General features: G+C 73.3%; 39 protein-coding genes. 20 read left to right on the forward strand and 19 right to left on the reverse strand.

Annotated features, from left to right (window positions below):
* Window positions 1–725, reverse strand: a 725-nt coding sequence (locus JXZ78_RS37820) for a TerD family protein (RefSeq protein ID WP_238783656.1), incomplete at its 3' end; no start/stop codon positions are given.
* Window positions 726–983: 258 nt separating this feature from the next.
* Between JXZ78_RS37820 and JXZ78_RS37825 the strand changes: the two genes are divergently transcribed.
* The 4 genes from JXZ78_RS37825 (at window position 984) to JXZ78_RS37840 (ending at window position 3,917) form a co-directional block, all read left to right on the forward strand.
* Window positions 984–1,445 carry a DUF6643 family protein gene (locus tag JXZ78_RS37825; RefSeq protein WP_030023679.1) on the forward strand — a complete coding sequence of 154 codons (462 nt, stop codon included), beginning with the start codon at window positions 984–986 and terminating at the stop codon, window positions 1,443–1,445.
* Window positions 1,446–1,536: 91 nt separating this feature from the next.
* Window positions 1,537–2,376, forward strand: a complete 840-nt coding sequence (locus JXZ78_RS37830; protein WP_030023677.1) for an MOSC domain-containing protein — start codon at window positions 1,537–1,539, stop codon at window positions 2,374–2,376.
* 246 nt (window positions 2,377–2,622) lie between these two features.
* Entirely contained in the window at window positions 2,623–3,465 is an 843-nt protein-coding gene (locus tag JXZ78_RS37835) for an MEDS domain-containing protein (RefSeq protein WP_238783657.1), read from the forward strand.
* A 38-nt stretch (window positions 3,466–3,503) separates the two neighbouring features.
* On the forward strand, window positions 3,504–3,917 hold the full coding sequence (locus tag JXZ78_RS37840; protein ID WP_033039524.1) for an ATP-binding protein: 414 nt from the start codon (window positions 3,504–3,506) through the stop codon (window positions 3,915–3,917).
* A gap of 87 nt (window positions 3,918–4,004) precedes the next feature.
* On the opposite strand, the gene JXZ78_RS37845 is transcribed toward JXZ78_RS37840, so the two are convergent.
* Window positions 4,005–4,745 carry a CBS domain-containing protein gene (locus JXZ78_RS37845; RefSeq protein ID WP_030023673.1) on the reverse strand — a complete coding sequence of 247 codons (741 nt, stop codon included), beginning with the start codon at window positions 4,743–4,745 and terminating at the stop codon, window positions 4,005–4,007.
* Window positions 4,746–5,008: 263 nt separating this feature from the next.
* On the opposite strand from JXZ78_RS37845, the gene JXZ78_RS37850 reads away from it, so the two are divergent.
* Together JXZ78_RS37850 and JXZ78_RS37855 are read left to right on the forward strand one after the other, a co-directional pair.
* A complete protein-coding gene (locus JXZ78_RS37850; RefSeq protein WP_033039510.1) occupies window positions 5,009–5,614 on the forward strand; it encodes an Rv1733c family protein in 606 nt (201 codons plus the stop codon).
* A gap of 258 nt (window positions 5,615–5,872) precedes the next feature.
* Window positions 5,873–8,332 carry a right-handed parallel beta-helix repeat-containing protein gene (locus JXZ78_RS37855; RefSeq protein WP_030023669.1) on the forward strand — a complete coding sequence of 820 codons (2,460 nt, stop codon included), beginning with the start codon at window positions 5,873–5,875 and terminating at the stop codon, window positions 8,330–8,332.
* Between the two features lie 7 nt (window positions 8,333–8,339).
* On the opposite strand, the gene JXZ78_RS37860 is transcribed toward JXZ78_RS37855, so the two are convergent.
* Window positions 8,340–10,844: a hypothetical protein gene (locus tag JXZ78_RS37860; protein ID WP_372498482.1), complete on the reverse strand. Its 2,505-nt coding sequence runs from the start codon at window positions 10,842–10,844 to the stop codon at window positions 8,340–8,342.
* Window positions 10,845–11,075: 231 nt separating this feature from the next.
* Here JXZ78_RS37860 and JXZ78_RS37865 point away from each other — a divergent pair, with 231 nt between their 5' ends.
* On the forward strand, window positions 11,076–11,921 hold the full coding sequence (locus JXZ78_RS37865) for a DeoR/GlpR family DNA-binding transcription regulator (protein ID WP_030023667.1): 846 nt from the start codon (window positions 11,076–11,078) through the stop codon (window positions 11,919–11,921).
* Window positions 11,922–11,953: 32 nt separating this feature from the next.
* On the opposite strand, the gene JXZ78_RS37870 is transcribed toward JXZ78_RS37865, so the two are convergent.
* Window positions 11,954–13,111, reverse strand: a complete 1,158-nt coding sequence (locus tag JXZ78_RS37870) for a PLP-dependent cysteine synthase family protein (protein WP_030023666.1) — start codon at window positions 13,109–13,111, stop codon at window positions 11,954–11,956.
* A 244-nt stretch (window positions 13,112–13,355) separates the two neighbouring features.
* On the opposite strand from JXZ78_RS37870, the gene JXZ78_RS37875 reads away from it, so the two are divergent.
* Both JXZ78_RS37875 and JXZ78_RS37880 read left to right on the forward strand, forming a co-directional pair.
* Complete coding sequence (locus tag JXZ78_RS37875) at window positions 13,356–13,646, forward strand: hypothetical protein (protein ID WP_030023665.1); 291 nt, start codon at window positions 13,356–13,358, stop codon at window positions 13,644–13,646.
* Window positions 13,647–13,818: 172 nt separating this feature from the next.
* Window positions 13,819–14,367: an ATP-binding protein gene (locus JXZ78_RS37880; protein ID WP_078624591.1), complete on the forward strand. Its 549-nt coding sequence runs from the start codon at window positions 13,819–13,821 to the stop codon at window positions 14,365–14,367.
* A gap of 109 nt (window positions 14,368–14,476) precedes the next feature.
* On the opposite strand, the gene JXZ78_RS37885 is transcribed toward JXZ78_RS37880, so the two are convergent.
* Window positions 14,477–14,623 carry a hypothetical protein gene (locus JXZ78_RS37885; RefSeq protein ID WP_372498483.1) on the reverse strand — a complete coding sequence of 49 codons (147 nt, stop codon included), beginning with the start codon at window positions 14,621–14,623 and terminating at the stop codon, window positions 14,477–14,479.
* 65 nt (window positions 14,624–14,688) lie between these two features.
* On the opposite strand from JXZ78_RS37885, the gene JXZ78_RS37890 reads away from it, so the two are divergent.
* The 4 genes from JXZ78_RS37890 to JXZ78_RS37905 all read left to right on the forward strand — a co-directional run bounded on the left by JXZ78_RS37890 (window position 14,689) and on the right by JXZ78_RS37905 (window position 17,872).
* Window positions 14,689–15,270 (forward strand): TetR/AcrR family transcriptional regulator, encoded by a 582-nt coding sequence (locus JXZ78_RS37890; RefSeq protein ID WP_030023659.1) that lies wholly within the window; start codon window positions 14,689–14,691, stop codon window positions 15,268–15,270.
* A gap of 122 nt (window positions 15,271–15,392) precedes the next feature.
* Window positions 15,393–15,977, forward strand: a complete 585-nt coding sequence (locus tag JXZ78_RS37895) for a DUF4865 family protein (protein ID WP_030023658.1) — start codon at window positions 15,393–15,395, stop codon at window positions 15,975–15,977.
* Entirely contained in the window at window positions 15,974–16,999 is a 1,026-nt protein-coding gene (locus JXZ78_RS37900; RefSeq protein ID WP_372498484.1) for a phosphotriesterase family protein, read from the forward strand. The genes JXZ78_RS37895 and JXZ78_RS37900 overlap by 4 nt, the downstream gene beginning before the upstream one ends.
* A 132-nt stretch (window positions 17,000–17,131) precedes the next feature.
* Window positions 17,132–17,872 (forward strand): aspartate/glutamate racemase family protein, encoded by a 741-nt coding sequence (locus JXZ78_RS37905; protein WP_030023654.1) that lies wholly within the window; start codon window positions 17,132–17,134, stop codon window positions 17,870–17,872.
* On the opposite strand, the gene JXZ78_RS37910 is transcribed toward JXZ78_RS37905, so the two are convergent.
* Together JXZ78_RS37910 and JXZ78_RS37915 are read right to left on the reverse strand one after the other, a co-directional pair.
* Window positions 17,862–19,271, reverse strand: coding sequence for a lamin tail domain-containing protein (locus JXZ78_RS37910; RefSeq protein ID WP_030023652.1), 1,410 nt, complete (start codon window positions 19,269–19,271; stop codon window positions 17,862–17,864). The two genes, JXZ78_RS37905 and JXZ78_RS37910, sit on opposite strands and share 11 nt — an antisense overlap.
* 1,039 nt (window positions 19,272–20,310) lie before the next feature.
* Complete coding sequence (locus tag JXZ78_RS37915; protein WP_033039504.1) at window positions 20,311–21,555, reverse strand: ROK family protein; 1,245 nt, start codon at window positions 21,553–21,555, stop codon at window positions 20,311–20,313.
* A 342-nt stretch (window positions 21,556–21,897) separates the two neighbouring features.
* Between JXZ78_RS37915 and JXZ78_RS37920 the strand changes: the two genes are divergently transcribed.
* The 3 genes from JXZ78_RS37920 to JXZ78_RS37930 all read left to right on the forward strand — a co-directional run bounded on the left by JXZ78_RS37920 (window position 21,898) and on the right by JXZ78_RS37930 (window position 23,461).
* Window positions 21,898–22,281 (forward strand): SCO4225 family membrane protein, encoded by a 384-nt coding sequence (locus JXZ78_RS37920; RefSeq protein WP_030023649.1) that lies wholly within the window; start codon window positions 21,898–21,900, stop codon window positions 22,279–22,281.
* Window positions 22,268–23,050 carry a maleylpyruvate isomerase family mycothiol-dependent enzyme gene (locus JXZ78_RS37925; protein WP_030023648.1) on the forward strand — a complete coding sequence of 261 codons (783 nt, stop codon included), beginning with the start codon at window positions 22,268–22,270 and terminating at the stop codon, window positions 23,048–23,050. The genes JXZ78_RS37920 and JXZ78_RS37925 overlap by 14 nt, the downstream gene beginning before the upstream one ends.
* Before the next feature lie 147 nt (window positions 23,051–23,197).
* Window positions 23,198–23,461, forward strand: a complete 264-nt coding sequence (locus JXZ78_RS37930) for a DUF6332 family protein (RefSeq protein WP_030023646.1) — start codon at window positions 23,198–23,200, stop codon at window positions 23,459–23,461.
* Window positions 23,462–23,705: 244 nt separating this feature from the next.
* Here JXZ78_RS37930 and JXZ78_RS37935 read toward each other — a convergent pair whose 3' ends face one another.
* From JXZ78_RS37935 to JXZ78_RS37945, 3 genes are all read right to left on the reverse strand, one after another.
* The gene (locus JXZ78_RS37935) at window positions 23,706–24,371 is read right to left on the reverse strand and encodes a response regulator (protein ID WP_030023644.1); all 666 of its coding nucleotides are present in this window, start codon (window positions 24,369–24,371) and stop codon (window positions 23,706–23,708) included.
* Between the two features lie 25 nt (window positions 24,372–24,396).
* Window positions 24,397–24,816: a hypothetical protein gene (locus JXZ78_RS41215; protein ID WP_372498485.1), complete on the reverse strand. Its 420-nt coding sequence runs from the start codon at window positions 24,814–24,816 to the stop codon at window positions 24,397–24,399.
* 106 nt (window positions 24,817–24,922) lie between these two features.
* A complete protein-coding gene (locus JXZ78_RS37945; protein WP_030023642.1) occupies window positions 24,923–26,125 on the reverse strand; it encodes a geranylgeranyl reductase family protein in 1,203 nt (400 codons plus the stop codon).
* Window positions 26,126–26,316: 191 nt separating this feature from the next.
* Between JXZ78_RS37945 and JXZ78_RS37950 the strand changes: the two genes are divergently transcribed.
* A complete protein-coding gene (locus JXZ78_RS37950; protein WP_030023641.1) occupies window positions 26,317–27,690 on the forward strand; it encodes a dipeptidase in 1,374 nt (457 codons plus the stop codon).
* Window positions 27,691–27,872: 182 nt separating this feature from the next.
* Here the strand turns inward: JXZ78_RS37950 and JXZ78_RS37955 are convergent, their stop codons facing one another.
* The 5 genes from JXZ78_RS37955 to JXZ78_RS37975 all read right to left on the reverse strand — a co-directional run bounded on the left by JXZ78_RS37955 (window position 27,873) and on the right by JXZ78_RS37975 (window position 32,619).
* Window positions 27,873–28,907, reverse strand: coding sequence for an NUDIX hydrolase (locus tag JXZ78_RS37955; RefSeq protein WP_030023640.1), 1,035 nt, complete (start codon window positions 28,905–28,907; stop codon window positions 27,873–27,875).
* Between the two features lie 73 nt (window positions 28,908–28,980).
* Window positions 28,981–29,274 carry a hypothetical protein gene (locus tag JXZ78_RS37960; RefSeq protein WP_030023639.1) on the reverse strand — a complete coding sequence of 98 codons (294 nt, stop codon included), beginning with the start codon at window positions 29,272–29,274 and terminating at the stop codon, window positions 28,981–28,983.
* 117 nt (window positions 29,275–29,391) lie between these two features.
* Window positions 29,392–30,345 carry a carbohydrate ABC transporter permease gene (locus JXZ78_RS37965; protein ID WP_030023638.1) on the reverse strand — a complete coding sequence of 318 codons (954 nt, stop codon included), beginning with the start codon at window positions 30,343–30,345 and terminating at the stop codon, window positions 29,392–29,394.
* Window positions 30,342–31,256 (reverse strand): carbohydrate ABC transporter permease, encoded by a 915-nt coding sequence (locus tag JXZ78_RS37970; protein WP_030023637.1) that lies wholly within the window; start codon window positions 31,254–31,256, stop codon window positions 30,342–30,344. The genes JXZ78_RS37965 and JXZ78_RS37970 overlap by 4 nt, the downstream gene beginning before the upstream one ends.
* Before the next feature lie 46 nt (window positions 31,257–31,302).
* Window positions 31,303–32,619, reverse strand: coding sequence for an ABC transporter substrate-binding protein (locus JXZ78_RS37975; RefSeq protein WP_238783658.1), 1,317 nt, complete (start codon window positions 32,617–32,619; stop codon window positions 31,303–31,305).
* 214 nt (window positions 32,620–32,833) lie between these two features.
* On the opposite strand from JXZ78_RS37975, the gene JXZ78_RS37980 reads away from it, so the two are divergent.
* A complete protein-coding gene (locus tag JXZ78_RS37980; protein WP_030023635.1) occupies window positions 32,834–34,930 on the forward strand; it encodes an NPCBM/NEW2 domain-containing protein in 2,097 nt (698 codons plus the stop codon).
* Between the two features lie 172 nt (window positions 34,931–35,102).
* Here the strand turns inward: JXZ78_RS37980 and JXZ78_RS37985 are convergent, their stop codons facing one another.
* A complete protein-coding gene (locus JXZ78_RS37985; RefSeq protein WP_238783659.1) occupies window positions 35,103–37,112 on the reverse strand; it encodes a serine/threonine-protein kinase in 2,010 nt (669 codons plus the stop codon).
* A gap of 182 nt (window positions 37,113–37,294) precedes the next feature.
* Entirely contained in the window at window positions 37,295–38,251 is a 957-nt protein-coding gene (locus JXZ78_RS37995; RefSeq protein ID WP_030023632.1) for an ROK family protein, read from the reverse strand.
* 346 nt (window positions 38,252–38,597) lie between these two features.
* Here JXZ78_RS37995 and JXZ78_RS38000 point away from each other — a divergent pair, with 346 nt between their 5' ends.
* Window positions 38,598–39,641 carry a LacI family DNA-binding transcriptional regulator gene (locus tag JXZ78_RS38000; RefSeq protein ID WP_238783660.1) on the forward strand — a complete coding sequence of 348 codons (1,044 nt, stop codon included), beginning with the start codon at window positions 38,598–38,600 and terminating at the stop codon, window positions 39,639–39,641.
* 74 nt (window positions 39,642–39,715) lie between these two features.
* Here the strand turns inward: JXZ78_RS38000 and JXZ78_RS38005 are convergent, their stop codons facing one another.
* Together JXZ78_RS38005 and JXZ78_RS38010 are read right to left on the reverse strand one after the other, a co-directional pair.
* Complete coding sequence (locus JXZ78_RS38005; protein WP_030023629.1) at window positions 39,716–40,534, reverse strand: hypothetical protein; 819 nt, start codon at window positions 40,532–40,534, stop codon at window positions 39,716–39,718.
* Window positions 40,477–40,797: a hypothetical protein gene (locus JXZ78_RS38010; RefSeq protein WP_157851720.1), complete on the reverse strand. Its 321-nt coding sequence runs from the start codon at window positions 40,795–40,797 to the stop codon at window positions 40,477–40,479. The genes JXZ78_RS38005 and JXZ78_RS38010 overlap by 58 nt, the downstream gene beginning before the upstream one ends.
* A gap of 755 nt (window positions 40,798–41,552) precedes the next feature.
* Between JXZ78_RS38010 and JXZ78_RS38015 the strand changes: the two genes are divergently transcribed.
* Window positions 41,553–41,952: ALF repeat-containing protein (locus JXZ78_RS38015; RefSeq protein ID WP_238783661.1), on the forward strand; the 400-nt coding region annotated here is incomplete at its 3' end.

Consider the following 41,952-nt stretch of genomic DNA (forward strand, 5'->3'; position numbering starts at 1 on the left):
GACAGGCTCACGGGCGGGGCGGGGGCGGGCACCGGGGGCGCGCCGTACGGCTGGGCGGGCGGGGCCGGGGGCGGCGGGTACGCGCCGTACTGCTGGGCGGGCGGGGCGGTGGGGGCTGCCGGAGGGGCTGCGGCGGGCGGGGCCGGAGCGGCAGCCGGGGCCGGGGCGGCGGCCGGGGCCGGGGCGGCGGCCGGGGGCTCCTCTTCCACACTGATGCCGAAGTCCGTGGCCAGCCCGGCCAGCCCGGTGGCGTACCCCTGGCCGACCGCACGGAACTTCCAGGCGCCCTGCCGCCGGTAGAGTTCCCCCAGGACGAAGGCGGTCTCGGCGGTGGCGTCCTGACTGTCGAAGCGGGCCAGTTCGGCGCCGCTGCCAGCGTCGAGCACCCGGATGTGCAGTCCGGCCACCTGCCCGAAGGCGCCCCCGTCGGCCGAGGCGGCGAGCACCACCTTCTCCACGGCGGGCTCCAGCCGGGCCAGGTCGACGGACAGGGTGTCGGTGGCGGAGTCCCCGGCGGACCGTTTGCCCTCGTGGCGGACGGCGCCCGAGGCGTGCGCGGGCTGGTTGTAGAAGACGAGGTCCGCGTCGTCACGGACCTTTCCCGCGGCGGCCAGCAGCAGCGCGGACGCGTCCACGTCCGGGGTGCCGGGGCCGGTGCGCCATCCCAGTTCCAGCCGTACCGACGTGGCCGGTACCGCGACGTTGCTCCCCTTGGGCATCGGCATCGTGGCGCCTCTCTCTCGCTTCGCTCGCCGGGCTCCGGTGCGGTGCCCCTCCTGCACGGTGGCAGGTTCCAACCTACTTGCCGAAAAATGTCCGCCGTTCATCTGATGTGGACACGGCCTTTACACGATCCCTACGGGCGTTCGCGACCGATTTTGCCAAGTTCGCTCACATTGTGGACCGCAGGCTTCACACGACACGTGAAACAACCCTCTTTCCAGGCTCCCCAACCGGCACATCGTGGGCTTAACTTATGAGGTATGACCTCCCCCCGCTCTACCTACGGCGGCGGCTACTACGCTTCGCCGTCCTTCCCGGACACCCCGATCTACGACTCCCTCGTCGCCGAGCGCGGCACCCCGCAGATTGCCCCGATCCGGGTCGAGTTGCCCTATGACACGGGCTCGTCGTACATGCCGGCCCTCCCGTCGGCACTGCCCGCCCTTCCCGCCGCCCCCTCCCAGCCGTATTCCGGCCAGGGGCATCAGGGTGCCGCGGCCCAGCCGGCCGCCCCGCTGCAGAGCACCCCGGCGCCGTACATCCCGCAGCAGGCGGGCTCTCGCGGCTACCCCGCCCAGCAGCAACAGCCCCAGCGCCCGGCCGGCAACGGCGGCACGGGCTACGACGCGATGCGCCCGGCCGGCCCGGTCGCCCCGCGCCCCGCGCCGTCCCCGTACGACGATCCGTACGGCGGCCGTCAGCAGTATCCGCGCGGGTACTGACCGGACGGGCCGTACGCGGGCGGGGAACCGGTCCTGCACGACCGGGCGGCACCGATGCCGGGGCCGCCGCGGGGCCTGGCAGGATGAGGGCATGCCGAACCCTTTCCTCCAGGCCATCCACCGGTATCCGGTCAAGTCCGTGGCGGGGTCGGGACCCGGCGAGGCGGTCGTGGAACCGTGGGGGCTCGCCGGGGACCGTCGCTGGATGCTGGTCGACAGCGAGCTCCGGTTCATCTCGCAGCGCGCCCGGCCCCGGCTGGCCACGGCCGCCGCGGCGGAACTCCCGGACGGCGGCGTGCGGCTGACGGCGCCGGACATGCCGCCGCTGACCGTCGGGGTACCGGAGCCCGGGGCGACGGTCACGGTCAAGGTGTGGGTGGACAAGGTCGAGGCGGTGCCCGCGTCCGGCGCCGCCGCCGAGTGGTTCAGCACCTACCTGGGCGCCCCCGTGCGACTGGTGCACCTGGACGAGCCGGCCCGGCGGCGCCCCACCGACCCGGCCTACGCACGGCCGGGTGAGACCGTCAGCTTCGCCGACGGTTTCCCCCTGCACCTCACCACCACCGCCTCGCTCGACGCCCTCAACGCGCTGGTCGCCCAGGGCGACCACGCCCAGGAGGGCCCCCTGCCGATGAACCGCTTCCGCCCCAACGTCGTGGTGGACGGCACCGCGCCCTGGGACGAGGACGCGTGGCAGCGGATCCGTATCGGCGAGGTCGTCTTCCGCGTGGTGAAGCCGTGCGGCCGCTGCCTGATGACCATCACCGACCAGCGGACCGGGCAGCGCGGCAAAGAGCCGCTGCGCACCCTGGCCCGCCACCGCCGCGTCGGCAACCAGCTCCTCTTCGGCCAGAACCTGATCCCGGAGGGCACCGGCACCCTGCGCGTCGGCGACCCCTTCGAGGTGCTCACCCGCCGTCCGGACGCCTGAGCCCCGCCCGTCTCCGCGCCGCGGCCCCGCCCGTCTCCGCACCCCACGCCCTGCCCGGCGGGCGCCTGACGCCCCGTCCGCACCGGCGCACGCCTCGGGCGCGGAGCGCGCGGCCGCATTGCGGGCGCGTGTCCGGCTGCCTACAGTGAGCGCACGGCGATACCGACAGCGGGAGCCGTGGGGAGTGTCTAGGTGCCGATGCCGACCTGGGAACCGCCCGGAGACCATCTCATTCCGGTGCAGCACATGCGTCCCGGGGACCACGCCTTTGTGAGCTACGACGACGACGAGGTGCGCTGGGAGGTCATGACCGCCTTCGTACGGCTCGGACTCGCCCAGGGCGAGAAGGTCGTGCTCTTCCCCGACCCGTGGCTTCCGGAGGCCGAGGTGCTGGCCCGGCTCGACTACACCGGCCGCAGCACCGAGGCGGCCCGCAAACAGGGACAGTTGGTGCTGAGCAGCATGCGCGGGCTGATCCGCCCGGACCTCCGGTTCACGCCCGAGCGGCAGCTCGGGCGGCTGCACACGGCGACGGCGCGGGCCGCCGCCGAGGGGTTCACCGGCCTGCGGGCCTTCATCGACATGCGGTGGGTGCCCGATTTGAATGCCGATGTGCGGGTGATGATGCACCGGGAGACGCATGCGGACGCGCTGTTCGACGGCCGTCCGTACAGCGAGATCTGCGCCTACGACCGCCGCTGGTTCAGCCGCGAGGTGCTGCACGCGATGGACCGGGCCCATCCGCGCAGCCTCCTGGAACGGCTCGGCAGCCTGCGGTCGGTGCGCGGCGGGGACGGCAGTGTGCACTTCATCGGCGACGCGGACACCACCGCCCGCCGGCCTTTCAGCACCGCGCTGGAGCTGGCCCTGTCCGGCAGCGCGGGCACCCGCCGGCTCACCGTCGACCTGACGCGGCTGCACCTGCTGTCGGTGGGCTGCGCCACCGCGCTGCTCGCGCTGGCCGACCGGGCCACCGGTCACGAGCTGGTCGAGGTCCGCTGCGACCGCGTACACGCCCGCACACTGCACCGGCTCGGCGCGGGCTCGGTGCCCCGGCTGGCCATGACGGAGGTGATACGGCCGTGCTGACCCCGGACCCGGCCACGTCCGCGGACGGGCCGGTCGACATGAGGACCGCCACCTGCCTGCTGCGGCGCCGCTTCACCGCGCGGCTGCTGCCGCAGCTGCGGCTTCTGGTGGAGGAGTGCGCCCTGCGGGAGGGCCTGGCGGAACCGCGGCGCGGAGAGTTCGTGCTCGCCGTGGACGAGATCGCGGGCAACGCCGTGGAGCACGCGGGCGGCTCGGGCCGCCTGGTACTGCGGCGCATCGGTGACGAACTGGAGTGCCGTATCAGCGACTCGGGCCCGGGGTTCAGCGAAACGGTGATTCCCGAACTGCTGCCGGGGCTCGACGGAGCACACCACGGGCGCGGGCTGTGGCTCGCGCGCCTGGTGGCGGACCGGTTCGCGGTCCGGCCGGGCGACACGGAGGTGTCCGGTGCGCGGGGGGCCGAGGTCACCCTGGCGGTACGGGTGCGGTGACACGCGCGGGCGGGACGACGGGCAGGCACTGCTGTCCCGCCCGTACCACCAGTCCCGCCCGTCCTTCCGGCCTGCTGTGCCCCCGCCTCAGCACCCCCCTTCCTCCGGGGCCCTCAACCACTCCTGTGCCCGGTCGCGCACGGTCTGCTCGCCGTGCTGTTCGGCGGCGTCGTGGTGCTCGTACTCCAGCTGGTCCACCACCGCGACCACCCCGTCGACGCGCCCCGCCAGCCGCAGCGCCATCGGCACCTCGCTGCTGCGCCCCAGCCGCCCCGACAGCGTGACCACGCCCGCCCGTACGGTCACGCCGAGCGCGCCGGGCTTGAGTCCGAGGGTGCGCACCAGCACCTCGGTGATCAGCTCCTCGCGGATCTCCTCGTCCGGGCGCAGGAAGACCTTCAGGAGGTCGCTGCGGGTCACCAGCCCGCACAGCCGGCCCTCCGCGTCGACGACCGGCAGCCGGTCCAGCTTCCCGGTCACCATCAGCCGGGCGGCCTCGGTGACGGTCTGGTGGGGGCCGATCGTCACCGGCGGCGAGGTCATCAGCTCGCCCGCCCGCAGGCCGCGCTTCCTGGCCCGGTCCGCGCGGGCCCTGCCGGTCAGCCGGCGCCGGTTGTACCAGCGGTTCTGCAGCATGTCCTGGGCGGCCTGGCGGTACATCAGGTCCGTCTCGGAGATGACGCCCACGACCTTGCCGTCACCGTCGACGACGGGCAGGCCCGTCTTGCGGTGCCGGCTCAGCAGACTGGCCACTTCCCTGAACGACGTGGTGTGCCGGGCCTTGACGACCTCGGTGTTCATGAGCCGGCCGACCTGTCGGTGATCCATCGCGGGACCTCCCTCACGCAGGGATACAGTGTCGGCCGCCGCCGGGTACGGCTGAAGGCCGCGCACGCGGCGATACGGTGCGTGTGCCGCAGGTGAGGGAGCCCCGTGCGGGCTCCGTGCCGTACGCGCTCCGGTGCCCCCGTCCGCCCCGCCCGGTCGCCCGGCCGCACGGCACACCGCCGGTGATTTTCCCCACCGTTCGCCCCGTCCGTGCATGACACGCGCCGGACGAGGTACCTGCGGACCCGGAGAGGGGGCACGACGTGCTACGAGTCATCGCGGGGCTGTGGCGCTGGCGGCGCAACCCGCTGCGCCGGACCACCGACCTCCTGGAGGCGTGGGTGGCGCTGGCCGCCATCCTGGTGATCGTGCTGGGCGGCGGCTTCGCCGGGCTAGCCGCGGGCAGCGCCGCCCATGAAGCGCTGCAACGCTCCGTGCGGATCCAGGCGCAGCAGCGGCACCAGGTCTGGGCGACGCCGGACCGGGCCGCCGCGCGCCCGTCCGCGGCCACCGACCCCGAGGCCGCCGCAGGCCGGGAGACGCACCGCCGGGTGGACGCCCACTGGACCGCGCCGGACGGCAGCGAGCACAGCGGCCCGGTCGCCGCGCCGGGTGCCGTGCGGGCGGGCGAGCGGTTCCGGATCTGGACCGACGCGCAGGGCCGGGTGGTGACGCGGCCGCTGGACGCGAGCACGGCCCGGGCCCACGCGGTGCTCGCGGGGCTCGGTGCCGCGGCCCTCGTGGGAGCCGTGACCGTGGGCGGCCGGCAGCTGGTGACACGCCGGATGCTGAACACGCGTCACCGGCGCTGGGAACGGGAGTGGGAGCGCGTGGGCCAGGACTGGGGGCGGGCCGGAGCGGGCAGCTGACCAGGGGCCGCGGGCCGCGGAAGGGACCGCGGCACGGTCCCTGAAAAGGCTGCCGGACGCCCGTACGGTGGGGGCGCCCGCGTCGTGCACGAACTCCCGCGCATACAGGCTGACCATGTCATCCGGCGCCCGCCGGGCGCGCTACGGTGGAGCGGCCAGCCTCCCGGCTGGGGGTCCCGGGCACACGTACGCGGACATACGCGGACGTACAACTGCCGGGCCGGTAACAGCCGCACGAGGTGGGGGCACGACAGCGCCATGGCACAGGGCTCGGTCCAGGTGACGCACACGGGCACATCGCGGTGGCGGCGCCGCACGGGTGAATACAGCTCGCTGGCCGCGGCCCTGGAAGCCGCCGGGGACGGTGACGTGCTGACCGTGAGCGCCGGTACGTACCGCGAGAACCTCGTGCTGCTGCGCGCGGTGACGCTGCGCGGTCCCGAGGGGGCGCGCGGGTCGGTGCGGATCGCGCCCGCCGACGGTGTCGCGCTGACCGTACGGGCCTCCGCGACGGTCCAGGACCTCCAGGTGGAGGGGCAGGACTCGACGGCGCCCGCGATCCTGGTGGAGGACGGCGCGCCGGAGCTGGACGGGCTGCGGGTGGTGACGCGTTCGGCGTCCGGCATCGAGGTGCGCGGCGGTGCGCGCCCGACCGTACGCCGCTGCACGGTCGACAATCCGGGCGGTGTGGGCATCAGTGTGCTGGACGGTGCCGGCGGGATCTTCGAGGAGTGCGAGGTGGTGGCCGCCGGGCAGTCCGGGATCGCGGTGCGCGGCGGCGCGCACCCGCGGCTGGAGAACTGCCGGGTGCGCAACGCCTCCGGCGCGGGCCTGTCGGTCGACGGCGAGGGCAGCGGCGTGGAGGCGTTCGGCTGCGAGCTGTACGAGATCAAGGGTGCGGGGGTGCAGGTCGCCTCGCGGGCGAGCGGCCAGCTGACCGACTGCTCGGTGCACCGGACCTCGGCCGACGGCATCACCCTGGACACCGACGCGGTGCTCACGCTCGCCGACTGCGACATCCACGACATCCCGGAGAACGCCGTGGACCTGCGGTCCCGGTCGGTGCTGACGCTGACCCGCAGCACGGTGCGGCGCTTCGGCCGCAACGGGCTGTCCGTGTGGGACCCGGGCACCCGGGTGGACGCCAACCAGTGCGAGATCCACGACAGTACGGGCGACTACCCGGCGGTGTGGGTCAGCGACGGCGCGACCGCCGTCCTGGACTCGACGCGGGTGCACGACGTGCCGGACGCGCTGTTCGTGCTGGACCGGGGCTCGCGCGCGGACGTGGTGGACTCCGACCTGTCCCAGGTGCGCAACACGGCGGTGTCGGTGAGCGACGGCGCGACCGTGCAGCTCGACGACTGCCGCATCCGGGAGGCGGCGACCGGCGCGTGGTTCCGCGACCACGGCAGCGGCGGCACGCTCGCCAACTGCACCATCGACGCGGCGCAGACCGGCGTGATCGTGACCAAGGGCGCCGATCCCACCGTCGAGCGCTGCGTGGTCAGCTCCCCGGCCGAGGCGGGTTTCTACGTCTCGGCGGAGGGCCGCGGTACGTTCAACGGCTGCCGGGTGACCGGAAGTTCCGGGTACGGGTTCCACGTCATCGACGGCTGCCGTACGACGCTGACGCACTGCCGCACCGAGCGGTGCGCGCGCGGCGGGTACGAGTTCGCGGACAGCGCCGCCGCTCACGGCGAGGGGTACGCGGGCGGACCGGCCGTACGGGACTGCACCAGCGACGAGAGCCGGGCGGCCGGGGAACCGGCGGTGCCGGCCCCTGCGGTACGGGCGCCGGCCGGCGTACCGGTGACGCAGTCGGCCGGGCTGCTCGGTGCCGTACCGGCGCAGACCGTCCTCCCGGCGCCGCCCGCACCGGAGCCCGCCGGGGCCTCCGCGGCGAGCCGGCCCTCCGAGGAGGTGCTCGGCGAACTGGACAAGCTGGTCGGCCTGGAGAGCGTCAAGCGCGAAGTACGCAGTCTGATCAACATGATCGAGGTGGGCCGCCGGCGGCAGGAGGCCGGTCTCAAGGCCGCCTCCGTCCGCCGCCACCTGGTCTTCACCGGCTCCCCCGGCACCGGCAAGACCACGGTCGCGCGGCTCTACGGCGAGATCCTGGCGGCGCTGGACGTGCTGGAGCGCGGACACCTGGTGGAGGTGTCCCGGGTGGACCTGGTCGGCGAGCACATCGGGTCCACGGCGATCCGTACGCAGGAGGCGTTCGACCGGGCGCGCGGCGGGGTGCTCTTCATCGACGAGGCGTACGCGCTCTCGCCGGAGGACTCCGGGCGGGACTTCGGGCGCGAGGCGATCGACACGCTGGTGAAGCTGATGGAGGACCACCGGGAGGCGGTGGTGGTGATCGTGGCCGGGTACACGGCCGAGATGGAGCGCTTCCTGGCCGTCAACCCGGGCGTGGCGTCCCGCTTCTCACGGACCATCACCTTCGGCGACTACGCGCCGGACGATCTGCTGCGGATCGTCGAGCAGCAGGGCGAGGAGCACGAGTACCGGCTGGCCGAGGGGGCGGGCGAGGCGCTGCTGAAGTACTTCACCGCGCTCCCCAAGGGGCCTTCGTTCGGCAACGGGCGGACCGCCCGGCAGACGTTCGAGTCGATGGTCGAGCGGCACGCGGGCCGGGTCGCCCTGCTGACCGACCCGGACACCGACGCCCTCACGCTGCTGTACGCGGAGGATCTGCCCGACCTGCCCTGACGTTGCGTCAGCAGCCGCCGCCCGTCCCGGTGGTCTCGCGCTGACGCGGTACGCCCGCCCCGAGCCGGGCGATCAGTACGGCACGGGTCTCCTCGAACACCGGATCGGACTGGTAGTCACCGTGCCCCAGGATCTGCGCGGGCAGCGGGTGCTGGAGGGTCCGCCCGAAGGCCAGCGGATCGCGCAGCGGCCCGAGGTCGATGTCCGGGCCGTCCGCGCAGGTGAGCCGCACGGGGCCGCCGATGGGGTCGGTCAGCCGCCAGAGGTTGCGCCAGTCGTCCATCTCCCGGTGCAGCCCGGTCAGCGCCTCCGGCCCGAAGCAGGCGGGGAACCACCGCCCGTACAGGCGCTCCAGGGGCGAGCCGTAGGTGAGCAGCGCGACCCGGCTGCGGGTGACCAGGTCGAGCTGCCAGACGGCCGCCGCCGCCAGCACACTGCCCTGGGAGTGGCCGGAGATGACCAGGCGGCCGTCGTTGTTCTCGGTCCAGGTGGCCATCCGCCACGTCAGGTCGGGGACGGCGCGCTCGGCGTAGCAGGGCGGCGCGAAGGGGTGTGCCGCGCGCGGCCAGAACGTGCCGACGTCCCACAGGATGCCGACGGTACGGCGGGTGGAGCGGTCGCGGTAGGCCCGCCAGCCCATGACGGCGAGCAGCAGGACGCCGGCGCCCATCAGCCAGGAGCCGAGCGACTCCGCCGTCGCCGCGGCCGTGTGCACCAGCAGCGGCGTCTGCTCCGTGGCGCGTCCCGGCGCCCGGTCGGTGAGCCAGGCACCGGCCACGGCGCCCGCGCCCAGCACCAGCGTGACCAGGCAGACCGCGCCGATCAGGACCGGGGCGGAGTCCGTGAGCCCGGCCCGTGCGATGGTTCCGGCGATCCGGCGTACCCGCTGCTCGTCGGGGCGCTCCTGCTTGTCGTACAAACCCGGGATGTCCGGTTCCACCTTGCGGCGCACCAGCAGCATCTGGACCCCGGCCAGGACGGCGAAGGCCGCGACGACCACCAGGAGCACCGGGAGCACCGACGCCTGCCAGGACAGCACGACGGCCGGTCCGGCGATCGGGGCGTCCGGCCGGCCGGGGGTCGCGCCGCCGTCCATCCAGTCGGCCAGCCGCTGGGCCGCTCCACCGGTGAGCACACCGCCCAGCGCGCACCCCAGCAGGGCGACGGCCGCGCCGTGGAATCCTTTCAGCGCGGCGCGTCCGTCGCCGTGCCCGTGGCGGCGTGCGGCGTTCTGCAGGAAGCCCGCGGTGACGACGAGGCCGAGCACCAGCAGGCCCTGGAAGACGGCGATGCCGCCGAAGGCGCCGCTGCCGGGCAGCCGGTCGCCGCTGACCCAGCCGGGCCGGGACCAGGCCGTATGGACGGCGGCCAGGACGAGGGCGACGAGCGCGGCGAACGGCAGCACCTTGACCACGAAACGGTCGCGGTGCTCGTCCGGTTCGGCCTCGCAGCGCGCGGTACGGCAGACGACCCAGACGGTGAGCGCCGCCAGCACCAGGACCAGCGCGAGCAGGACCCGGCCGAGGAAGGACAGCGCCCCGCCGTGCCCCGTACGCCGGTCGAAGTCCAGCCCGGCCACGAGCAGCGCGGTGGCGATGGTCAGCAGTCCGGCCGCGGTGTGCGCGGCGCGCAGCCGGGCCACCACCCGGCGGCCGTACCAGAAGCCGCGGCGGGTCAGCGCCGGGCGCTGGGCGGGCGGGACGTCACGGGAGGTGCCGGGGCGCCGCGGCGGCGGCGAGGCGGACTCGTACGCGCTCCACGTACGGCGGGAGAGCCACCACAGGAAGCCGACGAGCAGCAGCGGCATCAACGCGGCGATCACGACGCGGCGGCCGGGCCCGCTCCAGGTGCCGCCCTTCTCGGGGCTCATGAAGCCCATCCAGGACTTCCCGGCCGCGCAGGCGGCGCTGCCCGCACACTGCCAGGCGGTCAGGTCCAGGGCCACTTCGCAGGCCGCGGCGACCAGCAGGACGGTGAGGCTGAGGGCGAGAAGGCGGACGAGGACGTCGTACACGCGGTGCCCCTTGTGGTGCGAGGGGGCGGCGGGGCGCATCCAGTGGGCGAGGTTGGCGACCATGAAGGGCAGCAGGATCAGCCACAGGGCGCGGGCTCCGTTGCCGGAGGTGAGGTTGCACCAGCAGTACGCCTCGCGGATCGGTTCGGCGCGGTAGTCGTCGGGGCGCTGTTCGGCGTCGGCGTCGACGGCCCTGCGGTACACGGCGGCGGTGTCGTCGCCGGTGATCAGGACGGTGCGCGGGTCGCCCAGCATCCGCTCGGGAGTCGTGCCGCCGACGCCGTGCACGAGCAGTTCCAGGGCGAGTTGCCGCTCGCCGGGTGGTGCGCCGGGAGGGGCGGTGCCCGGAGCGGTGTCCGGACCGTCGCCGTCCGGGACGGTGCCCGAACCGTGCCCGTCCGGGACGGTGCCCGGTTCGTCCGGGGAGCCGTCCGGCTCCTCCGGTGCGGCGTCCGGACGGTCCGGTGCCGTTCGGTGCGTGTCGCGTGCGCTGTCCACTGGTCTGTCCCCCGATGCCGTACGTGCCGGTCGGCGCCGCACGGTACCCGGCGGCGCCTTCCACTGTCATGTCATGCTCAACAGACGCCCGCGGCTCCGGGCGCCCGCCCCGCGCCTGCCTTCTTCCCGGTTCCGCGGGCGCACACCCCACCCCGGCGGGGCGGATGCGCCCGGCGCCGCGTGCGAGGATGTGTGCGCAACGGCAGCTGGGCGGAGAAGGGACAGGCCGGGGTGAGCGACAATCAGAACCTGCTCGCGGAGCAGCGGCGCGCTCTGATCCTCGACGAGGTCAGACGGCGCGGCGGCGTCCGCGTGAACGAGCTGACCCGCAGGCTCAACGTCTCGGACATGACGGTCCGGCGCGACCTGGACGCCCTCGCCCGGCAGGGCATGGTCGAGAAGGTGCACGGCGGCGCGGTCCCGGTCAGCGAGCCGAGCAGCCACGAGCCGGGCTTCGAGGCCAAGTCGGGGCTGGAGCTGAGCGCCAAGGAGGACATCGCCAAGGCGGCGGCCCGGATGGCCGCGCCGGGCGGCGCCATCGCCCTGGCGGGCGGCACCACCGCGTTCGCGCTGGCCCAGCAGCTGCTGGAGGTGCCGGACCTGACGGTCGTCACCAACTCCGTACGGGTCGCCGACGTGTTCTACAACGCGCAGCGGGCGGCGGCCGGCGGCAGCCAGGCGCCCCGGGCGGGCGCCGCGACCGTGGTGCTGACCGGCGGGGTCCGTACGCCCTCGGACACCCTGGTGGGCCCGGTGGCGGACGCCGCGATCCGCTCCCTCCACTTCGACGTGCTCTTCCTCGGGGTGCACGGCATATCGGTGGAAGCCGGACTGTCCACGCCCAACCTGGCCGAGGCGGAGACCAACCGCCACTTCGTCCGCTCCGCCCGCCGGGTCGTGGTGGTGGCCGACCACACCAAGTGGGGCACCGTGGGGCTCAGTTCCTTCGCCTCGCTGGAGGACGTGGACGTCCTGGTGACCGACCGCGGCCTGTCGGCGCAGGCCCGTACGGAGATCGCGGAACTGCCGCCGGAGCTGGTCGTCGCGGGCGAGCCGGGCGACGGTACGGACCTCTGAGGGGCCGGGGCGCCCCGGCGTGCCCCAGCGACTCAGCCCGGCCAGCTGCCGGTCTCCAGGAACCTGTCGATCGTCGCCGCGTACGGCGCGATGTCCAGCCCCTGCTCCGCCAGCCAGCTGTCCGAGTAGTACTTGTCCAGGTAGCGGTCGCCCGGGTCGCAGAGCAGGGTGACGACGGAGCCGGTGCGCCCCGCGGCGACCATCTCCGCGACGATCTTCAGCGCGCTCCACAGGCCGGTACCCGTCGAGCCGCCCGCCTTGCGGCCGATGGCCCGCTCCAGGGCCCGTACGGCCGCCACGCTCGCCGCGTCCGGGACCTTCATCATCCGGTCGACGGCGCCGGGCACGAAGCTGGGCTCCATGCGCGGCCGCCCGATGCCCTCGATGCGGGAGGCGGTGGCGCAGTCCGTCTTCGCGTCGCCGGTGCGCCAGCCGTCGAAGAAGCAGGAGTTCTCCGGGTCGGGCACGCAGATGCGGGTGTCGTACTGCATGTAGTGCACATAGCGGGCGATGGTCGCCGAGGTGCCGCCGGTACCGGCCGTGGCGACGATCCAGGCGGGCTCCGGGTACCGCTCCAGGCGGAGCTGCTGGTAGATCGACTCGGCGATGTTGTTGTTGCCCCGCCAGTCCGTCGCCCGTTCGGCGTAGGTGAACTGGTCCATGTAGTGGCCGCCGGACTCGGCGGCGAGCCGGGCGGAGACCGCGTAGACGGTCCGCGGGTCGTCCACGAGGTGGCAGGTGCCGCCGTGGAACTCGATCAGCCGGGTCTTCTCCCGGCTGGTGGTGGCGGGCATCACCGCGATGAACGGCACACCGATCAGGCTCGCGAAGTACGCCTCGGAGACCGCGGTGGAGCCGCTGGAGGACTCGATGACGGGCTTGCCGGGCCGGATCCAGCCGTTGCACAGCCCGTAGAGGAACAGCGAACGGGCCAGCCGGTGCTTGAGGCTGCCGGTGGGGTGGGTCGACTCGTCCTTGAGGTACAGGTCGATGCCCCACTCCTCCGGCAGCGGGAAGCGCAGCAGATGGGTGTCGGCCGTCCGGTTGGCGTCCGCCTGCACCTTGCGGACGGCCTCCTTGAGCCAGCTCCGGTAGTCCGGATCGCTGCGGTCGACGTCCACGGTCGGCATGGGACAGCCGCTCCCGGACACCCGGTCGGCGGGGCTGTGTGATGACTGTGCGGTGCTCATGGCGCGCTCCCCGACGTCGTACGGAGCCCGCGCGGAACGCCGGGCCGGTTCCGACTATAACCACCCGCCACACGCTTCTCACCTGCATAAACAACCCTTTGAGCAACCCCAAGCAGCACCTGGGACCGCGCCGTGGGCGAGCTTTGGCCAAGGGGTACTGGTGCACACGGCACGACGCAGGCAGACTGCGCACCAAGGGGGCGGGTGGAGAGCGCACGCCCGACGTGCTGAGGAGGTGATCGCCATGGCGGAGCCCGAGTTCAACGCGACCGGGGTACGCATAGAGAAATGGCTGCTCCGGTCGCTCACCCGGGCGGGCCAGGTAGTGATCAAGGACGGCAGGCTGGCCCTGCTGACGAGTTACGGCACCGAGATAGACAGCGCGCCGGTGCAGGCCGTGCAGGCGCACAAACCCCTGTTCGCGGCCCGCGACCGGGCACTGGCGACCTTGAACGGACATCGTTACTCGCTGACGCTGGGCACCCCGGACCGCTTCCTCGACGCCGTACGCGCGGCACGCTCCGCGCGCGCTTGACAGGGTCTCTCGGGGGACGGTGCGGTTGCGGGAGCGCACTGGTGGGACGACCCTGGACTCGTATCACTGAGGGTTCACCAGCGGTGACACTGTGGTGGAAGTGCGGCATCGCTGGATCCGATCTTCGCCCCCGTCGTACGAGGGCGCCCGACCTCATCAGGGAGTCGCGGTCGTGATCAGGCAGCCCAGCAGACACTGCACGGTGGAGCTCCAGGCCCTTCCGGCCCGGATCGGCCAGGTGCGCAGAATCGTATCGGCACAGCTCCGGTACTGGCGTCTCGACGCCTTGATAGACCCGGCGGCGCTCGGCGTGACCGAGCTGCTGGCCAACGTGCACCAGCACGCCGTGCCCAGCAAGCAGTGCACCGTGGAACTGCTCGTCCTCCTGGACCAGCTGACGGTGTCGGTACGCGACCTGGACCCGCGGCTGCCCCGGGTACGGACGGCCGGAACCCTCGACACCGAGGGCCGCGGACTGTCGCTGATCGACGCGCTGAGCGAGAGCTGGGGGGTACGTCCGGACGGCGGCGGCAAGGTCGTCTGGTTCACGCTCCCCGCGCTCTCGCTCGCTCCGGAGGAAGCGGTGCGCCGTACTTCCGTGGGGCGCTCGTCGTGCGCCCGCGGCATGGCGGCACGCGAACCGTCGCTCACGTCGGCCGAACCGCCGCTGCGCACAGCGGTGGACACCCGGCCGCGGGTGCGGGGCGCCGGAGTCGCTTGAAGGGCCGGGGCGGGCGCGCGGCAGGCACGCCCACGGTGCACGGCGGTGGGCGCTGACAACGTACGGCGCTGAGCGCTGACGGCGCTGAGCGCCGACCGCCCCTGCCCGCTCACGCCGCTCCGCCCTCCGCCCCGGTGCCGAACCGTTCGTCCAGGACGGAGAGCCGGCGCCAGCACCCGTCCTCGCCGATCCCCCCGCTCGCGAAGCGCCGGGCGAGCAGGTCGATGGGCGACGGGTCGGCACGGCCTGCCGACACGGGACCGGCCCCGCCCCGGACGCTCGAAGTTGATCTCTGTAACTACTGGTATGTACAGTCGCCCCATGACCACCTCCGAACGGCTCGTCGAGAGCACCAGGGAGCTCCTCTGGGAGCGCGGCTTCACCGGCACCAGCCCGAAGGCGATCCTGCAGCGCGCCGGTGTCGGGCAAGGGAGCATGTACCACCACTTCACGGGCAAGTCCGACCTCGCGCTCGCCGCCATCCGCCGTACCGCCGAGGTCATGCGGGCCACCGCCGACACCGCCCTCTCCGGGGAGGGCAGCGCCTGCGACCGGGTGCGGGCCTACCTGCTGCGCGAGCGCGACGTGCTGCGCGGCTGCCCGGTGGGCCGGCTGACCATGGACCCGGACGTCATCGCCGACCCGGCGCTGCGGCAGCCCGTCTTCGAGACGCTCGACTGGCTGCGCGGCCGGATCGCCGGAATCCTCCGCGAGGGGTGCGAGCGCGGCGAGTTCGACGCGGGACTGGACCCGGAGGGGACCGCGGCCGCCGTCGTCGCCACCGTGCAGGGCGGCTACGTGCTGGCCCGCGCCGCCGAGTCGCCCGCCCCCTTCGACACCGCGGTGCGCGGCGTGCTCTCCCTGCTCGCGGCCCGCGCCACCGGCCCGGCGCCCACCGCCTGACGCCCCGTCACCGCGGTCACGCGCACCCGCATGCGCGCCCATATCCGCATGCGCACCGGAATGACCCGAGCGGGCCCCGTGAGCCCGCGCCCCACTCCTTCGCCCACCCACCCGGAGCACCCGTGCACGCCATGCAGTACACCGTCACCCTCCCCGCCGACTACGACATGGGCATCATCCGCGACCGGGTACGCACCCGGGGGCACCTCCTCGACACCTGCGCAGGGCTCGGGATCAAGGCGTACGGCGTCCGGGAACGCGGTGTCGACGGTTCGCCCGTCAATCAATACGCGCCGTTCTACCTCTGGGCCGACCCCCTGGCGATGAACCGTTTCCTGCTCGGTGACGGCTTCCGCGGCGTGATCCGCGACTTCGGCCGCCCGGAGGTACGGCACTGGACCGGCGTCCACCACGAGCGGGGGCCGTCCGCCGGAGCGGTGCCGCGCTCCTTCGTCCGCCGTACCCAGGCGCTCGCCGAGGCGACCGATCCGGCCACCGCCGTGGCGGAGGCGGTGGCCGGTCAGCGGCGGCTGGCCCGTACCGACGGGGTGCACACCACCGCGCTCGCGCTCGACCCCCGGCATTGGGAACTGGTGCACTTCACCCTCTGGGAAGGCACCGCGCCCGCGTCGGACGGGGAGCGCTTCGAGGTGTTGCACCTGTCCGCGCCGGGGGCCGGGCAGCTGCCGGCCGGGGCGCACTGGTGACCGCGCGGCCGGAACCCGCCGTCCGTACGGTGTCGGGAGACGTCGCCCCCACCTCGCTGGGCCTCTGCGACGCCCACGACCACCTGTTCCTGCGCAGCCCGCAACTGCCCGGCCAGGAACTCGACGACACCGGCGCGGCGGCGGCCGAGCTGCGGGCCTTCCGGGAGGCGGGCGGCGGCACGGTGATCCAGTGGACGCCGTACGGGATGGGGCGGCGCGCCGGTGAACTGCGGCGGCTCGCCGAGGAGTCGGGGGTGCGGATCGTCGCGGCGACGGGTCTGCACCAGGCGGCGCACTACGCGCCCGAGGTGCTGGAACGGGTAGGGGCGAAGGGCGGTGCGACCGGTTCCGGCGGGGGCTCGGCGGACCTGGCGGAGCTGTTCGTGGCGGAGCTGACGACGGGGATCGGGAGCCGGTCCGGTGATCGCGGTGACGGCCGTACCGGCGCGGCCGACGGTGCCGTCGCGCGCCCCCGGGCCGGGATGGTCAAAGTCGCCGGCGGCTTCCACGGCCTGGACGCGCACGCCCGGTACACCATGGCCGCGGCGGCCGAGGCCCACCACGCCACCGGCACCCCCATCGGCGTCCACCTGGAGCTGGGCACCGGGGCCCAGGACGTACTGGACCTGCTGTGCGGGAGGCTGGCGGTGCCGCCGCAGCGGGTCGTGCTGGGCCACCTCAACCGCTTCCCCGACCCGGTGACCCACCGGTCGGCCGCCGCTGCCGGGGCCTATCTGGCGTTCGACGGCCCGTCGCGGGCCCACCACGCCACGGACTGGCGGCTGCCCGACGCACTGGCCGCACTCGCCGACGCCGGGTACGGGGACCGGCTGCTCCTTGGCGGCGACACGACGACGGCGGCGGCCCGGTCGGTCAACGGCGGGCCCGGTATGCCTCATCTGCTGCGCCGCCTGCGGCCGCGGCTCGAACCCGCCCTGGGGGCCGAGCTGGTGCGGCGGATCTTCACGATGAATCCGGCCCGCGCGTTCGCGGTGGCGTGGGAGCGGGCGGGAGGCGCCTGAAGCCGCTGGGCGGGGGCCGCCTGAAGCCGGTGGGCGGGCGGTTCGAGCCGCTGAAGCCGGTGGGCGGACGGCCGTTGTCAGTGGGGCGGGTGACAATGGCGGCAGCGTGCACCGACGGCCACTGGAGGGACCGTGGACCACCTGGGCATCCTCGCGCACAGCGCCGAAGGGGCGGCGCTGTGCTTCCGGGCCTTCTGCCAGGAGGCGTCCGCCGAGCTGGGGGCGTACGACCATCCCGACGTGACGCTGGACTGCGTCAGCATGGCGCGGTCCATGCCCGCCTGGGAGGCCGGTGATCACCACTCGATACGGGCGACGCTCGCCGAGAGCCTCGCCCGCCTCGCCCGCGCCGGCGCGGACTACTTCGCCTGCCCGGACAACACCGCCCACCTGGCCCTCGAACTGCCCGGCGAGGAGCTGCCGCTGCCCGGCCTGCACATAGCCGAGGTGGTCGCCGAACGCGCCGCCCGTGACAGGCACCGGCGCGTCGGCGTCCTGGGCACCGCGTACACGATGGACGGTCCGCTCTACGGGCGCGCGCTGGGCTCCCGAGGCATCGCGGCCGACGTACCGGACGCGGACGACCGCCGTACCGTCCACCAGATCATCTTCGACGAGCTGGTGAACGGCGTCTTCTCCGAGCCCTCCCGCCAGGAGTACTTACGGATCATCGAGCGGCTGGCCGCACGCGGCTGCGACGCGGTCGCCCTCGTGTGTACGGAGATTCCGCTCCTCGTGACACCGGAGGTCTCGCCGCTGCCGGCACTGGACTCGACGCGGCTGCTGGCCCACGCGGCCTTCGAGACCGCCGTCGGCCGACGGGCCGTACCACGGTGGCGGGGAGGAGCGGTCGGTACCGACGTCAGCAGGTGATGCTGCCCTTGCGCAGTGCGTGGCCGTCGTCGTTGCTGTCGTCGGACCAGTAGACGGGCTTCGATCCGGCGACGCACTCGTCGGCGCCTGCCAAGGCGAAGCCTTCGTTGTTGTAGTCGGGCATGCCTGAGGGTCGGTTGTAGACGGCTTTGGGGGTGAAGGTGCCGGTGGGGGCGACCTGAAAAGTGCGGTGCTGCCCCTTGCAGGTGTCGTCGCAGACGGCCCACAGGCGGGCGGCCCCGGGCTCCCACTGCAGTTCCATGACGCCACTCATACCGCTGCGGAAGGACGCGACGCGGGTGAAGGCGCCGGAGTCCTCCAGGACGTAGCCGTAGATCATGCCGGAGCCCTCGACGCCGGTGAAGAACACGCCACCGCTGTGGGCGCCGTACCGTGCCGGTGCGTAGGCGGCGCCGGTGGCGGCGTCCTTGAAGGCGGTGCCCGTCAGGTAGGCGTCGGGGACCCAGGTGATGCCCTCGAAGCCGAGGTTGGAGCCGACGGGCGGCAGGTCGGAGGTGAGGTTCCACTCCTTGGCGGCGGCCAGGGTGGAGCCGGTGCCGGAGACCTCGTACTTCAGGACGGACAGCCGGCTGGTGCCGGAGGCATCGCCGTCACGCTCACTGGCGACGAACACACCGGCGGCGGCTCCGCCGCCGGTCACGGTCACGCCCTCGCTGTCGGGGCATCCGGAACCGCCGGGAAAGCGCAGGGCCTTGCCGGAGCCCCAGCCGCGGCCGGTGTCGGGTGTCCAGCCGCCGGATGCGTTGCGGACCAGGCGCCACAGCTTGCCGCTGTTCTGAGCGGCCCACAGGACATTGCCCTCCTGGTGGAGGCCGCTGAGGTCCTCGCCGAAGACGTCGGCGGCGTCGGCGTTCGTCACGGCGCCGCTGCCGGGCCACGCCGTCGGCGTGCTGCCGTTGCCACCACAGTTGTTGGCGGCGCCCAGGGTCACCCCGGCCGCCTTGAAGGCGCCGGTGCCGTCGGGACAGCGTGACCAGGACGGAGCGGAATGTTTGCTCCAGGAGAAGCTGTCGACCAGGGTCCTGCCGTCCGGCAGATACAGGCGGGCCTTGTCGTCCGGGCCCAGCCCGAATCGGTCGTGGACGTCGAAGGCCCGGAAGGCACCCGCGGCCAGTTCGGTCCCGGCAGCGATCGTGTACTTCGAACCGTCCTTGTCGTCCTTGAGGACCCAGCCCGAGATGTCGACCGTCGCGGTGCCCTTGTTGTACAGCTCGACCGAGTCCTCGACGCTCCCGGTGGTCACCACTTCGTTGATCCGGATGTCACCGGCCGGAGCCGCGTGAGCAGGGGCGACGACGGCCGTACCGGCCAGGACCGTCGCGGTGACGAGGAGAAGGGGGAAAGCACGGTGCCGGCGGCGCGTACGTAATGCGGTCACGGAGTCCGTCCAGAGGTCGCGGAGGAAGGGGCGGCACGACGGTCCGACGCGGACCGGACGGGACGCCTCCCGCCAGGCGGACGGCACATGAACGGAAGCTGAAGGATGGGCGGAAGGCACGGGCCGCAGACCGGGATTGACCGGCCGCCAGGCAGGGTGGGCAGGCGTCCGCCGCTGTCAGCGAAGAGGTCAACTTTGCAACAGCAATGATCTTCACAACGGTGCTTACCGCATGCGCGCGCCACCCCCCTTGCGTATGTGATTTACGCAACGGCTAGATCGGGAACTGACACTCGGTGCTACCCCGAAGTAAGCGCATCCCCGCAGGTCCGGAGCCCGGGACATACCCAAGTCACCGGCAGGGAAGCCCTGTACGGCCCGCCGTGCCGGGCCGGACTCCGGCATCACGGCACCCACTGGTGCCCAAGAGGGCTATGAGGACGGTCACACCGAGCTAATCTGATGCCTCACCTCCGGCCCTGCCGGACCGGCTCGCGGCTCCCGCGGGGTCGCGACGACATCGGCCCCGGACCGGAGGTGATACCCGATGGACTCGTGTCCGAAGGGGTGCTGCTGTACTCGCTGTTCGTGGGAGGGCTTTTTTCGGAAGGCGCGCTGGTGCAGCCCGCTGTACGCGGTGTTGAAATTCCTGCGTGAAACCTTTCAGCACTTCCACTGAGCAGCAGTAAGGCCCCGGCTGAACACCGGGGCCCCTGCAGCTGGGTCCTGCCTCCGCCGGTTGAGCGCCAAGGGGGCAGGGCCCTTCATGCCTGCGCGCCGCCCGGAGCCGCGGACCGTGGACTTCCCGGCCCCCGCCGCCGGACAGGCGGTTGATGCACCTATCTTGCCTTGCCCGGCGGGGCATTTCGAGCGGCGGGCACGCCCCAACTTGCGTGAGCGGCGACCAACCGAGTGTCATACGCACTGTTCAGACACCACCGCCGGACCCCTTGTGGCTCACATCACGTCCCTCGGGGGTGACATGGACCACAAGAGGTTTCGAGGAAAACCGTCGAACACGTGACGGTGTTCAGGCCGTTCAGACGGGGCCCGCTTCCCGGTCCTCCCCCTCCAGGACCACCAGGGGATCGTCCAGCACCGGCTGCCACGCCAGCTCCGCCGCGCCGACCAGGCTGTTGTGGTCGAGCGTGCACGGCAGGATCGGTACGCCGCCGCTGCGCCCCCACAGGCTGCGCTCGGCGACCACGGCCCGCAGCCGTTCCGGGTCGGCGCCCAGCAGTTCGCGGTGCAGGCCGCCGAGGATGATGCGGTCGGGGTTGAGGATGTTGACGAGTCCGGCGATGCCGAGGCCCAGCCGGTCGATCAGCAGGTCGGCGGCGGCCCGTACGGACGGGTCCTGGTACTCCTCGCGGAGCAGGTCGGTGGCCTGCCGGAGCAGCGAGCCCTCGGGGCCGGGTGTGCGGCCCGCGGCGCCGAGGAAGGCGAGCGGGTCCGCCTCGACGTCCAGGCAGCCGCGGCTGCCGCAGTGGCAGGGCGCGCCCTCCGGGTTGACGGTCAGGTGGCCGACCTCCAGGGCCAGGCCCGAACTGCCGCTGTGCAACCGGCCGTCCAGGACCAGCGCGCCGCCGACGCCCCGGTGCCCGGAGGCGATGCACAGCAGGTCGCGGGCGCCGCGTCCGGCGCCGTGCCGGTGTTCGGCCAGTGCGGCGAGGTTGACGTCGTTGCCGGTGAAGCCGACCGCGGTGGTGACCCCGGGGATGCCGGCCTCGGCGAGGGCGCGCCGGAAGAGACGGCGTACCGGAGCGCCCGAAGGCCAGGCCAGGTGGAGCGGGTTGAGCGCCTCGCCGTCGGGTTCGGCGACGGCCGACGGGATGGCGAGCGCGGCGCCCAGGCAGCGCCGTCCGGTCCGTTCGAGCAGCCCGGAGCCCGCCGCCACCGCTTCGGCCAGCACATGCGCCGGGTCGGCGGGGATCGTGCCGCAGCCGCTCACGGTGGCCACGATCCGGCCGCCGAGGCCGACCAGCGCGACGCGGTACCCGTCGGCGTGGATCTGTCCGGCGAGGACGACGGGGCCGTTCTCGTCCAGGAACAGCCGGTGGGAGGGGCGGCCTTGGGACCCGGCCGAGGAGGTCGGGCGGGAGTCGACGACGATCAGCCCGAGCGCTTCCAGCTCCGCCGCCACCGCGCCCGCGGTCGCCCGGGTCACGCCGAGTTCCGAGGTCAGGACGGCACGGGTGGGCGCGCGCCCGGTGTGTACGAGCTCCAGTGCGGGTCCGAGAGCGCTGCGGCCCCGCTCCAGCCTGGTTGTCCGAGTGTGGGTCACGTCCCCATTCTTGCTTTGTACCGGCAGTAAACAAAATACGGGCCACCCTTCCGCGCGGGAAGAGCGCGGGCCGCCCTCCGGGAAGCGCGGCGCGCATCCGGTTCGGCGGGCTCCGGCCCGTCCGGCCGGCCGTGTCCCGTACGCCTACCGCACGGCGCGTACGGGTGCGTACGCGGGAGTCGATACACCGATACCGGGTACCCGACCTGTCGGAAGGGACCGGATGCGGACCATGATTGACTGCTTGGTCACGGATTCGTCCAGGGCATCCGGCCGGCGGGCACCGGCGCGCGGGACGCGCGCCCCGGAGCCACCCGGCCACCCCGACACCTGGGGGGCTGCATGAACGTCACACCCCGGCTGCGCGGACCCGCGCGGCTGATGTTCGGCAATCCGGTCTCGCTCGGCTACCTCGCACTGGTGCTCGCCGCAGCGCTCTTCGCCGTGGTGGACCTGGCCTTCGTGCAGCACGAGGACGCCTCCTTCTCCGGTGTCTGGGTGGCGCTGCTCACCGCCCCCACGGTCTTCCCGCTGTGGCTCGCCGGGGACGCGCTGTGGGGCGAAGCCGGCTCGCCGCAGTGGTATCTGATCCTGACGCTGGCCGTCGCCGCGCTGGTCAACGCGCTGCTGCTCGGGCTGGTCCACCGGGCGCTGCGCGGGCGGCCGGGCGGGCGCGGGGCCGTTGTCAGTGGTGGCTGGCACACTCAGCGGCATGGAGAACACTGACTTCACCGAGTCCCTGGAACGGGACGGGCAACTCCTCGCGGACGCCGCCGAGAAGGCCGGGGCCGCCGCGCCGGTCCCCACCTGCCCGGAGTGGCGGGTGCGCGACCTGCTCTCCCACACGGGCCGGGTGCACCGCTGGGCGACGGGCTTCGTGACGCAAGGCCTCCAGCAGCCGGTCCCGTTCCCCGAGGACCCCGGCCTGCCCGACGAGCAGCTCACCGGCTGGCTGCGCGACGGCTGCCGGGCCCTGGTGCGGGCGCTGCGCTCGGCCCCGGCGGACCTGTCCTGCTGGACCTTCCTGCCCGCGCCGTCCCCGCTGGCCTTCTGGACGCGCCGCCAGGCGCACGAGACGGCGGTGCACCGCGCCGACGCGGAGGCGGCGCTCGGCGCGGGCATCACGGCCTGCGCGCCCGCCTTCGCCGTCGACGGCATCGACGAGCTGCTCGTCGGCATACAGGCGCGCGAGCGCAGCACGATGCGTACGGAGTTGCCGAAGACGCTGCTGATACGGGCCGCCGGAGCGGTCGGCACCCCTGGCGCGGCCTGGACGGTCCGGCTGTCGGACGCGCCGCCGCACGCCGAGCGCATACCGGGCGCTGCGGCGCCGGAGGACACCGCGGCGTCCGGCGCTGCCGCTACGGACTGTGTGATCGAGGGCCCGGCTTCCGACCTGTATCTCGCCCTGTGGAACCGCCGTTCGCTGGACGGCATCAGCGTCACGGGCGATGCCTGGCTGGCCCGGCTGTGGCAGGAGCGCTCGGGTGTCTGACGGTCGCCGTACGACGGAGGGGGCGGAGTTCGCGGAAGACTCGGCCGGTAACGGGCCGGTCGGGCGGTGACGGAGGGAGGAGCGGCAGGGAGCGGTGCTCGATCGCGCAACCCCGAAACGTGGGGCGCAACATGACAGACTGTCACCATGTCACCGACCCGTTCCCAGGCCGAACGCGACGCGATGACCGTCGAGATCGGTTTCGCGCTGCTGACCGGCGTGTTCGTGGCCGCCCTCACCTTCGGGGCGGCCGTGAGCCCCTTGCTGTTCCTCCAGCTGAGCCGGAACGCGACAGGAGCGCTCCTGGCGGCGGCCGCAAGCGTGGCGGGGGTCGCCTTCGTCTGGCGGGTGGTGCGGGTCCTGCGCCGCTCCGCCGGCCGGCGCTCCGGGCCGGGGGCCCTGGCGGAATGATCTCCGGCCGGGGAGGCGACCAGGGGCGCTCCGCGTCGCCCTGAGCCGCCCTGTGCCGTCCCGGTCCGCCCCGACCCGCCTTGGACCTCCCGAGCCGTCCCGATCCGCCCCGAACCACCTCGCGCCACCCGAACCGTCCCGGACCACCCCGCCCCGTACTGTGCCGCCCGGGACCGCCCCGCCCCGCACGTGGCCGCCCGGCCCCGTGCCGCCCCGAACCCGCCAGGCCGTCCCCGGTGGGCCGCTACCCGAGCCACCCGGGCCGTACGAGCCCGGACTCGTAGGCCAGCACCGCGAGTTGGGCCCGGTCGCGGGCGCCCAGTTTGACCATCGTGCGGCTGACGTGCGTCTTGGCGGTCAGCGGGCTGACGACCAGGCGGCGGGCGACCTCCTCGTTCGACATCCCGTGGCCGACCAGCGCCGTCACCTCCCGCTCCCGCTCGGTGAGCGCGGCCAGAGCCCCGTCCGCCACCGGTTCCTTGGAGCGCGCGGCGAACTCGGCGATCAGCCGGCGGGTGGCCCCCGGCGACAGCAGCGCGTCGCCTTCGACCACGGCCCGTACCGCCCGCACCAGTTCCTCCGGTTCGGTGTCCTTGAGCAGAAAACCGGAGGCGCCGCAGCGGATCGCCTCGAAGACGTACTCGTCCGGCTCGGAGGTGGTGAGCATGACGACCTTCACGGCGGACAGCCGGGGATCCTCGGTGATCTGGCGGGTGGCGGCCAGCCCGTCCAGCACCGGCATCCGGATGTCCATCAGGACCGTGTCGGGGCACAGGTCGCGCAGGGCGAGCAGCGCCTCCTCGCCGTCCGCCGCCTCGCCGACGACCTCGATGTCGGGCTGGGCGTCCAGCAGCGCCCGGAAGCCGGCGCGGACCAGCAGCTGGTCGTCGGCGAGCAGTACCCGGATCACGACTCCTCCTCGGTGGCCTGGCCCCTCACCGTATCCGGAGGGTGCGCGGCGCCGGGCCGCTCCGGCTCCGGCGGCCCGGCGGGTGTCGCGGGACGCGGCCGCGCACCCGGAAGCCGCCGTCCGGGCGTGGTCCCGCCTCGACGGTGCCGCCGAGTGCGGCGGCGCGTTCGCCCATGCCGACCAGGCCGTCGCCGCCCCCGGTGACGTCTCCGGCGCGCCCGGCGGCGGTCGCCGGGCCGTCGTCGTCCACCGACCGCCACCGGCCCCCGGGGCCGCCGCCGTCCACGGCCCGCCACGAGCCCCCGGACCCGCCGTCCTCCGGCGCCCGCCACCAGTCCGGGCGCGGGCCGCGCGCCCGCCACCCGCCCGGAAGCGGGCCGGACGCACGCGGATCCTCCGGACGCGGGCCGCGGAGCCGCGCCCACCGCGGCCGTACGTCGTCCATGCCGTCACGCTGGACTGGCACACCGGACGGGGAGCGTCAGCCCGGCGCGGTGATCAGGCGTACTCCCCCGGGAGCAGCCGCCGACCGACGGCCCGCACCCCGCCCCCTACTTGTCCAGCGCCCCCATCGCCCGCCGCGCGACCGGATGCGTACGGACGATCTCGGCCAGCGTGGTCGTCCCCCGGACGATCTTCGCGAAGGCGTGCCAGGCCGGGCGGAAGCCGGTCAGGGCGGCGTGGATCAGGCCGGGGCGGCGGGAGAAGAGGGTGAGCATACGGCGGCCGACGCCCATTTCCACGCCGAGCCCGGCCTTGATCGCCAAGGCGTAGTTCAGGGCCTGGCGGCGGGCGTCCACCGCGTCGTGCGCCTCCGCGACGCGGGCGGCCCACTCCCCCGCGAGCCGCCCGGAGCGCAGCGCGAAGGAGATGCCTTCGCGGGTCCACGGCTCCAGCAGCCCGGCGGCGTCGCCGCACACCAGGACGCGGCCGCGGGAGAGCGGCGAGTCCTCGGCGCGGCAGCGGGTCAGATGGCCGGAGGAGATGCTCGGCTCGAAGCCCGCGAGGCCGAGCCGGCCGATGAAGTCGTCCAGGTAGCGCTTGGTCGCGGCGCCCTCGCCGCGGGCCGAGATCACGCCGACGGTGAGGGTGTCGCCCTTGGGGAAGACCCAGCCGTAGCTGCCCGGGATCGGGCCCCAGTCGACCAGCACCCGTCCGGCCCAGTCCTCGGCGACCGTCGGCGGTACCGGGATCTCGGCCTCCAGGCCCAGGTCGACCTGGTCCATCTTCACGCCGACGTGGGCGCCTATCCGGCTGGCGCTGCCGTCCGCGCCGACCACCGCGCGGGCCAGCACCACCTCGCCGTCGCCCAGCACCACGGCGACGGTCCGCCGGTCCGGCACGGCCGAGCCGTGCTGTTCGACGCGGGAGACCGTGGCGCCGGTGCGCAGCTCGGCGCCGGCGTCCTGGGCCGTCTTGACCAGCTGGGCGTCGAAGTCGGGACGGTTGACGAGCCCGAACAGCATGTTCTTCGAGCGGCGGGTGCGGGTCAGCTTCCCGTTGAGGGAGAACGTCACCGCGTGCACCCGGTCGCGCAGCGGCAGGTCGAAGCCGGGCGGCAGCGCGTCGCGGGACGGCCCGATGATGCCGCCGCCGCAGGTCTTGTAGCGGGGGAGTTCGGCCTTCTCCAAGAGCAGCACCCGGCGTCCCGTACACGCCGCTGCGTAGGCGGCCGAGGCTCCGGCGGGCCCCGCGCCCACCACCACGACGTCCCACACCTGCTGGTTCCCCTCGGCTGCGCTGTCGCTGCTCACCTGTGCTTCTGCTCCCGTTCGATGCCTTGCTGCGCGTACCGCCCGCATCCTACGGCGCGCCGTCGGGGGCCCTTCCTGTGGGAAGATCGGCCCCACAATCGCCCGTACGTACGGTTGGTCCGGTGCGGTAGAACCGGACGGACCGGCACGTGACCCCACGTGTACAACGCCGCGCCCACAAGGAGCGTTCCATGCCTGACAGCCCGCTCGCGCACACCGTCGCCTCGCTGCAGCCCCGGGCCAGGACCGAGCTGGCCGAGCTGGTGGCCTTCAAGTCGGTCGCCGACCCGGCGCAGTTCCCCCGGAGCGAGTGCGAGGCCGCCGCCGAGTGGGTGGCGGGCGCGCTGCGGTCCGAGGGCTTCACGGACGTGGCCCTGCTGGACACCCCGGACGGCACCCGGTCCGTGTACGGCTTCCTGCCGGGTCCGGCCGGCGCGCCGACCGTGCTGCTGTACGCGCACTACGACGTGCAGCCGCCGCTGGACGAGGCCGCCTGGATATCGCCGCCGTTCGAGCTGACCGAGCGGGACGGCCGCTGGTACGGGCGCGGCGCGGCCGACTGCAAGGGCGGTCTGATCATGCACCTGACGGCGCTGCGGGCGCTGAAGGAGCACGGCGGCGTCCCGGTCAACGTCAAGGTGATCGTGGAGGGCTCCGAGGAGCAGGGCACCGGCGGGCTGGAGCAGTACGCCGAGGCCCACCCCGAGCTGCTGACCGCCGACACCATCGTGATCGGTGACACGGGCAACTTCCGGGTCGGCCTGCCGACGGTGACGGCGACCCTGCGCGGCATGACGCTGGTCCGGGTCCAGGTGGACACCCTGGAGGGCAACCTCCACTCCGGCCAGTTCGGCGGCGCGGCACCGGACGCGCTGGCGGCGCTGATCCGCATCCTGGACTCGCTGCGCGCGGAGGACGGCTCGACGGTCGTCGACGGCCTGGAGGCGGACGCGAGCTGGGAGGGCCTGCAGTACGCGGAGGAGGAGTTCCGCAAGGACGCCAAGGTGCTGGACGGTGTGGAGCTGACCGGCAGCGGTACGGTCGCCGACCGGGTCTGGGCCCGCCCCGCCGTCACCGTCCTCGGCATCGACTGCCCGCCGGTGGTCGGCGCCACGCCGTCCGTGCAGGCGGGCGCGCGGGCGCTGGTGAGCCTGCGGATCCCGCCGGGCACGGACGCCGTGAAGGCCTCCGAGCTGCTCACCGCGCACCTGGAGAACGCCGCCCCGTGGGGCGCGCGGGTCACCGTCGAGCAGATCGGGCAGGGCCAGCCGTTCCGCGCGGACACCGACAGCCCGGCGTACGCGTCGATGGCCGAGGCGATGCGGGAGGCGTACGACGGCACCGAGATGCAGACGTCCGGTATGGGCGGTTCGATCCCCCTGTGCAACACGCTGGCCGCGCTCTACCCGCAGGCCGAGATCCTGCTCATCGGCCTCAGCGAGCCGGAGGCGCAGATCCACGCGGTCAACGAGAGCGTCTCGCCGGAGGAGCTGGAGCGCCTCTCGCTGGCCGAGGCGCTGTTCCTCCAGCGGTACGCGCGCCAGTACGAGGCCGCCGGCAGCTGAGCCGCCCGTCCCGGGGACGGCGGCTGAACCGTCCGCTCCCTGGGGCGACAGCTGAACCGCTCCGCCCGTAGGACGCCCGCGACGGCCGGTCCGGGGCTCTCCCGCCGCCCCGGACCGCCGCCCGGACTGCCACCCCGGACCGTCGCGTCCCGGACCGCCACCCCGGACCGCCGTACGGCCCCTCACTCCACAGGGACGCCCGCCTCAAGATTGAGCGGACGTCCCTGTTCGCGTGCGCGCAGGGCCCAGCGCAGCCGGTTCCAGCGCACCGGGGGCAGCATGTCCGCCGCCTCGGCCTCGGTGGCGAACCGCCAGTCCCGCAGTTCGGGCCCCGGCAGGAGCAGGTCCCGGATCTGCTCGCCCGCCAGCCGTCCGCCGTCGAAGAGCATCCGCAGTCCGCCGAAGCCGGGCGGCTTCGGCGGTTCCCAGTCCAGCACCAGCAGCCGGGGCGCGCTCTGCAGCCGGATGCCCAGTTCCTCGGTGACCTCACGCAGTCCCGCGCGGGCCGGCGGCTCGCCCGGCTCCACGACGCCGCCCGGGAACTCCCAGCCCGGCTTGTACGTCGGATCCACCAGCAGGACCCGGTCGGCGTCGTCGAAGAGCAGCACACCGGCCGCGAGAGTCTCCGCCGTGGGCTCCGGTGTCTGCACGATGTCGCAGGCCCCGGCACCGGCGCGGACCGCCTCGGCGACCCGTTCGGCGGTCTCCCGGGGGGTCAGGCGGGCCGTGTCGATGACGTGCGCGTCCTGCTTCAGCCAGCCGAGCGCGTCCTCGTACGCCTCCAGGTGCGCCCGGCACCGGTCCCGCGCCGCCGCGTCGGCCGGCGCGCCCCCGGCACGGCCCGCGCGCCGGTCCGCACGCTCACGGAGGATCGTTTCCTCCGCATGCAGCAGAACATGGCGTACGGGCACTCGGCGCGAGGCGAGGCCGCCGAATATCTCGTCCCGGTACTCCTGGCGCAGCAACGGCATGGGTGTGATGAGCGGCCCCGGCACCTCGTTGAGCAGCGCGGCGGCCGTGTCCACGACGAGCCGGCGCCAGGACGGCAGGTCCTGGTAGCCGCCGATCTGCTCCAGCCGTGCGGCGGGCAGCATCAGCCGCAGCTCGCCGCCGACCAGCTCGGGGTCGTAGAGCGTGCTTCCGGGAAGCAGGTCCAGCAGGTGCCGGGCCGCGGTGGACTTCCCCGCACCGGTCGCGCCGTTCAGCCAGACGATCACATTGCCCCCTTGTCCCTAGACCCCTGTGAGTTGCCCGTAACACCCTGCCACGGAAACTTTCGCGGGGCCGGGGCTATCGGCGGGCTGCCACGGACGTGGCCTTTTCCACCCGTGGCGCGATACCGGAAGGTTTGAAGACCCCCTTGTACGCGCTGATCGCGGCCACCGCGGCGACGAGGATGCTGGTCACCACGTCCTTTCCGGCGAAATCCCCGGCGAAGAGCGCGCTCCCCAGTCCCACCAGCACCGAGACCATCACCTGCACCAGAGTTCTGGTGGCGTGCGACCACTGCGGCTGATTGACGACGGAGATGAGCACCGGCGACGCGAATCCCACGATCAGCGCCCACATCTGTGCGTTCGTCATGACGCTCCCCTTTCCCGCTCGTGCGGTAGCCGGAGCGTCGCCGTCCCCGACCGCCCCGGCAAGAGGCCGCGCACCGCATTTCCCGCGCGCGGGCGTACGGGGGCACCGCCCGGCCCGTCACCCCTTGTTCGCGCCCAGGGTCAAGCCCGCGATGAAGTGCCGTTGCAGGAGCAGGAAGACCACGATCGTGGGCAGGGCGACGATGACCGAGCCCGCCGCCAGCAGGTTGTAGTCCGTGAAGAACTGGCCGCGCAGGTTGTTCAGGGCCGAGGTGACCGGGAGTTTGTCGCCGTCGGAGAGGAAGACCAGGCCCCACAGGAAGTCGTTGTACATCCAGGTGAATTCCAGAGTGCCCAGCGCGGCGAGGGCGGGCCGGCACAGCGGCAGTGTCACGTGCCGGTAACGCGTCCACACCCCGGCGCCGTCGACGATCGCGGCCTCCAGGATTTCCCGCGGCAGGGTCCGCATGAAATTCGCCAGCACGAAGACGCAGAAGCCGAGCTGGAAGGCGATCTGCACGGCGAGCACGGCCCACAGGGAGTCGTAGAGCGTCAGCGAGTCGGACATCCAGTACGGCAGCGGCACCTTGGTGAAGAGCACGTAGAGCGGCGTGACGATCACCTGTTGCGGCAGCAGGTTGCCGGCCGTGAAGAACATCAGCAGGAGCAGTGAGCCGCGCAGCCGCAGCCGGGCCACGGCGAAGGCGGTGAAGGACGCGAGGAAGAGCGTGATCAGCACGCCCGGCACCGCGATCAGGAGGGTGTTCAGGAAATACCGGCCCATGCCGGAATCGGTGAACGCCTGCCGGTAATAGTCGAACGAGAGCCGGCTCGGCAGGGAGAAGTATCCGTCCCTGGCGGTCTCCTCGTACGGGCGCAGCGACGCGTAGACGGCCAGCAGCAGCGGCGCGAGGAAGGCGAGCGAGACGGCGAGCAGAAAGGCGTGCACACCCCAGCGGCCGCCCCGGCGACCGCCCTGGCCGCCCCGGCCTCCCCGGCGGCGGCCCGGTGCGCCACCGGGCGGCCCGGCGGGGCGTACCGGGCGCGCGGCCCGTACGGCGGGCACGGTCATCGGCGCTCCTCCCCCCTCAGTTCCTGGACGAGATAGGTGACGATGAACCCGAGGGAGACCAGCAGCAGGACGACCGCGATGGCCGAGCCGAAGCCGATCCGGCTCGCCTCGCCGACGATGTTGTCGGTCACCAGGACGGACAGCAGTTCCAGGCCGTTGCGGCCCTTGTTGACCGCGTAGACGATGTCGAAGGCGCGCAGGGCCTCGATGACGGTGATGACGCCGACGATGACGTTGACCGGGCGCAGGGCCGGCAGCACGACCCGGAAGAACGTCTGCCGCTCGGTGGCCCCGTCGACGGCCGCGGCCTCCTTGAGCGTCGGGTCGACGGACTTCAGCCCGGCGAGGTACAGGATCATGACGTACCCGGTGTGGCGCCAGCAGGCGGCCAGCAGGATCATCCAGATGTTCAGGTCCGGGTCGCCGAGCCAGTCGACCGGATCCCGTTCACTGCCCAGCAGGGCGTTCAGGGCGCCCTGGTCCCGGGAGAGGATCAGCTGGGTGATGAAGCCGACGACGGCGAGCGAGAGCACCACCGGCATGTAGAGGGTGGACTGGTAGAAGCGGCTGAACCGCACGCCGCGGTCGACGAGCGCGGCGAGCAGCAGGCCGAACGGTGCGGCGAGCAGGCCGAGGGCGGCGAGCCACAGCAGGTTGTTGCGCACCGCCGGCCAGAATTGCGGGTAATCGGTGAAAAGGTGGGTGTAATTGCCGAGGCCGGCCCATTCGATGTCACCGACGCCGTCCCAGTCGGTGAAGGACAGGCCGATGGAGGCCATCGTCGGTCCCCAGACGAGGACGAGGTCGAGCAGGATCGGCAGGCCCAGCAGGACGCACAGGACAGCGAGGTCGCGGCGGGTGTGGCGCCGCGGCCCCCGGCGTCCGGCGCGGCGCGCCGCGGTCTTCGGCATGGCTCCCGGTCCCCCGTCGGTCGTACGGTCGGTGGCGGTCACGGCGTCAGTCCGCGGCGAATATCCGCGCTTTCTGCCGTTCGATGCTGTTGACCAGGCCGTCGATGTCGTCCGGGTCGCCGATGAACTGCTGGAGCGCCTGGATCAGTACGGTCGAGGCGAAATCGGGGCGGGTGTCGCGGTCCATGAACTGCGCTATCTGCCGGGCGCCGGACACCAGCCGGACGGCCTTCTTCTGCAGGGCGTCGTACGTCTGTGTGCCGGCCACGCCGTTGGCCGCGACATTGTTCGGGTCCCGCTTCAGGTAGGCCAGTTCGGCCTGGGGTGTGGCGAGGAAGGCGAGCAGGTCGCGGGCGGCTTCCCGGTGCCGCGCTTTCTTCGCCATCAGGAACCCGTCCATCGGCGCCTCGACCGCCTCCTGCCCGAAGGCCGGGTCGATCTCGGGGAACGGGAAGAGGTCCAGGTCCGCGCGGTTCTCCGCGGTGAACTGCTGGCCGGGGTGCTGGAGTCCGAGCACCGCCATGCCGGCCTTCTTCCCCTGGAGGGACTGCGCCGCCTCCTGCCAGGTCCGGCCGTTGGCGCCTTTCTGGTGGTACGGCAGCAGGCTCCGCCACAGGTCGAAGACCTGCCGCACCTGCGGACTCGTCCAGGATTTCTCCCCGCGCATCAGGGCGATGTGGAAGTCGTAACCGTTGGCCCGCATGTCGAGGTAGTCGAAGGTGCCCATCGCGGGCCAGCCTTCCTTGTCGCCGAAGGCGAATGGGGTGAGGCCGTCCTTCTGCATCTGCCGGGCGAGCGCACGGTATTGATCGAAGGTGCGCGGGATCTCGTAACCCCGCGTCCGGAAAACGCCCTTCCGGTGGAAGACCGCCCACGGGTAGTAGTAGTACGGCACGAAGTACTGCTTGCCGTCCTCGCCCGTGGACTGTTTCTTCACCGCGTCGGAGAACCCGTCGAACTTCCTCCAGAGATCACTGATGTCGGCGAGCAGGCCCTTTCGCGCGAAGTACTGCATGCGGTAACCGGCGAACCACGTGAAGACGTCATCGGGCGTGCCCTGGAGGTAACGGTTGATGTTCTCCTGGAAGTTCTCGTGGTTGACCGTGTTGACCTTCACCGGCTTCTTCGACTTCTTCTCGTACGCCGCGATGGCGTCGGCGTACGCGCGCTTCGGCACCGCGTCCGAGGCGTTGGACCCCAGGGTGACGCCGTCGCCGGGACCGTTGCCGCAGGCGGCGAGCAGCGACGGCAGCGCGACCGCCCCCGCACCGGCCGCCACGCTCCGCAGCACCGACCGCCGGGGCACCGCGCGTACCGGCCGGTGCGCGCTTTCACCCGGGCCGTCCCCCCATGACCGGACCATGTCCTCTCCCCCTCCTCGGCGATGGAACCGAACAGAACCGAACGCGAGTGCTGGGATCTCACTCCCAACACGGGCATCGGTCAAGGCTTTCGGCGGCCCCTTCCCGTATTTTCCCCGGTCGCCTTCCAACACAGTCCAACAAGCCTTACCGTAAACACTCGCAATTGACTGGTACATGACTTACTGCTCTCTCCGCGAACGGAGGACGCGAATCATGCGCCCGCACATCCCTCTCACCACCCGCCGCGCCCGGCGAAGAGTCGTCGCGGCGCTGTCCGCGGCGTTCCTGTGCTCGGCCGGGGTGACGGCCCTGCCCGCCGCGGCCCGCACGGCCGACGCCTCCGACGGCCCACCCGCTTCCCCGTCCACCGCGGCCACCACGGCCGTCCCCGCCGGAACAGCCGCGTCCGCCGCCCCGCGACTGCCCGACGGCCTGGCCAGGACGCCTCCCATGGGCTTCAACAACTGGAACTCCACCCACTGCGGAGCCGACTTCAACGAGGCGATGATCAAGGGAATCGCCGACCTCTTCGTCGCGAAGGGGCTCAAGGCCGCCGGTTACGAGTACGTGAACCTGGACGACTGCTGGGCCAAGAAGGAGCGGGACGCGAACGGAAAACTGGTCCCGGACACCACCCGCTTCCCCAACGGCATCAAGGCCCTGGCCGACTACGTCCACGCCAAGGGCTTGAAGTTCGGCATCTACACCAGTGCCGGCACCACGACGTGTGCCCAGGCGATGCCCGGCGCGCTGGGCCATGAGTACTCCGACGCCCAGCAGTTCGCCGACTGGGGAGTGGACTACCTGAAATACGACAACTGCAACAACCAGGGGGTGGACGCCAAGAAGCGGTACATCACCATGCGCGACGCCCTGAAGGCGACGGGCCGCCCCATCGTCTACAGCATTTGCGAGTGGGGCGAGAACAAGCCGTGGGAGTGGGCGGCGGACGTCGGGCACCTGTGGCGCACCACCGGTGACATCAGCGACGTGTGGGACAGCATGGTCTCGATCTTCAAGGCGAACGCGCCGCTGGCGCCGTACGCCGGCCCCGGCCACTGGAACGACCCGGACATGCTGGAGGTCGGCAACGGCGGCATGGCGGACGCCGAGTACCGCAGCCACTTCTCGCTGTGGTCGATGATGGCCGCGCCGCTGCTGATCGGCACCGATCTGCGCAAGGCCTCCCAGGCGACGTTCGACATCCTCGGCAACCGCGAGGTGATCGCGCTCGACCAGGACCCGCTGGGCAAGCAGGCCCAGGTGCTGAAGTCCGAGGGCGGCCGCTGGGTCCTGAGCAAGCCGCTGGCCAACGGCGACCGGGCGGTGGCCCTGTTCAACGAGACGGACCGCCCGCAGCACATCACCACCACGGCCAAGGAGGCGGGCCTGCCGCAGGCGAGCGGCTACCGGCTGCGCGACCTGTGGAAGGACGAGAACACCCACACCGCGGGTGAGATCGCCGGGACCGTACCGGCGCACGGCACGCTGCTGTACCGCGTCGCCGCCGACCGCCACTGGGCGCAGTACCCGCCGGCCCTCGACACCGCGGCGGACGGCGTCGCGCCGATCGAGGTCGGCAAGGAGGTCCGGACCGCCACCCTCACCCGCAACCTGGGCCGCACCCCCGCGCTGGACGTCAAGGTCGATCTCAAGGGCCCGCAGGGCTGGCGCGTGGAGCCGGTCACGTCCACCGGCACCCAGGTCCTGCCCCCGGGCAAGGAGCTGGCGACCGCCTGGAAGATCTCGCCACTCGCGGGGACCAAGCCCGGCCCGTACGAGCTGACGCTGACCACCGACTACCACTCCACGCGCGGGCAGCACGTGACCCTGACGCTGCCGTTCGCGGTCACCGCCGTCCAGGCGCCGCCCGCCGGCACCTCCTACGCCAGCGACCTGACCTGGCTCTCCGCCACCAACGGCTACGGGCCGGTGGAGAAGGACATGAGCGTGGGAGGGCAGCGGCCCGGTGACGGGACGCCGATCACCATCGGCGGTGTGCCGTACGCCAAGGGGCTGGGTGCCCACGCGCCCAGCGAGATCACGTACTACACGGGTGGCAAGTGCTCGGCGTTCAGCGCGCAGGTCGGCGTGGACGACGAGACCGGCGACCAGGGGACGGTCACCTTCGAGGTGTGGGCCGACGGGCAGAAGGTCGCCGAGAGCGGCAAGCTGACCGGCACCGACCCGGCGAAGGCGATCAGCGCGGCGGTCACCGGGGCGGGCACCGTACGGCTGGTCGTGCAGGACGCCGGTGACGGCTTCTTCTACGACCACGGCGACTGGGCCGACGCCAAGTTCACCTGCTGACGGGGGCGTTCACCTGGTGGTGCGGTCGTGCACCGCACACCGCACACCGGCCGGGCGGGCCGTACGGCCTGCCCGGCTCACGGCGGCGTCCGGGTCCGACCGGCCTCGGCGTCCGGGGCCGGGCCGGTACTCGGCCTCATGTACCGGCCCGGTCCCTTCCGTACGGCCCGGGTCAGCAGGTCGGCAGGCCGGGAACCGGCGCGTCGTTCCGGCCGCCCTTGAGGTAGACGGCACTGACGTACACGCCGCTGTTGCCACTGTCGTCGTCCGTCTTCGCCCACCAGGTGTTGGTCCACCGGCCGAACGTCTCCCGGCGGCCCAGGTTCGCCTGGCAGTAGAAGTAGTTGGTGCCCGCGTTCAACGTGCCGACGTGCTGGAAGGAGCCGGTGTACGAGGCGGCGGCGCGCCACACCTGGCAGTTGACCTTGCCGCCGCCGATCGGCGCGCACGAGCTGGGCTCCGGTACGCCACCGGTCCCGCCGGTGGCGCCGCCGCCCGAGGCGGCCGCCCCTCCCCCGGACGCGGAACCGCCGCTGCCGCCCGGCCCGCCGTCGCCCCCGCCTCCCGTACCGCCGGCCGCCGCTCCGCCGTCGCCGCCCTTGCCGTTGCCGGGGTCGCCGCCGCTACCGGGCTTCGGCTGCCCGGACGCGGCGCCCTTCGACGGCTCGCCGGAGGTGGCGGGCGCCGCGCTCCGCCCGACCTCGGCCTTCCCGGTCGCCCGGTCACCCGGCTCGGCGCCCCCGGTCTCCTTCGGGGTGCCCGACGCGCCTGCCCGCGCGGCCTGTTCCTGTTCCTGCGAGGGGGCGCCGGGCCGCCGCTCCGCGACCGTACCGCCGGAGTCCCGGGCCATCAGCCCGTACGTCACTCCGCCACCCGACACCAGGACGGCGGTCACGGCGGCGGCGAGCATGCAGGCACGGCGCCCACGCCCGGACGGAGGGGCGGCGGCGCCGGTGGCCGCCACGGTGCTGGTCTCCCGCTCCCCCGGGGTTCCGGCGGGGACCGGACCGGTGGGCGCTCGGCCGCTGACCGGGCCGGTGGGCGACTGGCCACTGACCGGCCCCGTGAGTGCCTGACCGCCAGATGGCGACGGCAACGGCGCCGCCGGGATGTCCGCCGCGGTCGGCGTCCACGACGTCCCCGGGCCTGTTCCTGTACCCGGCGCTGTACCGGGGCCTGTACCTGTACCCGGCGCTGTACCGGGGCCTGTACCTGTACCCGGCGCTGTACCGGGGCCTGTACCTGGCTCCGTACCGGTACCCGTATGCGCACCCGACCCCGCTCCCACCCCCGGCGCCCTCCCCAACCGCACCGTGTCGCGCCCGTCGGCCACCGCCGTCAGCAGGGCCCGTGCCTCGGCCGCGCTCGGCCGGGCGGCCGGGTCCTTGGTCATCAGCGCGTGCAGTACGGGCGTCAACGGCCCGGCCCGGCGCGGCTCGGGCAGCGGCTCGGAGACGATCGCCGTCAGGGTCGACCAGACCGACGTCCGGCGGAACGGCGCGCCGCTGCCCTCCACGGCCGCGTACAGCGTCATGCCCAGCGACCAGATGTCCGAGGCGGGCGAGGGCGGCTGCCCCTGGGCGCGCTCGGGCGGCAGGTAGTCGAGCGAGCCGACGAGTTCGCCGCTGCGGGTGAGGTGGGTGGTCGCCCCGTCGTCGGGCGCCTCGATGCTCGCGATGCCGAAGTCGGTGAGCACCACGCGGCCCACCCCGGCGTCCGGGCGGCCCGCGCGCTGCTCCCAGCGCTCCAGCAGTACGTTGCCGGGCTTGACGTCCCGGTGCAGCACGCCGGCCTGGTGGGCGGCGTCCAGCGCGTCCATCACCTTGGCGCCGATGGCGGCGATCTCGCGCGGGTCCAGGGCGCCGCCCCGGTCGAGCGCGTCGTCCAGGGACGGGCCGTCGACCAGTTCCATGACGATGACCGGGCGCCCGTCCTCGTCGATCACGTCGTGCACGGTGACCACGCCGGAGTGCCGGATGCGGGCCGCGGCCCGTGCCTCGCGCTGCATCCGGGTCCGCAGGTCGGCCAGCTCCGGCGCGGACGCGTCGGTGTAGGCGCGCAGCACCTTCACGGCGACTTCGCGGCCCAGCACCTCGTCCACCGCCCGGCAGACGACGCCCATGCCGCCGCGCCCGATCTGCCCGGTGACCCGGTACCGCCCGCCGAGCAGCCGCCCGGTCAACTCCCCGGCGGCCCCGCCCTCTTCACGGGCGCTGCCGCCGCTCTCTCCGGCACCCTCGTCGCCGCCGCGTCCCTCGTTCCCCGGCCCGTTCACGCCATTCACGCCACTCGCCCCGTTCGCCCCACTCGTCCCCTGTCATGGTCGGCACCAGCCTAGAGGCCCGTGGGGCGCCGCAGGCCCCGTCAGACGGTCGGGGCGAAGGCATCGAGACGGGACTGTTGTGCGGCGGCGGCCGCGGCGCCCACCACGCCGGCGTCCGTGCCCATCTGCGCCGGTACGACCGTGACGCCGCGGACGAAGGAGAGCGTGGCGTAGTCGCGCAGGGCGCGGCGCAAGGGGACGAAGAGGAGGTCCCCGGCGCCCGCGACGCCGCCGCCGACGACCACGATCTCGATCTCGACGAGCGCGGCGGTGGCCGCGACACCGGCGGCCAGGGCCTGGGCGGCCCGCTCGAACGAGTGACGGGCCACCGGGTCACCCGCACGGGCCGCGGCGGCCACGGCGGCCGCGGTGGTGTCGCCGGCGGGGCCCGGCCGCCACCCGCGTTCGAGGGCGCGGCGGGCGATGTTGGGGCCGCTGGCGATGCGTTCGACACAGCCGCGGGAGCCGCACGGGCAGGGGTCGCCGTCGAGGTCGACGCTGATGTGGCCGATGTGGCCGGCGTTCCCGGTGGGGCCCGGGTGCAGCCGGCCGTTCAGGACCAGGCCACCGCCGACCCCGGTGGAGACCACCATGCACAGGGCGTTCGCGTACCCGCGGGCGGCGCCCTGCCAGTGTTCGGCGGCGGTCATGGCCACGCCGTCGCCCACCAGGACGACGGGGCGCGCACCGACCAGGTCCCGCACTTCGGCGACGACCGGGAAGTCCCGCCAGCCGGGGATGTTGACCGGGCTGACCGTGCCGCGCCGGGCGTCCACCGGCCCCGCGCTGCCGATACCGACGGCGGCCACCCTGGCCCACTCGGGGTGCGCGGTCAGCTCGCCCACCACCTCGGCCAGCGCACGCAGGACGGTCGCGCCGTCCCGGTCGGCGGGCGTGGGCCGGGTGGTACGGACGAGCAGCCTGCCGTGCTCGTCCACCAGCGCGCCGGCGATCTTGGTGCCGCCGATGTCCAGCGCTGCGCTCAGGTCCGTCTGCATCGGTGTCGAATCTCCTGGTGGGGCGCCTGGGCCGGGGTGCGTGGACCCGGCACGGGAACGCCAGTCTCGTGCTGATTGACAACGTTGTCCAGAGGTTATGCTCGACGCCGTGCCGCACGTCGTCGTGCGGCGCCGCCGGACGGTCCCGCCCGGCCGGCCGCACGCACCGGCCCTCCGGACACCGTCACCGCCATCATCGGCGTACCGGAGGGGGAACCGCCACACCCGTCCCGCCCGTCTCTCCAGCAACAGCCGGAACGAGCAGCGGAGCCGTGGCCCCCTCGGGGCCGCCCGGCCGCCGCTCCCGCCGCCTCCACCCACCGCCGACAGAATCAGGACCGCGCACGTGACCGACACCGCCCGGGGCACCTCCCGCCGCTACGGCAGCCGGCCCACGATGAAGGACGTCGCGGCCCGGGCCGGCGTCGGCCTGAAGACGGTCTCCCGGGTGGTCAACGGCGAGCCCGGCGTCACCCCCGAGACCGAGCGCCGCGTCCAGGACGCCATCACCGCCCTCGGCTTCCGCCGCAACGACTCCGCCCGCATCCTGCGCAAGGGCCGCACCGCCAGCATCGGCCTGGTCCTGGAGGACCTTGCCGACCCGTTCTACGGGCCGCTCAGCCGCGCCGTCGAGGAGGTCGCCAGGGACCACGGCGCGCTGCTGATCAACGGGTCCAGCGCCGAGGATCCTGCGCGCGAGCAGGAGCTGGTGCTCGCGCTGTGCGCGCGCCGGGTGGACGGCCTGGTGATCATCCCGGCCGCCGACGACCACCGCTATCTGGAACCGGAGATCGCGGCGGGGGTGGCCACCGTCTTCGTGGACCGCCCGGCGGGCCGGATCGAGGCGGACACGGTGCTCTCCGACAGCTTCGGCGGCGCCCGCGCCGCGGTCGCGCACCTGATCGCGCACGGCCACCGCCGGATCGGCTTCATCGGCGACCAGCCGCGCATCCACACGGCCGGGGAGCGGCTGCGCGGCTACCGTACGGCGATGGCCGAGGCCGGGCTGGCCGTCGACGAGTCGTGGGTCTCCCTCGGGTCGACCGCGCCCGACCGGGTACGGTTCGCGGCCACCGCCATGCTGGACGGGCCGCGCCCGGTCACCGCGCTGTTCGCGGGCAACAACCGGGTCACGGTCACCGCGGTGCGGGTGCTCGCCGAACGCCCGCGCCCGGTCGCCCTGGTGGGCTTCGACGACTTCGAGCTGGCCGATCTGGTGTCCCCCGCGATCACGGTCGTGGCGCAGGACGCCGCGCGTCTCGGCCGTACCGCCGCCACGATGCTCTTCCGCCGCCTGGACGGCGCCGGGATCCCGCCGCAGCGCGAGGAGATCCCCACCCGCCTCGTCCCGCGCGGCTCGGGCGAACTGCCCCCGCCCGCCGACGGCTGAGCGCCACGCCCCGGCCGGAACACCCCGTACAACGGCAGGCCCTGCCACGACGCCCCCTGTGACAGCACACCCCGCTACGACGCGCCGGCCCCGAACCTCCGCACGAACACGTCGTACGTCCCGTTGGTGTCCCCCGGCACCAGATCCGGCGCGACCGAGCCGAAGACCACGCTCCGGCCGCCCCGGCTCAGCGTGTGCGGTCCGGAGTGGTTCAGCCAGCCGGCCGCGACCAGGTGCTGCTCGCCGGTGCGCAGGTCGTGCAGGGTGAGCTTGCCGTCGTAGTCCTCCAGCACACGCCGCCCATCGCCGCTGACCGCCGCGGGGAAGCCGCGCTCCCGTCCCACCTGTCGCGTGCGCCCGTCCCGCAGGTCGCGCACATGGCCGTACGAACCGGGCGGTCCCGACCGGACCGGTGCCCGGCGGACGCGCGCGCTGAACGTCACGGCGCGCCCGTTGTCACTCAACTCCCCCAGCCGCAGGGCCCGGTCGGCCATCGGTGTGCCGTCCGGGTCCACGTCGGCCTGGCGCACGGCACCGGTCCGGCGGTCCCGGACGAAGAGGTCCTGCCCGGTGCCCTCCGCCTCGTCGAGCACGTACGCGACCCATCGCCCCGTACCGCTCAGCGAGGCTCCCCGGACGACACCGTGTTTCGCGTTCTCCCCCGGCGCCCTGGGGGCGATCAACTCCATCCGCCCGGTGACCGTGTCCTGGACGTGGCCGAGCACCGGACCGCCCGGAGCCGGGCCGATGGCCCGGAAGGCGACCGAACGGCCGTCCGCGCTCAGCGACGTGACCTCACCGGTCCCTCCGGCGGCCGGTGAACCGGGCGGCGGGGTCAGGTGAGCGGTCCGGCCGGTCCGGCGGTCGCGGAGGCGGGCGGACCGATTCCCCACGGTCCCGGTGGAGTACGCGACGAAGCACCCGTCGGCACTGATGCGCGGGGTGTTGTCGATGCCCGCCCCGTCGTCACGACGAGCGCCGGTATCCGCTCGACGCGCCCGGTCCGCAGATCCTTGACCGCCAGCACGTGGGTGTAGTCGCCCCCGCCGCCCAGCAGAGGCGCACCGGACCAGAAGACGACATACCGGCCACCCGCACTGATCGAGGCGATGTGCGACGGCTCGTCCAACTCGCCGCCGTCCGCCGCCGTGCTCACCCGGACGACCGTGGATTCCGCCTCCCCACCATCCGCCGGCGCCATCTGCGCCGGCATCGACACCCCACCCGCACAAGCCACCGCGACAACCGCTCTCAGCCCCTTACGTACCCGCTTCACCATGTCTCCCCCTGGTCTCCACCGCCCCGCCCGCGCGGGATACGCGCCTACAAGCGCGCCCGGCGGGACCACGGCAATCAGCCGATCTCCGGACAACGCCCGGCCCGCGCGAAGCGTCCGCGACGACGGGCCGCGGCGGCCGCAGTTGGCGAAGTAGCCAGCTGTGGTGCGGCCCGTCGGCCCGCCTGCCGCCGCCACTGGAACACCCTGCCGACGAGGGTGCTGATCAGTGATTTTGAAGTACGGGACAGCGCCCGCGGCCCCCTCCGGAACCGCGCTGGACGACAGATCACCCCCGTGCGCCGAAGTCGAGCATATGTAGCCTTTGTGGCCTCATCTCGGCAGAGTTCACATGAAGCTCGCACAGCACGTGAAGCACTCCTGTCGCACACTCGCCGACCGCCGGACACGCGGCCGTTCTCGCTCTCCTCTCCAGCGCTACGGCCAGGCTGCCCGGAAAGCGAGAGCCGTGTACCCGGCATATCCGAACTGATGGACATCAAGAAAGGGTTGACCGGGTGAAACGGAGACCGTTACCGATCAGCACCGCACGGCACCTCACAGGCAGACCCCACGCCGGGAAGGAGGCGTTCCGGCGGCGCGGCACCTGCGCCACGCTCCTGTCCGCCTCTCTGGTGGCAGGGCTCCTGGGGACCGGACCAGCCATCGCGGCAGAATCCGCCGACCCCGGCGACGCGGCACGCAGACGCAGCCTGGTCCTCGACTATTGGACAGTTGGCGGTGCCGGCGTCAAGGCGGCGGCCGAACAGGCGCTGACCGGCTCGGACGAGGACGTCGACAGGTTCTTCGCCGAGAAGGGCAGCCTGGCGTACGACGACAACTACGTCGTGGCCAGCCGGATGATCGGCGCCGGGGGGCCCGCCGTCCGTGAGGCGGCCAAGACCGCCCTCAAGGCCAGCAAGCGGGACAACCCCGAGCCGCTGAGTACCTTCCTGCAAGACGGCTGGCAGGCGCCGTTGCGGCAGGACAACGAGGTCGAGGCCTCCAAGGTCATCAACTTCGGTGGCTACGGGG

Source organism: Streptomyces monomycini, from assembly GCF_022271435.1.
GTDB classification, from domain to species: Bacteria; Actinomycetota; Actinomycetes; order Streptomycetales; family Streptomycetaceae; genus Streptomyces; species Streptomyces monomycini.

What these genes read in the sequence shown, in the direction of transcription:
- JXZ78_RS37825 (WP_030023679.1), top strand. Translation starts at nt 984, where the DNA reads ATGACCTCCCCCCGCTCTACCTACGGCGGCGGCTACTACGCTTCGCCG.
- JXZ78_RS37830 (WP_030023677.1), top strand. Translation starts at nt 1,537, where the DNA reads ATGCCGAACCCTTTCCTCCAGGCCATCCACCGGTATCCGGTCAAGTCC.
- JXZ78_RS37835 (WP_238783657.1), top strand. Translation starts at nt 2,623, where the DNA reads ATGCGTCCCGGGGACCACGCCTTTGTGAGCTACGACGACGACGAGGTG.
- JXZ78_RS37840 (WP_033039524.1), top strand. Translation starts at nt 3,504, where the DNA reads ATGAGGACCGCCACCTGCCTGCTGCGGCGCCGCTTCACCGCGCGGCTG.
- JXZ78_RS37845 (WP_030023673.1), bottom strand. Translation starts at nt 4,745, where the DNA reads ATGGATCACCGACAGGTCGGCCGGCTCATGAACACCGAGGTCGTCAAG.
- JXZ78_RS37855 (WP_030023669.1), top strand. Translation starts at nt 5,873, where the DNA reads ATGGCACAGGGCTCGGTCCAGGTGACGCACACGGGCACATCGCGGTGG.
- JXZ78_RS37870 (WP_030023666.1), bottom strand. Translation starts at nt 13,111, where the DNA reads ATGAGCACCGCACAGTCATCACACAGCCCCGCCGACCGGGTGTCCGGG.
- JXZ78_RS37875 (WP_030023665.1), top strand. Translation starts at nt 13,356, where the DNA reads ATGGCGGAGCCCGAGTTCAACGCGACCGGGGTACGCATAGAGAAATGG.
- JXZ78_RS37890 (WP_030023659.1), top strand. Translation starts at nt 14,689, where the DNA reads ATGACCACCTCCGAACGGCTCGTCGAGAGCACCAGGGAGCTCCTCTGG.
- JXZ78_RS37920 (WP_030023649.1), top strand. Translation starts at nt 21,898, where the DNA reads ATGAACGTCACACCCCGGCTGCGCGGACCCGCGCGGCTGATGTTCGGC.
- JXZ78_RS37925 (WP_030023648.1), top strand. Translation starts at nt 22,268, where the DNA reads ATGGAGAACACTGACTTCACCGAGTCCCTGGAACGGGACGGGCAACTC.
- JXZ78_RS37930 (WP_030023646.1), top strand. Translation starts at nt 23,198, where the DNA reads ATGTCACCGACCCGTTCCCAGGCCGAACGCGACGCGATGACCGTCGAG.
- JXZ78_RS41215 (WP_372498485.1), bottom strand. Translation starts at nt 24,816, where the DNA reads ATGGACGACGTACGGCCGCGGTGGGCGCGGCTCCGCGGCCCGCGTCCG.
- JXZ78_RS37950 (WP_030023641.1), top strand. Translation starts at nt 26,317, where the DNA reads ATGCCTGACAGCCCGCTCGCGCACACCGTCGCCTCGCTGCAGCCCCGG.
- JXZ78_RS37960 (WP_030023639.1), bottom strand. Translation starts at nt 29,274, where the DNA reads ATGACGAACGCACAGATGTGGGCGCTGATCGTGGGATTCGCGTCGCCG.
- JXZ78_RS37965 (WP_030023638.1), bottom strand. Translation starts at nt 30,345, where the DNA reads ATGACCGTGCCCGCCGTACGGGCCGCGCGCCCGGTACGCCCCGCCGGG.
- JXZ78_RS37970 (WP_030023637.1), bottom strand. Translation starts at nt 31,256, where the DNA reads ATGCCGAAGACCGCGGCGCGCCGCGCCGGACGCCGGGGGCCGCGGCGC.
- JXZ78_RS37975 (WP_238783658.1), bottom strand. Translation starts at nt 32,619, where the DNA reads ATGGTCCGGTCATGGGGGGACGGCCCGGGTGAAAGCGCGCACCGGCCG.
- JXZ78_RS37980 (WP_030023635.1), top strand. Translation starts at nt 32,834, where the DNA reads ATGCGCCCGCACATCCCTCTCACCACCCGCCGCGCCCGGCGAAGAGTC.
- JXZ78_RS37995 (WP_030023632.1), bottom strand. Translation starts at nt 38,251, where the DNA reads ATGCAGACGGACCTGAGCGCAGCGCTGGACATCGGCGGCACCAAGATC.